Origin of the sequence: Mesorhizobium sp. B2-3-11 (genome assembly GCF_006442215.1) — a bacterium.
Lineage (GTDB): Bacteria > Pseudomonadota > Alphaproteobacteria > Rhizobiales > Rhizobiaceae > Mesorhizobium > Mesorhizobium salmacidum.
This window is the reverse complement of the sequence record NZ_VFVS01000018.1, coordinates 1-56,171: the sequence shown is the minus strand read 5'-3', so window position 1 is coordinate 56,171 and position 56,171 is coordinate 1. Positions and strand designations below refer to the sequence as shown.

Here is a 56,171-nt window from a genome sequence, read left to right as displayed (position 1 = left end):
CGAGATCGCCACGCCGCTGATGAAGACAGTCAGCGCGAGCACGGGCACGGTGCTGGCGGTAAGCGGCAGCAGTGTGCCGAGCGCGACCAATGCGACCGCGATGGCGAGCTGGCGCTGCAGCGGTGCTTTCAGGTTGAGCGCGCCGATGATGATGCCGAGCACGAAGGAGCCCAGCGCATAGACGCCGATGACGAGACTTGCGGCGCCTGGCTGGCCGAGTTCCTTGGTGATTGCCACCGTGCTCACTTCCGTCGTCGCGAAGGTTGCGCCGATGAAGATCATTGCGAAGGTGATGATTTGAACCGGCCCCAGGCGGATAGCCGAGCCGGTTGAGCCATGGTCCACCGATCGCACCTGCGGTTCGGTCGAACGCTGCAGGATGAAGGCTATTGAGCCCAGGGCCAGGAACAGCGTGCTGACGAGCACGCCCGCTTCCGGGAATAGCGCGGCGCTGAGACCAACCGACAGCGATGCGCCGGCGATGTAGACCAGTTCGTCGGCCGCCGACTCGAAGGCGAAGGCGGTGTTCATCTCGGGCCGGCCCCGGAAAATCTCGGTCCAGCGCGCGCGTACCATGGCCGGCATGCTTGGCATCGCCGCGGCCAGCAATGCCGACACGAATAGCGTCCATATCGGCCAGTCCTGGTTGGCCGATGCGATCAGGGCCGCGAATGCGAGCACGGAGATGATGGTTGTGGGGACGACAACCCGCGTCTGGCCGAGGCGGTCGACCAACCTCGATATTTGCGGCGCTAGGAAAGCATTGGCCAAGGCGAATGTCGCCGAAACCGCACCCGCCAGCCAGTATTCGCCACGCGTCTGCGACAGCATCGCCACGATGCCGATCGGCGCCATGGCGATCGGCAGGCGCGCCATGAAGCCGGCGGCGGCAAAGCCCCTGGCGCCAGGAGCGCGAAAGATTTCCGAGTAGGGGTTTTGCATGATCCTGTTCCTCGACAAGGGGCGATTCGACAATTATATACGAGACGTATAAGTGTTAAATAGACCATACGTCGCGTATGTCAATTGGCATACGGAGCGTATGTAGATAAGGCCAGAGCATGCACCGACCCCGCAGGGAGATGATCGCCGAGACGCGTGCCAAGCTGATCGCCGCGGCGCGCCAAGCCTTTGGCACCATCGGTTATGCCGAAGCGTCGATGGACGATTTCACCGCATCGGCCGGACTGACGCGCGGCGCCCTCTATCATCACTTCGGCGATAAGAAGGGACTGCTGCAGGCGGTTATCGCGCAAATCGATGCGGAAATGGCCGCGCGGGTGAATGAGGTCGCGTCGAGGGCGCCGACCCGCTGGCAGCATTTCGTCGACGAATGCACGACCTACATCGAAATGGCGCTGGAGCCGGAAATCCAGCGCATCATGTTCCGGGACGGTCCGGCCGTGCTGGGCGATCCGGCACAGTGGTCGAATGCCAATGCCTGCGTCGGTTCAATGACCGATCATCTGACCGCGCTGCAAGAGGAGGGGGTGGTCGTGCCGGGCCTCGATCCCGAGACCGCGGCGCGGCTGATCAACGGGGCGAGCAGCCAGGCCGCGCAGCGGATCGCCAATTCGAACGATCCCGAAGCGACGTCGAGGAAGGTGGTGGCAGCGTTCAAGCAATTGCTCGAAGGCCTGCTCGAGAACCCGGAAGCGCGGCCAAACTGACCTGCAATCGGGCTCCGCCACCGCTCGCAATTGACAATAGACGGTTTGGGAGCATCCTCCACAGCCACCTCTGGGGGATTCGGGGCATGTGGGATTTCGATATCGGCAGGTCGGTGTCCATCATGATGCGGACCTGGCCTTTCATCGTCTTTCGCATGATCGTCTATTTCGGCATCACGCTGGCCTATATCATGGCCACCGGCGCGGGCGCCTCGGTCGGGTATGGCGTCGGCCATATCTCCACCGATCCCGATGGGCCGTTGTCCTTTGCCATGTGGGGCGGGATTGTTGGCTTCGGCCTCGTCTCGATCGCCGTCTACTGGATCCGCGAATACATCCTCTACGTCGTCAAGGCAGGCCATATCGCCGTCATGGTGCATCTGATCGACGGCCATGACATACCCGACGGCCAGAACCAGATCGCCTACGCGAAAGAGGTTGTGACCGAGCGTTTTGCCGAAGCGAACATCCTTTTCGTCGTCGACCAGCTGGTCAAGGGCGCCATCCGTGCCATCACCGGCCTGCTGGGCGGCATTGCGGCTTTCCTGCCCATTCCGGGCCTGAGCGGCCTGGTCTCGTTCCTCAACACGGTGATCCGCCTGTCGCTGACCTATGTCGACGAGATCATTCTCGGCTACAACATCCGCATCAATTCGTCCTCACCCTTCGAGACCGCACGGCAAGGCGTCGTGCTCTACGCCCAGAACGGCAAGATCATGGTCAAGAACGCAGTCTGGCTGGCGTTGATCATGTGGGGGGTCTCCTTCGTCATCTTCCTGCTGATGCTGGCTCCGGCGGCCGCCATTCTTTACGTCATGCCCGGACAGCTCGCCGGCTGGGCCTTCGTTCTGGCCATTGTCTTTGCCTGGGCCTTCAAGGCGGCGTTCATCGAACCTTTCGCCATCGCGTGCCTGATGCAGGTCTATTTCAAGACCATCGAGGGTCAGGTGCCCGATGCCGCCTGGGACGCCAGGCTGGCCGATGCCTCGTCGAAGTTCCGGGAACTCAAGCGCAAGGCGCTCTCCACCTTCGACGGTTCGCGCTGGGGCACGGCCGGCGCGACACGCTGATCGGCGGGGTTTGCCGGCGCAGCGGCGACGGTGTTGAGGCGGGCCACCGCAGATTTGAGCGAGGCTTCTCCCTGGCCGCAAAAAGTCTCGCTCATGATCAGTTCGGGCAGCGGCAGCCGTCGGCCCCACCCGTGCGTTTCGAGGTCCGGTTTCGGCGCAAACTCCGAGACACGGCCGACGCAGAGATAGGCGATCGGCGTCACGTGGTCGGGGATGGACAGCAGGCTTTTCAGCGCTTGCGCCTCGATGATGCTGACCCAGCCGACGCCAACGCCCTCGGCGCGTGCCGCGAGCCAGAAATTCTGTACCGCGCAGACCGTACTGTAGAGATCCATTTCCGGATTGTGCCAACGTCCCAGCGGCGAGCCTTTCGAGCGCTCGTGGTCGCAGGTGATACAGATGTTGAGCGCACTTTCGCAAATGCCTTCGAGCTTGAGCTTGCGGTAGAGCGCCCGCCGGTCCGCCTCGATTGCCGGCAGTTCCTGTTCGCGCGCGGCAAGGAACAGGTCGCGCACCTTCGCCCGTCGCGCGGCATCGCGAATGACGATGAAATTCCAAGGCTGCATGAAGCCGACCGATGGCGCGTGATGGGCGGCAAGCAGCAGCCGCGCCAGCACCTCGTCGTCGATCGCTTCCGATGTAAAATGGCTGCGGACGTCGCGTCGCGTGAACATGGCGCGGTAAACCGCGTCGCGCGCGATCTGATCAAATCCATTGGCCGTTGGAGCGGTCATAGCTTCCGGCATCGCTTGTCCCCTTGCGATTGCAGCAGTTCAAATTCTCAGAGCGTACTTTGTGCGTCCAGGAGGGCGCACGTCGTTCTGATGCCATCCGCCTGACCATGCGGATGACGATGCCTGCCAGGCCGGTCTTCTGGCTCGGGATCAACCCGCGTCCGGTGCCTTCCCGTCATCGACAGTGGCACTTACCGGCGCGGTCCCCCTCACAGCGTTGGGCACGCCACGGTATCAAACCGTGTTCCCGATTCTCCCGCCAGAGCATTTGCAGCCAAGTGGAATCACTTGGCGTCGCAGAATGCGGCTAAAACAAACAGACCGGCGGGCACCAGGCAGTGGCGGCGACCTTACGCCGAAGCGCCGGCGACGCCAATGCCCGCAGCGACATGAATGGACGCAGCCGTGATTTTCCCCAGCGATCAAGCCGCAACGCATGGCCATCACGGCGCCGGGGCACTAGATAGGGGGACATGGCCACTCGTCTCTACACGCACCCGATCTTCCTCGAACACATCACCCCGCCAGGTCACCCCGAGCGGCCCGACCGCTTGCGCGCCATCGCGCGCGTGCTCGACGACGAAGCTTTTGCCGCGCTTGACCGCGCCGAGGCACCGCAAGGCGACGAGGCGACCATCCTCTATGCGCATCCCGCCGATTTCGTCGCGCGCGTGCGCGCCGCCATTCCCGCTGAAGGCCTCGCCCGCATCGACGCCGACACCACCGCCAGCCCGAAGAGCTGGCAGGCGGTGATCACCGCGATCGGCGCCGCCAATGCCGCCGTCGACGACGTCTTTGCGGGCCGCGCCGACAATGTCTTCGTCGCCGCCCGGCCGCCTGGCCATCATGCTGAAAAGAACACGGCCATGGGCTTCTGCTTCTTCAACACTGCGGCTATCGCTGCCCGCTATGCGCAGAAGAAGCATGGCGCGGAGCGTGTCGCCGTCGTCGATTGGGACGTGCACCATGGCAACGGCACGCAGGATATTTTTTGGGACGATCCCTCGGTGCTCTATTGCTCGACGCACCAGATGCCGCTCTATCCCGGCACCGGCGCGAAGAACGAGACCGGCGCCGGCAACATCGTCAACGCGCCGCTGGCGCCGCAGACCGGCAGCGAGGTGTTTCGCGATGCTTTCCTGTCGCGCGTGCTGCCGGCACTCGACAATTTCGCGCCCGACCTGATCATCATTTCGGCCGGCTTCGACGCGCACCATCGCGACCCGCTGGCGGAGATCAATCTTACCGAGGACGATTTCGACTGGGCGACCGGCCAACTGATGCAGCGCGCCGCACGCCATAGCGGCAACCGGCTCGTCAGCGTGCTCGAGGGCGGCTACGATCTGCAGGGATTGGCATTTTCGGTCGGCGCCCATGTCGGGCGACTGATGAAAGGATGAATGATGACTGGTGAGATCAACGAAGACGTCAAGGCGATGAGCTTCGAGCAGGCACTCGACGCGCTGGAGAAGATCGTCGATGATCTGGAGCGTGGCGACGTGCCGCTCGACCAGTCGATCCGGATCTACGAACGCGGCGAGGCGCTGAAGGTGCATTGCGACCGGTTACTGAAGGCCGCTGAGGACAAGGTCGAGAAGATCAGGCTGTCGCGCGACGGCAAGCCGGTTGGAACCGAGCCGCTCGACGCGGACTGAGGTCCGGAGCAGGCTTACCGACTTTTGAACACGATCATGATTGAGGATACAACTCGTCCCGATTGAAACGGACAAGAGGAGATACGGAAGCGATGTGCAGAAACATCAAGACCCTGTTCAATTTTGATCCGCCGGCAACCAATGACGAAGTCCGCGACGCGGCACTCCAGTTTGTCCGCAAGCTCAGCGGAACGACGCGACCGTCGAAACAGAACCAGCATGCGTTCGATCATGCGGTCGAAGCCATCGCGGCATCCGCACGCGAATTGCTTGATTCCCTCGAAACCCACCAGCATCCGCGCAGTCGCGAAGAGGTGGCAGCCAAACTGAGAGCAAAGGCGGCGATCCGGTTCGCCTGACATGTCCAAAGCGGCCACCGAGCGCTGACCAGGAGAGTTCATGAGCTTCTTCCCGGGGAAAGACCCTGAGGCCGGCGATGCCTTCGCCAGCGACCAGATCGAACTGATGGTCATCCCCAACGCCAAGGATATTGGCGGCTTCGAGGTGCGCCGCGCCTTGCCGACCGCCAAGAGAAGGCTGGTCGGGCCATTCATTTTCTTCGATCGCATGGGCCCCGCGATCATGCGCACCGGCCAGGCGCTCGATGTCCGTCCCCACCCGCATATCGGCCTGTCGACCGTGACCTATCTGTTCGATGGCAAGATCAGACATCGCGATTCGCTCGGCACCGAAATGGTGATCGAACCCGGCGACGTGAACCTGATGACCGCGGGCCGCGGCATCGTCCACTCCGAGCGCACGCCGCAGGAATTGCGCGGCGCGCCGATGTCGATCTCCGGCCTGCAGACCTGGCTGGCTCTGCCGGACGGCAAGGAAGAGGTTGCACCGGTGTTCGAGAACACAGCGGCGCTGCGGCTTCCAGAGATCGATGCCGAAGGCGTCAGCGGCCGCGTCGTCATCGGTGACTTCCAAGGATTGCGGTCCCCGGTGCGGGCAGATTCCGACACGCTCTACGCCGATTTGCGGCTGGGGCTCGGTGCCAGCGTCAAAATCCCGGCCGATGCGGAAGAGCGCGCCATCTACACGCTGGAGGGCGAAGTCTCGATTTCGGGCGACGTCTTTCCGGCCGAACGGCTGCTGGTGTTCCGGCCCGGCGACGAGATCGTCATATCGTCGCAAACCGGTGCGCATTTCATGCTGTTCGGCGGCGCCTCGCTCGGTTCGAAGCGCTACATCTGGTGGAATTTCGTCTCTTCGTCGAAGGAGCGCATCGAGCAGGCCAAGCAGGAATGGAAGACCGGCCGCTTCGATATCGTTCCTGGCGATGAGAAAGAGTTCATTCCGCTGCCGGAAGGCTGAGCGGAGCGGTGAGGGGCTGACCGTCCGCGTCACCGACACGCATTTACTTTCGCCGGCCGGCGGCCTATCCCGCCGATGAAAAGAGAGTCTGGGCCCAACGTGAACGCAACGCCGCATACGCCGCTTCTCGACAAGGTTCGCGTCCCGGCCGACCTGCGCACGCTGGCCGAGAGCGAATTGCCGCAACTGGCGTCCGAGCTGCGCGCCGAACTGGTCGATGCTGTCTCCCACACCGGCGGCCACCTTGGTGCCGGCCTTGGCGTGGTCGAACTGACGGTGGCGCTGCATTATGTCTTCAACACACCCGATGACCGGCTGATCTGGGATGTCGGCCATCAGGCCTATCCGCACAAGATCCTGACCGGACGCCGGGACCGCATCCGCACCTTGCGCCAGGAAGGCGGCCTGTCGGGCTTCACCCGCCGAGCCGAGAGCGAGTATGACCCGTTCGGCGCCGCCCACTCCTCGACGTCCATATCGGCTGGTCTCGGCATGGCCGCCGCCCGCGACCTTTCAGGCGGCCGCAACAATGTCATTTCAGTCATCGGCGATGGCGCAATGTCGGCCGGCATGGCCTATGAGGCGATGAACAATGCCGGCGCGCTCGATGCCCGCCTCATCGTCATCCTCAACGACAACGACATGTCGATTGCGCCGCCGACCGGCGCCATGAGCGCCTATCTGGCGCGCCTGACTTCCGGCAAGGCCTATATCGGCTTGCGCGACTTTGGCAAGAAACTGACCTCCTATCTCGGCAAGCGGGCCGATCGAGCCATCACCCGCGCGGTCGAGCATGCGCGCGGCTATGTCACCGGCGGCACTTTGTTCGAGGAACTCGGCTTCTATCATATCGGCCCGATCGACGGTCACAATCTGGAGCATCTGATCCCGGTCCTGAAAAATGTCCGCGACAACGGCAAGGGTCCGGTGCTGATCCATGTCGTCACCCAGAAGGGCAAGGGTTATGCGCCGGCGGAAGCGGCGGCCGACAAATACCATGGCGTCAATAAATTCGACGTCATCACCGGCGCGCAGGCCAAGGCGCCAGCCAACGCGCCGGCCTACACCAAGGTGTTCGCCGAAAGCCTGATCCAGGAGGGCCGTGAGGACGATCGCATCGTCGCCGTCACCGCCGCCATGCCGAGCGGCACCGGCCTCGATCTGTTCGGCGAGGTGTTCCCGTCGAGGACCTTCGATGTCGGCATCGCCGAGCAGCATGCGGTGACCTTCGCCGCCGGCCTGGCGACGGAAGGCTACAAGCCGTTCGCGGCGATCTATTCGACGTTCCTGCAGCGTGCCTACGATCAGGTCGTCCATGACGTCGCGATCCAGAAACTACCGGTGCGTTTCCCCATCGATCGCGCCGGCTTTGTCGGCGCCGATGGCGCCACCCATTGCGGCGCGTTCGACACCACCTTCCTGGCAAGCCTGCCCGGCTTTGTCGTGATGGCTGCCGCCGACGAAGCGGAGTTGCGCCACATGGTGCGCACCGCCGCCAGCTATGACGATGGGCCGATCGCCTTCCGCTATCCGCGCGGCAACGGGGTCGGCGTCGACATGCCCGAGCGCGGCTCGGTTCTCGAGATCGGCAAAGGCCGCATCGTCCGGGAAGGCAGCAAGGTTGCCCTGCTGTCCTTCGGCACGCGCTTGCAGGATTGCCTCATCGCCGCCGAGGAACTCGGCGCGGCCGGGCTTTCCACCACCGTTGCCGACGCCCGCTTCGCCAAGCCGCTCGACCAGGATTTGATCCGCCGGCTGGCCCGCTCGCATGAGGTGCTGGTGACGGTGGAGGAGGGCGCTATTGGAGGCTTCGCCAGCCATGTACTGCAGTTCCTTGCCCATGAAGGACTGCTGGAAAATGGCCTGAAGGTACGCCCGCTGGTACTGCCGGACGCCTTCACCGACCACGCCAAGCCGGAGAAGATGTATGCCGACGCCGGCCTCGACGCCGCCGGGATCGTGCGCACTGTTTTCACGGCCCTCGGCCATACGGTCCGCGCCCAGCGCGCCTGAATCAAAACCTGAACAGCTTGGATCAGTTTGCCGGCTTTATTTTGTAACGCGTTGTTAACGCTGCCGTTTGGCGTTTCGCTTACTGTGTCCCTTGGCCGTTTTTCAACGGCAGCCTGCTAGACCGGCGTCAGGCAGGGAGACAGCAACAATGAAGACGGTTCTGTGCGGCGCGGCCTTCTTGGCCGTGATGGTCTTGCCGGCCGCGGCCGAAACACCCTATGACCGCAATCTTGAAAAGGCGGCGCTAGGCATTGTTGCCGGCAAGATTGGCGATATTCGCGGCGGCTTTTCCTACAAGCAGGTGCCGCAGCTTGTGGCGCTGCCGGACCCCGCACCTCCGTCCGCTGTTGTGACCGAACATCCACGTGAACAGGCGCCGGGGAACCGGGACGATGGTCTGTCTCCCGCTGTCGAGCGCCAGGTTTTACGGACCATCTTTTAAAACCACATGTCGCGCACACAGCGGCCATCGCGGGGCAGATCGTCGTAAGTGTCGAGGCCATCGAAATGGTCGATCGGCAAGTCGGCGACGGCTTCGGGTGGTGCCAGCCGCACATTGACTGCGATCCGTATTCGGCCAGAATCGCTGGCGCGCAAGCCGCGCCATGCCAGCACGCAGGCGCATATCGGGCAGAACAGGATTTCAAGTGACGGCGTGTCCTTTCCGGCGCGCGTATAGCTGGCCGTCCGCCCTGAAACGCGAATACGTTCGTTGACATAATCATAGGCCCAGAGCGCGCCATAGCGGCGGCAAAGCGTGCAGTTGCAGGCCGTCACCGGGCCGGGATCGCCTTCCAGGGTCCAGTGGGCCGCGCCACAGTGGCAGGTTCCCATCAGCATTCGTCCTCCGTGTCGCGACAACAGTGGTCCTCCTCGACTAATATTCTGCCGGACCCAATGCGATGCGCGCAAGACGCGGCTTGGCTCGCCGCACCAGCCGCTCTCGCACGACGTCACCTTGTTCGGTGTAATGTTCTTGCCTTCACCGCAGGCTTTCGTCAGAGAAGGCCGATGAATTCGCCTCTGCCAGCCAGCACACGCCAGCGGCTCGACGACCTGCTCGTCCAGCGCGGGCTGTTCGCCAGCCGCTCGCGTGCCCGCGACGCGGTCGAGCGCGGCACGGTGACAGTTGACGGCGCCATTGCCCGCAAGCCCGGTCAGAGCGTTTCGCCGCAATGCCTTGTTGTCATCGATGATCCGGCGCAAGGCTATGTCTCGCGCGCGGCGCTCAAACTTATCGGGGGACTGGACCATTTCGGCCTCGACCCCGCTGGCCGCGAAGCCCTCGACATCGGTGCCTCGACAGGCGGGTTCACCCAGGTGTTGCTCGAACGCGGCGCCCGCCATGTCACGGCAATCGATGTCGGGCACGGCCAGATGCATCCTGATGTCGGCGCTGATCCGCGCGTAACCGTGATCGAAGGCCTGAACGCACGCGATCTCACCGCTGCCGATCTTGCCCGTCGCAGTCCGGATTTCATCGTTTCCGACGTCAGTTTCATCTCGCTGAAACTTGCGCTGCCGCCGGCGCTTGCTCTTGCCAAGTCCGGTGCCGGCGCGGTCTTTCTGGTCAAACCGCAATTCGAGGCGGGCCGCGAGGCGATCGGCAAAGGGGGTCTGTTGAAGGATCCCTTCGATGCGGCCCGTGTCGCGGGCCTGCTGCAGGATTGGCTGGACGCCGTTCCCGGCTGGCGTTCGCTCGGCCTGCATCTGTCGCCGATCGAAGGTGGCGACGGCAATCGCGAATTCCTGCTCGGTGGGATCAAGGACCGATGAGCGCACGCTTCACAATGCGAAAGCTCGGATCGCAGGGCGACGGTATCGCCGAAACCGAAAGCGGCGATCTGTTCATTCCCTTCACGCTGCCGGGCGAGACCGTCACCGCCGCGCGCGAAAGGGATCGTGCGGCGCTGATGTCGGTGCTGGAGGCCTCGCCGCTGCGCATCGAACCCGCCTGCCGCCACTTCACCGAATGCGGCGGTTGTGCCCTCCAGCATCTGGAAGCCGAAGCCTACCGGCAGTGGAAGCGTGAAAAGGTGGTGCACGCATTGAAGGGCAAGGGCATCGAGTGCGAAATCGGAGAGTTGGTCGCCTGCGCACCGCAGTCGCGCCGCCGTGTGGTGCTTGCCGCCCGGCGCACCGAAACAGGCATGTTGCTCGGCTTCAATCGCCATCTGTCGCCGGAGATCATCTCCATATCCGAATGCCCGATCTCACTGCCCGAGATCGTCGCGGCACTCGGCCAGCTGAGGGCGCTGGCCGAATTGATATGCGCCACCACCAAATCGTTCCGGATGGCGGTCACCGTTACGGGTTCCGGCCTCGACATCGCGGTGCATGAGTCCGGCAAGTTAGGCGAACACCAGCGCCGTATCGCCGCCAATTTTGTCATTGCACAGGGCTTTGCCAGACTGTCCATCGATGACGAGATCGTCATTGAGCCAAGGAAGCCGGTCGTCATGTTCGGCAGCGTCGCGGTGGCGCTACCGCCGGGCGCCTTTCTGCAGGCGACCGAGGCAGCCGAACGGACCATGGCCGAGATCGTCGGCGGACATCTGAAGCGTGCAAAAAGGGTCGCCGACCTTTTTGCCGGTTGCGGCAGCTTCGCCTTGCGGTTGGCCGCGACGTCGGAAGTGCACGCGGTCGAAGGCGATGCGGCCGCACTTTCGGCGCTCGACCGGGGATCCCGCTTCGCGACAGGCATCAAGCGGGTGACGGGCGAGCGTCGCGACCTGTTTCGCCGGCCACTGACGTTCAAGGAGTTGAACGCCTTCGACGGCTTGGTCTTCGATCCGCCGCGCGCCGGTGCCGAGGACCAGTCGAAGCAGATCGCCCGCTCGGATGTTCCATTCATTGCCGCGGTGTCCTGCAACCCGGTAACGCTGGCTCGCGACCTGCGCATCCTCATCGACGGCGGCTACACCTTGAAAAGCGTGACGCCGATCGACCAGTTCCTGTGGTCGCCCCATGTCGAAGCGGTCGCGCTGCTGGGGAAGCCGAAGCGGCGGCGGTAGTTCACGACCGCCGGTTCACACGAAATTTCTGAAGCCTCTGTTCTTTCGACGAAATTGCGCCCTAAAGCCGCCTTTGTGCGGGCTCCTAATTTCGCATCTTTGGGAAACATTTCGGCCTATTCGTCGTTACTAATATGAATCGATGGCGATAGCGGACATGCAGGCGCTTCAGAAATTCATCGGCCTCATCGTTGTTCTTATCTTTTTCGCGGTCAGCTCCGCGACCGGAGCCCTCGCACAAGGTGAAAAGCGCCTGGGGTTCGTCATCGGCAATGGCGCGTATCAGTCCGGCGAGCTAGCCACCGCCGCCAATGATGCGGGCCTGATCGCGCAGACCTTGCAGGCGGCGGGGTTCGATGTGGTGGGGGCGCGCGATGTCGATCAGGAATCGCTGCGCGGCGCATTGCGTGATTTCCTCGGCAAGGTCTCCGCCGCCGGTCCCGACGCGATTGTCTTCGTCTATCTCGCCGGCCACGGCGTGCAGTTCGAAGGCGAGAATTACTACTTGCCGATCGATGCCCAGATTGCCAGTCCAGCCGACGTGCCGCTTCAGGCGATGCGGCTCTCCGATGTCACCAAGTCGCTGGCCGGATTGCCGACGAAGGTCAACATCGTCGTGCTCGACGCGGCGCGGCCAAATCCCTTCCCGAAGTGGAAAGAGCCGCTGGCCGGCGGCCTTGCGTTGGTCGATCCCGATCCGAACATGCTGATTGCCTTCAACGCCGCTCCCGGAACGGTCGCGCCCGAAGGCAAAGGCCCCTACGGCGCTTATGCTCAGGCGCTGGCCGAGATGATACGCGAGGGCGGATTGTCGCTTGACGACGTGTTCGACCGCACACGACTGCGCGTCAACGAGGTGACGCAAGGTGCGGAAGTGCCGTGGAACGTCTCGAAAATCACCACGCCGTTCGTCTTCTTCGACCGTGCCGCGGACGCGCCCGCACCCAAGGTTTCGGAGGCCGAATCCCGGTCCAATCGGACCAGGGCCATCCGCGACTTCAACGCTCAGGACGCCTATGTCGCGGCTCTCGACCGCGACACGATGCGCGGCTACGAGGATTTCCTCGGCGCTTATCCACACGATCCGATGGCCAAGCGCGTGCGCGCCATCATCGCCGCGCGGCGCGAGGCGATGACGTGGCGCGAGACCTGGCTGCAGGACACGCCGGAAGCCTATTGGTCTTATCTGCGGCGCTATCCGCATGGTCCGCATGCTTGGGACGCGCGCCGGCGGCTCGAACATTTCGATGCGGCCCTGGAGCCGCCGGAGGAATTCACCGTCTATGAGTATGATTTGCCGCCGCCGCCGGAGGAGGAAATCGTCTACGTCGACAGGCCGGTGCTCTATTTCGACGATCCCGATTTCGACTTCGAACCGCCGCCGCCGATCGCGGTGATCTTCCTGCCGCCGCCGCCGCCGGATTTCGTGGTGCTGGTGGCGCCGCCGCCGCCGGTCGACGTCTTCGTCCTGCCAACGCCGGTGTTCGTGCCGATACCTGCGTTCATCAACCCGCCGCGTCACATCGTGCCGCCGCCGAACGACATCATCTTCAACAACATCCACAACACGACCGTCATCAACAACATCAACACCACGATCAAAAACGAGACCATCAATCACAATGCTCAGGGTGGCCTCGCTACAGGCCAGAACACGGCCGGAGGCACGGTTGGGGCCGGCTCGGCTGCACTGGCGGCCAGGGTCGCGCTGCCGCCGCTGCTGAAAAAGAGAGCGGCCATGTCCGGTCAGGCCCCGTCCAGTCAGCAACAGGGTGGCTTGCCGGAGAAGCCTGGCCAGCGTGTGATACAGGGCCAGCAGCCTGGTGCCGCGACTCCGCTGTCGAAGGACTTGTCGACCGGCAAGCTTGAAACCGACCACGCCCTGCCAGGAGCCAACGGTAAAAAGCTGCCGCTCGTCAACGGTAAGCCGGCGCTGAACGGTGAGAATTTGCCCAGCAACAGGTCCAGGCAGCAGCTTGGCAAGGAAGGCATCGTGAGCGGGAACCAAGAGGCGACCGGAAATGCCGGTGCTGCTGTTGCCGGAGAGCAGGGCACGGCTCAGCAGAAGGGCAAGAAGTTCCGCAAGCTGCCGACCGTCAACGGTGCTCCGGCCGAGAACGGGCTGAGTGCCGAGGAGAGGTTCAGGAAAAACAATCCGAACGCCTTCTCCGACCAGAACACCGGCAAACCGAAAAAGCTGACGCGCAGGGACTTGTCCGCCGGCCAGTCCGCTGTCGAATCGAACGATCAGGGCCTGGCCAGTGGAAAGGACAAGGGCAGGAAGTTGCGCAAGGTGCCGACCGTCAACGGTGCGCCGGCCGAAAATCGGCCTGGCGTGCAGGAGCGGCTCAGGAAGAACAATCCGGAGGTGTTCTCCAACCAGGATCAAGGCCCGGCCAGCGGAAACGACAAGAGCAGGAAGTTCCGCAGACTACCGACCGTCAACGGTGAGCCAACCGACAACGGATCGGGCGTGCAGAAACGGTTCAGGAGGAACAATCCGGCCGTGTTCTCCGACGAGAATCAGGGCTCCGCCAGCAGGAACGACAGGGGCAGGACGTTGCGCCGGCTGCAGAACAGCCAACAGGGCGCCGCCGGCCCGGAGGTTAACGTCCAGCGCAACCTCAGGATCAGGCCGAACGAGAATGCGCAGCGTCAGTTGAGACCGGAAAGGCCTAACGAGCAGGTGCTCCGGCCGCAGAGATCGGAGCCGAAGCCGGAATTCCGCGCGCAGCCGAGACAGCAGATGCAAGAGCGGCGTCTCCCGCAGGAGCAGCCGCCACAGCAGCTCAAGAAGAAGCCGTCTTGCGGACAGCAGGGCGAACCGGCCTGCAACCAGTAAGCTGTCGCGGCCGGTCACCTTCCCGTTCGCGGGGCGCACATCCCGCCCATGGCCTTGCGAGAGAGGGGATCGCTGGTTTGTGGCGCGTCAGCCTGTCAAAGGCGGCTCGCTCCGGCCGCTCAAACTACGAGCTTGGCGGCATCCGTCAGGTTTTTGGCGTGCCGCCTCGCTGGTTGAGCGAAACCCAGATGTTCGGGTTCTGTTGCGATTGGCGTTTCAGGAAATAATAGCCGGTTGCATTCCAGGGACGGATTTCGTCGACCATATTGTCTAGGATGAGATCGCCCTTGTCGGTCTTCACCGTCAGGATGGTGTGACCCTCATTGTTCAGGTCGCGCACCACCGTCATCAGCAGCGCCTGCCGGGGAAATCCCGCCTCCCGAAGAAGCTTGCGCTTGTAGAGCGCGTAGATCTTGCAGTCGCCCTTGCCGTCCACCGGATAGTCCCAGTGGTCCATCGTCGTACCCCAGTGATCGTAGTTGCTGACGGGCTTGATGGAGCGGTTCGCCTTTTGGTTTATCCGTTTGAGGATGCTCAGGTTCTGCGCTGTCAGCCTGACGCTCGTGGCGGGCAGGGCCGGCACCTTGCACTCTTTCGGCCGGCGATGGCAGAAATCGACCCAGCCATACGGAACGCTGGTGCGTCCCCCGACCGCGACTGAGTTTGCACCGGCCGCAGGTTGCGTCGATGTTCGCTTGAACCATGTCGACTGCGCCGCCGCCGGACTGACACAGAGCGACGAAACACCAACCAACGAAACGACGCCAAAGAGGAAAGAAGAGGTCAGGACGTGAGGGAAACGCAGCACTGCCAACACCACCACAACGAGAAGACTTGCGATAAGCTAATGCGCAAACGCCAGTTCGAGCAATTGAACAATTAATAATATCCTAACACGATTGTGTTTCGCATAAGGCAGAGGTTGCCGCGCCGTAGGTTGGCATCAATCGCGAGCATGGCCCTGCTGCGCTTCAGCACGTACACCCGGGTCCATATCCTCCAATGTTTTTGGCCCGCCGGCGTGCTGCAGGATTCCAAACACGTCCTGCGGCCGCGTGGGAGCAAAGGCCGGCATCGGTTTCAGATGGACGTCCTCTGGCGCGTTCCCGGATTTGGACACGATGGCTGCACGCCCGGAAAATATCGTTGGCGGGCGATGATTCCAGAACGCCCCGACGCCTCAGACCCTCGTGCCGCCGACTGTCATCTGGTTCATCCTCAGATGCGGCTGGCCGACGCCGACGGGTACGCCCTGGCCGGCCTTGCCGCACATGCCGATGCCATTGTCGAGCTTCATGTCGTTGCCGACCATCGTGACGCGGTGCATGGCGTCAGGCCCGTTGCCGATCAGCATGGCGCCCTTGATCGGCTGCGTCACCTTGCCGTTCTCGATCATGTAGGCCTCGGTGCAGCCGAACACGAATTTGCCCGACGTGATGTCGACCTGGCCGCCGCCGAAGGAGACGGCATAGATGCCGTTCTTGACGGAAGCGATGATCTCGTCCGGCTCCATGTCGCCTGAGGTCATGTAGGTGTTGGTCATGCGCGGCATCGGCTGGTGCGCATAGCCTTCACGCCGGCCATTGCCGGTGGCTTTCATGCCCATCAGACGCGCGTTCTGCCGATCCTGCATGTAGCCGACCAGCTTGCCGTCCTCGATCAAAACGTTGCGGGCCGAAGGCGTGCCTTCGTCGTCGACGGTGAGCGACCCGCGCCGTTCGGGGATGGTGCCGTCGTCAACGACAGTGACGCCCTTGGCGGCCACCTGCTGCCCCATCAGGCCGGCGAAGGCCGAGGTCTTCTTGCGGTTGAAGTCGCCTTCCAGTCCGTGCCCGACGGCTTCGTGAAGCATCACGCCCGGCCAGCCGCTGGAAAGTACGATGTCGAAAGTGCCGGCCGGTGCCGGGATCGCCACCAAATTGACCAGCGCCTGCCGGAGCGCCTCCCTGGCGGCGTGCTTCCAGCTATCCTCGATCAGGAAGTCGCCGAACGCCTTGCGTCCACCCATGCCATAGGAGCCGCTCTCCTGGCGGTCGCCGTCGCCGACGACGACCGAGACGTTGACGCGGACCAGCGGCCTGGTATCGCGTACCATCTGGCCGTCGGCGCGCACTATCTCGACATGCTGCCAGGATGCGGCGATCGAGGCCGTCACCTGGCGCACGCGTGGATCCTCGGCGCGCAGCCAGGCGTCGATTTCCTGCAGCAGCTTCCCCTTGGCCTCGAAGGAAGGCGAGGGGATCGGGTTCTCGTCGCCATAGAGATGGCGGTTGGTGCGGGCGGGGGCTGCGGCAAGCGTCCCAGAATAACCACCCTTGACGGTCGACACGGCTTCGGCCGCGCGCAGCAGCGATGCCTCGGACAGGTCGCTGGAATGGGCGTAGCCGCTGGCTTCGCCCGCGACCGCACGCAGGCCAAAGCCCTGGTCGGTGTTGAAATTGGCGGTCTTGAGCCGGCCGTTGTCGAACATCAGCGCTTCGCTTTCGCTGTATTCGAGGAAAAGCTCGCCGTCGTCTGCACCCTTGATGGTATCGGCGACGATCTGCTTGATGCGGTCGTCTGAAATGTCGAATTGGCCGATCAGGCTGTTCATGGCGCGTCCGTCCGTGGGATGATTGCTTTCCCCCGATGTAGGCGTGAAGCCGCGCCCACACAATCGGCAATGAAGATCAGTGCCGACGAATGACATCGTACGGTTGATGCAAGCCATGCTTCTGGGTCGGCAAAAGCCGCGTCCAGGTCTGATTCAGCGTCCAAGTCTTGTTCAGCGCAGAGCCGCGATCAGGGCAGGGCGGCAAAGCCGTCGGCGAAACCCTTGAGGTCGACCGGGATGCCGATGCCTTCCTCAGGCGTCTGGAAGACGATGAACGTTGCCGACGTGCCGGTCTTCAGCGTGTCGAGCAGCGGCTTTTCGAGAATGACCTCGGCGTAGCAGCCGTCCTGGAAACAGCGCACGAAATAGGCGCGGCCGATGTCCTTGCCGTCGACGTTGAGGCCGAGCCCGTTCGGCAACAGCACGCCGAGCGGCGCCAGCACGCGCAGGATCTCGGCCTTGTTGTCGGCGGTGCGCAGCACGACGACCGAAAGCCCCATCTCCGGACGGTCCTCGGCGACGACGTTCTGCATCATCACGCATTGTTCCGCGGTGGCGCCGGCCGGCGTGTCGCAGATGATCGACCACGCGCCATGCGTCGAGCGCACCGTGCCGCTCGGCTGGGCGGCATTGGCCTGACCGGCGACGAACAGGCCGACCGCGGACAGCACGGCGAGAAACACGGCGTTCGCCAGGGTTCTCGAAAGTCCCGGTCGCGTATGCCTCAGTCTCGAAAGCCAAGAGTTCATGACGGCTCCATTGCGAATCACGGCACTTTAAGCCGCGCCAATACCAAGTAAAGGACGAGACCGCGGCCGGACTGTCCCGAAACAGGCAATACAGCGCTTTTCCCTGCCAAATTCGCCTGAATTACGACGCTTTGCGGGCGCCGCCAGCATAGGGCGGACAGACCGCCGAACATACTCGATTCGCTACCGTGGCCATTGCCCTGGAAGAGCTATGTCAGCTTGCGCGCAAAAATGCCGCACGGTTTCGACCGCTCCTTTCTTGCGGAGGGAAAAAGAGTATGGTTTGAACCAGCTTGAGACTGTCGGGATTCCCGTCCCGGCATTGTTCGTTATTCTCGTTGGCACCGCCGCGAGGAACTGGGAGACGAAGAGGGCGATGAGAAATTTCCTAGCTAGCGCCAGGTTTCTAGCAAGTGCCAAGTTTCTGAGTGCTTGTGCCGCTGCCACGATTTTTGCAGGCACATCCGCCCATGCCGATCAGCCCGTGGAGTGGGAGACCACCTTCCAGGCGCCGGCGACCGACATGATGCGGCAGATCGAGTGGTTCGGAAACTACACGATGTGGTTCATCGTTCCGATCACCATTCTGGTGCTGCTTCTCCTTGCCTACTGCATCGTGAGGTTCCGCGCGAGCGCCAACCCGGTTCCCTCCAACACCAGCCACAACACGCTGATCGAGGTGATCTGGACCGTCGGCCCGGTCGTCGTCCTGCTCTGTCTCGCCATTCCCTCGTTCCAGCTCTTGACCGCGCAATACACTCCGCCGGAAGAGGCCAAGCTGACGGTCAAGGCGACCGGCAACCAGTGGAACTGGGATTACGAATACCAGACCGACAACACGCTCGCCTTCAACTCCGCTATCCTCCAGGACGGTGACCGCGCCGCCGCCGGCAAGGAGGACCGCAAGGCCTATCCGCGCCTGCTCGCTGTCGACAATGAGCTGGTGGTGCCGGTCAACACAATGACCCGCGTGCTCGTCACCGCGACCGATGTGATCCACTCTTTCGCCATGCCGTCCTTCGGTATCAAAATCGACGCCGTTCCGGGGCGCACCAACGAGACCTGGTTCAAGGCGGAGAAGGAAGGCCTGTATTATGGTCAGTGCTCGCAACTCTGCGGCAAGGATCACGCCTTCATGCCGATCGCCATCCGTGTCGTCTCGGATGCGCAATTCAAGACCTGGCTGGCGGCAGCCAAGACCAATCTCCCGGGCGCCAACAAGACGCTCATGGCCGAGGTCGATGGCCAGAACAAGGTAGCGGCCGCCGGCAATTGATGTCGCGGGTTAGCAAGATTTAGGGAACGGAGCGGAACATGGCAGACGCTGCAGCTCACGACGGGCACGACCATAAGCCGTATCATGGCTGGGTGCGGTGGGTTTATTCGACCAACCACAAGGACATCGGTACGCTCTACCTGATCTTTGCGATCATGGCCGGCATCATCGGCGGCGCGCTTTCGGTCGCCATCCGCATGGAGCTGCAGGAGCCTGGTATCCAGATCTTCAGCGGCCTGGCGCAGATGGTCTATGGCATGAACGGTGACGCCGCGATCGACGGCGGCAAGAGCATGTACAATGCCTTCGCAACCGCGCACGCCCTGATTATGATCTTCTTCATGGTCATGCCGGCGCTTATCGGCGGTTTTGCCAACTGGATGGTGCCGATCATGATTGGCGCTCCCGACATGGCGTTCCCGCGCATGAACAACATTTCGTTCTGGCTGCTGCCGCCGGCGTTCATCCTGCTGCTCACCTCGATGTTCGTTCCGAGTGCGCCTGGCGCCTTTGGCGTGGGCGGCGGCTGGACGCTCTATCCGCCGCTGTCGACTTCGGGCCAGCCCGGACCGGCCATGGATCTGGCGATTCTGTCGATCCACATCGCCGGCGCCTCGTCGATCCTCGGCGCCATCAACTTTATCACCACCATCTTCAACATGCGCGCGCCCGGCATGACCCTGCACAAGATGCCGCTGTTTGCATGGTCGGTGCTGATCACCGCATTCCTGCTGCTGTTGTCCTTGCCGGTTCTGGCCGGTGGCATCACCATGCTGCTCACCGACCGCAACTTCGGCACGACGTTCTTCGCGCCTGATGGCGGTGGTGACCCGATCCTGTTCCAGCATCTGTTCTGGTTCTTCGGTCACCCGGAAGTGTACATCCTGATCCTGCCGGGCTTCGGCATCATCAGCCACGTCATCTCGACCTTTTCGCGCAAGCCGGTGTTCGGTTATCTCGGCATGGCTTACGCGATGGTCGCGATCGGCGCCGTCGGCTTCATCGTCTGGGCGCACCACATGTACACGACCGGCCTGTCGCTCGACACGCAGCGCTATTTCGTCTTCGCCACCATGGTCATCGCGGTGCCGACGGGCGTGAAGATCTTCTCCTGGATCGCAACGATGTGGGGCGGGTCGATCTCGTTCAAGACGCCGATGCTGTGGGCGCTGGGCTTCATCTTCCTGTTCACCATCGGCGGTGTCACCGGCGTCCAGCTGGCCAATGCCGGCCTCGACCGGTCGCTGCATGACACCTATTTCGTCATTGCCCACTTTCACTACGTGCTGTCGCTGGGCGCGGTGTTCGCCATCTTCGCGGGCTGGTATTACTGGTTTCCGAAGATGACCGGCTACATGTATTCGCCTGTCATCGCCAACACCCACTTCTGGGTCACCTTCGTCGGCGTCAATCTGATCTTCTTCCCGCAGCATTTCCTCGGCCTCGCCGGCATGCCGCGCCGCACCATCGACTATCCCGACGCGTTTGCGGGCTGGAACTATGTGTCGTCCATCGGTTCTTATATCTCGGCCGTCGGCGTCCTGATCTTCCTCTACTGCGTGTTCGAAGCGTTCCAGAAGAAGCGGGTGGCCGGAGCCAACCCATGGGGCGAGGGCGCAACGACTCTCGAATGGCAGCTGCCTTCGCCGCCGCCCTTCCACCAGTGGGAGCAGCTGCCGAAGATCAGGTAAGGCGGCTCCCCTCGAATGCAAAACCGCCGGTCCGCCGGCGGTTTTGGCCAACGGAATAATGGACTTGAGTACGCATGGCCCTAGTCGACAAAACCAGCATTGACGAAGCGGGCTTCCGCATGTCGGAAGCGACGGCGGGCGATTTCTTCGCCCTCCTGAAGCCGCGCGTCATGTCGCTGGTGGTGTTCACCGCCTTTGTCGGGCTAGTCGCGGCACCGGTGACCATCAACCCGCTGCTGGCGGTGATAGCCATCCTGGCTATTGCGATTGGGGCCGGCGCCTCGGGTGCTCTCAACATGTGGTACGACGCCGACATCGACGCGGTGATGACCAGGACCGCCAGCCGCCCAATCCCGTCCGGTCGTATCCAGCCGCACGAGGCGCTCAGCTTCGGCCTGGTCCTTTCGGTCCTGTCGGTGATGACGCTCGGCGTGCTGGTCAACTGGCTGGCCGCGACGCTGCTGGCCTTCACCATCTTCTTCTATGCCGTCGTGTACACGATGTGGCTGAAACGCTCGACGCCGCAGAACATTGTCATCGGCGGTGCCGCGGGCGCCATCCCGCCGGTTATCGGCTGGGCCGCGGCGACCGGATCGGTCAGCCTCGAAAGCATCATCCTGTTCCTGATCATTTTCCTGTGGACGCCGCCGCATTTCTGGGCGCTCGCGCTGTTCAAGTCCGAGGACTATGGCCGCGCCGGCATCCCGATGATGCCGAACGTTGCCGGCCATGCATCGACCCGCCGTCAGATTTTCGCCTACGCAGTGGTGCTGGCCCCGGTCGGCGTGCTGCCCTGGCTGCTCGGCTACACGACGCCATTCTATGGCGTGGCCGCTCTGCTGCTGGGCGTTGGTTTCGTCTGGTATGCCTGGAAAGTGCTTGGCATGGCCGACGACGACCGCGCCATGAAGCCGGCCAAGGCCCTGTTCGCCTATTCGCTGCTCTATCTCTTCGCCATCTTCGCCGCCTATCTGGCCGACTGTGTCGTCGAACGCGCGCTTGCCATGGGTGGGGCATGACTATGGTTGAGAAAGAACTCGAGATGGTCACCTTGACCGATCGCCAGAAGAAGGCCCAGCGCAGCCGTTCCATTGCGATAGGCGTAGCGCTGGCTCTGCTGGTCGTGATTTTCTACATCGCCACGATCGTGAAGTTCGGCCACAATTTGTCGGGCAAGATCTGATGAGCGTCGAGACGCCCAGAAAGACGGCCGGCAAGACCAGCAACCGCGCCGTCGCGGCCGTCTGCCTCGCCTTCTTCACCGGCATGATCGGCATGGCCTATGCAGCCGTGCCGCTCTACAAGATGTTCTGCCAGGCGACCGGTTACGGTGGTACCACGCAGCGTGTCGAGAGGCAGTATGCCGGCCGCGTGCTTGACCGCGAGGTTACCGTCCGCTTCGACGCCAACATCGCCGGCGTGCCTTGGGAGTTCCAGCCGGTCCAGCGCTCGATGACCATGAAGATCGGGCAGACCGTGCAGGCGCACTATCAGGCGACCAACAAGTTCAATCGCCCCGTCACAGGCCGCGCCACCTTCAACGTGCAGCCGGAACTGGCCGGTCCGTACTTCAACAAGGTCGAATGCTTCTGCTTTACCGACACGACGCTGAAGCCCGGCGAGACGCTGGACATGCCGGTCCTGTTCTATGTGGACCCCGACATCGTGAATGTGCCGGAACTGAAGGACATCAAGACAATCACCCTGTCCTATACGATGTTCCCGGTCGAGAAGAACAAGCCGGTCGCCTCCTCGGAGCCAGCCAAGGGCAATAGCAAGACAGTTTCAGATACCGAAGGAAATCTCGGGGGTTGATATGGCAGACGCTCACGCAAAACCACACCATGACTACCATCTCGTCGACCCTAGCCCGTGGCCCTTCGTGGGATCGGTCGGAGCGCTTGTCACCGCTTTTGGCGGTGTCTGCCTCATGGAATACCTGAAGGGCGGCTCCTTCCCGATCTTCGGCTTCAACATCGCCAATCCGTGGCTGTTCTTCATCGGCATCGTGATCGTCCTGTACACCATGTTCGCCTGGTGGTCTGACACGATCAAGGAAGCGCATGAGGGCCACCACACGCGCGTCGTGTCGCTCCACCTGCGCTACGGCATGATCATGTTCATCGCCTCGGAGGTGATGTTCTTCGTCGCCTGGTTCTGGGCCTATTTCGATGCCAGCCTTTTTGCCGGGGAGGTGCAGAACTACGCGCGCCACACGTTTACCGGTGGTGTCTGGCCGCCGAAGGGCATGGAGGTTCTCGATCCCTTCCATCTGCCGCTTTACAACACCGTCATCCTGCTGCTGTCGGGCACCACGGTCACCTGGGCGCATCACTCGCTCCTCCATGGCGACCGCAAGGGGCTGGTCAACGGCCTGGTGCTGACCGTCGGCCTCGGTATGCTGTTCACCATGGTGCAGGCCTACGAGTACATGCACGCGCCGTTCGGCTTCAAGGATTCCATCTACGGCGCCACCTTTTTCATGGCGACCGGCTTCCATGGCTTCCATGTCATCATCGGCACCATCTTCCTGCTGGTCTGCCTGATCCGCGCGATGAAGGGCGACTTCACCCCCAAGCAGCATTTCGGCTTCGAGGCGGCCGCCTGGTACTGGCATTTCGTCGACGTGGTCTGGCTGTTCCTGTTTGCCTCGATCTACGTCTGGGGATCGGTCGGCGCGGTGATCGAAGGTCACTGATCCCGCCTTTGGGATTCGATTTAGGGAGGCGGCCGCGGCGACGTGGCCGCCTTCTTCTTTTCGGCGCTATGATCGTCGATCGATGGAAGATGCGGCTGATCTCGGTAATTTTCGCGTTTATCGTCTTGGCATTCCCGGCTCTTGCCGGTGACAGGGTCGATCTGGTGCGTGTCCATAAGGCGCAACGGCGGCTCGAACTGATCGGCGACGGCAAGCAAGGTCCTGCGCAGCTACGGGATTGCGCTCGATGGGGATCCCTTCGGCCACAAGCACCAGGAGGGCGATCAGCGCACGCCCGAGGGGGCGCTATATCCTCGACTGGCGCAATCCCAACAGCATCGCGCACAAGTCGATCCATGTCTCTTATCCCGATGCCAAGGATCTGGTGGCCGCGAAGGCACGCAATGTCGATCCCGGCGGCATGATCATGATCCACGGCCAGCCGAACGGCTTCGGCCGGTGGGGCTGGCTGCTTCAATTGGTCGACTGGACCGATGGCTGCATTGGGGTTACGGACTCCGACATGGACGAAATCTGGGCAATGGTGGCCGATGGGACGCCGATCGATATCGGGCAATGACCGTGAATGAAGACAACCATGAGTGAAGACAACCATGAGTGAAGATAGGGCGATCTGGCCTCCGATCGATCCGATCTCGGCCGGCCTGCACGGCCGTTGCCCGCGTTGCGGCGAGGGGCGGCTGTTCTCCGGCTTTCTCACCGTCGGCAAGCGCTGCGTCAATTGCGGCCTCGACTATTCCTACGCCGATGCCGGCGACGGGCCGGCGGTCTTCGTCATCCTGATCATCGGCTTCATCATCGTCGGCCTGGCGCTCTGGGTCGAGGTGACGCTGAGCCCGCCGCTCTGGCTGCATCTGCTGATATGGATCCCACTGGCCCTGGTGCTGTGCCTGACGGCGCTCCGGTTGATCAAGGGCGTGCTGCTCACCCTGCAATACCGCAACAAAGCGGCCGAGGGTCGGCTGGACCGCGGCGAATGAGCGAGGCTTCCGTCAACGTCGGCGGCCGTTCGCGGCCGAGATCGGCACTGTTGTTCGCCCTTGGCCTTGCGCTGTTCTTAATCTTGCTGGCGCTCGGCACATGGCAGGTCCAGCGCCTGCACTGGAAGGAAGGCCTGCTGCAGACCATCGACCAGCGCACGCATTCGGCGCCGCTGCCGCTGGCCGAGGTCGAGAAGGAATTCGCCTCGACCGGCGACGTCGACTACACGCCGGTCACTGTCACCGGCACTTTCCTGCATTCCGGCGAACGGCATTTCTACGCGACCTGGCAAGGGGATGCCGGCTTCAATGTCTACACGCCGCTGGCCCTTGACGATGGCCGTTTCGTCCTGATCAACCGTGGCTTTGTGCCCTACGACCTCAAGGACGCCGCCAAGCGCGCCAAGGGACAGGTGGCGGGCAAGGTCACGGTCACCGGGCTTGCCCGCAACCCGCTTCCGGCAAAGCCCTCCATGATGCTTCCCGACAATAACGTGGCCACGAACATCTTCTACTGGAAGGACCGCGACGTCATGGCCGCGAGCGCCGGCCTGCCTGCCGGCTTCACGCTGGTGCCGATCTTCATCGATGCCGACAAGACGCCAAATCCAGGCGGCCTGCCGGTCGGAGGCGTCACCATCATCGATCTGCCGAACAGCCATCTGCAATATGCTGTCACCTGGTACGGGCTTGCCGCGGCGCTTGCCGCCGTACTCATCCTACGGCTTCGCCGGCCGGCGAAAGAGGACTGAATACGAGCGATACCCTTGACAGGGCAGGGGTGGGCACCTCATTTCGGCGCTGACGAACCGGCAGGATTTAATGCTTCACACAATCGCCAAGCCTTCTCTGACGATCCGGCTCTGCCAGCCGCGCGGTTTTTGCGCGGGCGTCGACCGTGCCATCCAGATTGTCGTGCTGGCACTGAAGAAATATGGCGCGCCGGTCTATGTCCGCCACGAGATCGTGCACAACCGCTATGTTGTCGAGGGGCTGCAAAGCCTCGGCGCCGTCTTCATCGAGGAACTTTCCGAAATTCCGGCCGAACACCGGCAGTCGCCGGTCGTCTTTTCGGCGCACGGCGTGCCCAAGTCGGTGCCGGCGGACGCGCAGGCGCGCAACCTGTTCTATCTCGACGCAACCTGTCCGCTGGTCTCCAAGGTCCACAAACAGGCGATGCGTCACCAGCGGCTTGGCCGCCACGTTCTGCTGATCGGCCATGCCGGGCACCCCGAGGTGATCGGCACCATGGGGCAGTTGCCGGAAGGCGCGGTAACGCTGATCGAGACCGAAGCCGATGCCGCCCGGCTTGTGCCGGCCGATCCCAAGGCACTCGGTTTCGTCACCCAGACCACGCTCTCGGTCGAGGATACCGCCGGCATCATCCGCGCACTGCAGGAGCGCTTTCCGGACCTTCAGGCGCCGGCGGCGGAATCGATCTGCTACGCCACCACCAACCGCCAGGAGGCGGTCAAGGACACCGCCCCGGGTGCTGACCTCTATCTGATCGTCGGCGCTCCCAATTCCTCGAATTCGCGCCGCCTCGTCGAAGTTGCGGAACGCGCCGGCGCCGCCATGTCGCTTCTCGTGCAGCGCGCCGCTGAAATTCCGTGGAATGAGATCGGCGGCATTTCGACGCTTGGCCTGTCGGCCGGGGCATCGGCGCCGGAGATCATCGTCGACGAGATCATCGACGCGTTCCGCCAGCGTTTCGATGTGACCATCGACCTGGCCATCACGGCCACCGAAACAGAGGATTTTCCGGTCATGCGGGTATTGCGCGATGTCGAACTGACGCCGGCCGACATGGCTTTCGTCAACGGAGCCGCGTGAACGGCCATGGCGGTCTATACAGACGTTGCGGAGGGCGAACTCGGCGCTTTCCTGAAGCACTACCCGGTCGGCGATCTCCTGTCCTACAAGGGCATCGCCGAGGGCACCGAGAATTCGAACTTCCTGCTGCACACCTCCAGCGGCTCCTACATCCTGACGCTCTATGAAAAGCGGGTCGAGAAGAAGGATCTGCCGTTCTTCCTCGGGTTGATGGGCCACCTCGCAAACAAGGGGGTGTCCTGCCCGCTGCCGGTGACCGCGCATGACGGCAGCGTAATCGGCACGCTGGCCGGCCGGCCGGCGGTCATCATCACCTTTCTCGAAGGGCTTTCGCTGCGGCGACCGGCCGCGACGCATTGCGCCGAGGTTGGCAAGGCGCTGGCCGCGCTGCATCTGGCTGGCGCCGATTTTTCCATGAGGCGCCCGAACGCGCTCGCTCTCGATGGCTGGCGCAAGCTTTGGGATGCGTCTCGCGAGCGCGCCGACGAGGTCGAGCCGGGCCTTGCGGCCGAGGTCGATGCCGACTTCGCCGATTTCGAGCAGAACTGGCCCAAGGGCCTTCCCGAGGGCATCATCCATGCCGATCTTTTCCCGGACAATGTCTTTTTCCTGGGCGAGAAGTTATCGGGGCTGATCGATTTCTATTTCGCCTGTGACGATCTCTACGCCTACGATGTCGCCACCTGCCTCAATGCCTGGTGCTTCGAGAAGGATTTTTCCTTCAATCTCACCAAGGGCAAGGCATTGCTTGCCGGTTATCAGAGCGTGCGCCCCCTGAGCGCGGAGGAGAAGGCGGCGCTGCCCATGCTGGCGCGCGGCTCGGCGCTACGCTTCATGCTGACCCGGCTTTACGATTGGCTGACCGTCCCCGATGGCGGGCTGGTGATGAAACGCGATCCGACCGAATACATCAGAAGAATGCGGTTCCATCGGGCGATCAGGTCTCCTTCGGAATATGGATTGGCATGAGCAAGCAGGTTGAAATCTTTACCGATGGCGCCTGTTCAGGCAATCCCGGCCCCGGCGGCTGGGGCGCCATCCTGCGCTTCAACGGCACCACCAAGGAGCTTTTCGGCGGCGAGGCCGAGACCACCAACAACCGCATGGAATTGCTGGCGGCCATTTCAGCGCTGAACGCCTTGAAGGAGCCTTGCACGGTCGAGCTTCATACCGACAGCAAATACGTCATGGACGGCATTTCCAAATGGATCCATGGCTGGAAGAGGAATGGCTGGAAGACCGCCGACAAGAAGCCGGTCAAGAACGGCGAGCTCTGGCAGGCGCTGGACGAGGCCAACCGGCGCCACAAGGTCACCTGGAACTGGGTGAAGGGCCATGCCGGCCATACCGAGAACGAGCGTGCCGACGAACTGGCAAGGGAAGGCATGGCGCCGTTCAAGAAGGGACCTTTCAGGCCGGCGGTGTCGGCACCGAAGCCCGATACCCAGGCAAAGCAGCCGCTGGTCACGAAAGCACGTCGTTCGACCCAGAGCTATTGAGCTTCTGTTCGCGGCGGCTGACCGGCCGGAGAATTTCTGTCATGCCGATCGCCTACTACATCACCCATCCTCAGGTTCAGATCGACGCCACTATTCCGGTACCGGATTGGGGCCTGTCCGACATCGGCCGGGCCAGGGCGCACGCAATGCTGAACCAGCCGTGGATCGCATCGATCGGACATGTGGTGTCGTCGGCCGAACGCAAGGCCATCGAAACCGCCGAAGTGCTCGGGCGGCATCTAAATCTTGCCGTAGAGGTGAGGCAGCGGATGCATGAGAACGACCGGTCGGCGACGGGTTTCCTGCCGCCTCCGGAGTTCGAGGCGGTCGCCGATCAGTTCTTCGCCAATCCGCACGAAAGCATCCGTGGCTGGGAGCGGGCCATCGACGCGCAGCAGCGCATCGTGAGCGAGGTCGAGGCCGTGCTCGATGCCGGCGGCGCCGGCAACATTGCTTTTGTGGGCCATGGAGGCGTGGGAACACTCCTGCTGTTGTCGCTGAGTGGCAGGCAGATCAGCCGCGAAGCGGATCAGCCGGCGGGCGGCGGCAATTATTTTGCTTACAATATCGGTGCGCGCCACGTTATCCATGGATGGCAGCCGATCGACAGGCTGGAACAGCCCTGATTTTAACGGATCAGCAGCGCCGTAACCCAAAGGCCGAGCGCGAACACCGTGTGCGAGACCAGATTGAGGGCGCGGATCTGCATCGGGTTCGGCCGCTTTGAAGCCGCCCAGCCGGCGCCCATGCCTGGCGCCAGCAGGAACCACCCGGCGCCGACGGTGACGATGCCGAGGATGAAGGCCGGCAGGAAGGTCGGGGAGGCCAGCCAGCCTGCGCCCGCCAGCACCACCAGGATAATGCCGTAGACGATGCCGACGAAGTAATGGAAAGCCCAGCCCAGCGCCTTCTCATGAGCGTAGGGCGCCGCATCACCGATATCGTCATGAAACACCTTGTCGCCGAGGTGCCAGACCCAGCGCCCGACCGGCCCCCAGTTCGGCCGTGGCTGGCCAAACGCCTTGTGCAGGAAAAAGGCCCAGACGTCCATCAGAACGGTGGCGCCGACGCCGATCGCGATAGCGCGCCAGAAGATATCAAACATCGTTGATCCCCCGAAAATCGGCAGTTCTGGAGCGCAGCCGCATGTCGGGCGAGGCCAGCCGTTGCGACCTCGCCTGACCGGCCGTCGAAGCTCAGAGCTGGCCGAGAATATGAGCCGCGCCTGACTCATCGACACCGGGTTTGGTCTCGACATTGAGCGCGGTGACCTTGCCGTCGTCGATAATCATCGAAAAACGCTTCGAGCGCAGGCCCATGCCGCCACCGGAGTAGTCCGCGTCAAGACCGACCGCCTTGGCGAAATCGCCATTGCCGTCGGCGAGGAACAGGATCTTGCCTTCGCCGCCGGTGAAGCGCGCCCAGGCGCCCATGACGTGGACGTCGTTGACTGAAACGACTGCGATAGTGTCGACGCCGCGCGCCAGGATCGCATCATGGTTCTCGAGATAGCCGGGCAGATGGTTATTGCTGCAGGTCGGCGTGAAGGCGCCGGGAACGCCGAACAGCACCACTTTCTTGCCCGGAAAAATCTCGGCCGACGTGATCGGCTTCGCGCCGTCGGCTGTCATGGTCTTGAAGGTCGCCTCGGGCAGCTTGTCGCCAACGGAGATGGTCATGAGTTCCTCGCTTGGGGAATGGGAAGGACGCGTGCTTGCCTAGCGAACTCGGTGGCTTCCTGCAACCATCGCGGCAGTAGCTTCAGTACATGTCGCCCAAAATGCGCAGCGGTCTTGGGCTGACGACATGTACAAGAAGATGACCTTGGAGCGCATCGTACGGATTCGTTTCAATACGACGCGCTTTAAGGGAAAGGCAGCAGCCCTTCGACCGCGCCCGCCGAACTCGTCAGCGTGTAGTGGAGCCCGCCGTCCGTCGGCGTCGTCGAGGGGCGATCGAGGATCGGCACGGTGAAGATCAACTTGCCGTCTTTTTCCGCGCGGGAGGAGGTGCCGAACATATAATCGCGCTCGCCGGCGACGAAGAAATCCGCTGCCTGCGGATCGCCAGGGAAGCTCGCCTCGACAACCAGCGTTTCGTGATCGCCCGGCAGCACCTTGACGCCAAAATCGGGTTTTGCAGGTGCCGGCAATGCCGTGAAACTCGCCTTTACCAATGCCGCGTCGTCGGCATTGTCGGGATCGGAAGCTGGGTCGACGCTCAGCCGTGTCTGCACCGGGATGCAGATGGTTTCACAAATGCCGAGAAAAATGTCGGCATCGATGACGGCCGGCTGGTCCGGCGTCGCCAGCGTGAACGTCACCGGCAGCGAAACCGGATAGTTGTAGCCGGCCCATTTGCCATAACCATCGTCGTGGCGCTGCGGTGCGGGAAACGACAGTGTCGCATCGGCGATATTGGTGCTGGCCGAAATGTCCAGCTGTGGCGGCACACCTGCGTCACCCGGGTCGCGCCAGTAAGTCTTCCAGCCGGGTTTGAGCGCGATATCGAGAACACCCTGGATGCGGCCGGCGTCGTCCCGCTTGCCGCTGGTCACCAGCCGCACCTTGCCGCCCTCGCTGTTGTACCAGGCTGATGAGGAGGCGGTGGCGGGGAGGGCGACCGCCAATCCGATGGCAGTGCCGAGCAACAGGATTTTCAAGCTTTGCATGGCGATGATTTGAGCGTCCCTTCGTGGCCACGCAATGATTTCATGGCCCTTGCCGATATCATATTTGCGTGACCTGCGCGGACAAGCCAAGGCCGGCCCCGCAATGTGGGCTTTGGTCGAATCCGGTACTGCGCATCTTTTCGGCGCCCGGGAAACGCGTTACGCTCCCTGGCATGGATTTGTTGCGCCACAAGAAGACAGCCGCCGGACGCGGCTTTCTCGACGATCAGTTCCTGATTGCCATGCCCGGCATGAAGGACGACCGTTTCACGCGCTCGGTCATCTACATCTGCGCCCACAGCGATGAAGGCGCGATGGGCCTGATCATCAACCAGACGCAGCAGATGCTGTTTCCGGACCTTTTGGTGCAGCTCGGCATCATGAACGAGCTGGAGGCGATCCGCCTTCCGGCGCAGGCGCGCGATTTCGTCGTGCGCAATGGCGGGCCTGTCGACCGCAGCCGGGGCTTCGTCCTGCATTCGGGCGACTACCGCGTGGACTCCTCGCTCACCGTTTCCGACGACATCTGCCTGACCGCGACCGTCGACATATTGCGGGCGATATCGTCAGGGCGAGGGCCGCGCCGCGCGCTGATGGCGCTCGGCTATTCGGGTTGGGGCGCCGGCCAACTGGAAACCGAGATCGCCGAGAATGGCTGGTTGACCTGCCCGGCGACGCCGGAATTGCTGTTCGACGCCGATATCGAGCGCAAATACGATCGCATACTCGCGTCGATCGGCATCGATCTCGCCCATCTCAGCCTGGCCGCCGGACACGCCTGAGATTCTCTCAGGCCTGGGTCAGCGGATACTGCTCCTTCAGTGTCTTCAGCACCTGGTCGCCCGGCATCGGCGCGCCGAACATGAAGCTCTGCACATATTCGCAGCCCATCTGACGCAGCTCCAACGCATCGCGCTCGTCTGATATGCCTTCGGCGACCACCGACAGGCCGAGCTCATGCGCCATGTTGACCATGGATTTGAGCAGCACCGCGCGTTTTGGCGTGCTGTCGTCGACGAAGCTCTTGTCGATCTTGATGGTGTCGAACGGGAACCGCGTCAGATAGGCGAGCGATGAATAGCCGGTGCCGAAATCGTCCAGCGACAGGCCGATGCCGAGCTGCTTCAGCTTGGTCAGTACGTGGGCCGTCTGCTCGGGATTGTCCATGACCAGGGATTCGGTGAGTTCGAGCCGGAAGCAGCGCGGCTTCAAATTGGCGCGCGCGATCACGGAACGCACATCGCTGACGAGGTCGCGGCGGATGAGCTGGCGGCTGGACAGGTTGACCGAGACCGACAGCGGCGCGTCGCCGATCTGCTTTTGCCATCCTGCGAGATCCTCGGCTGCCTGCTGCATGGCAAACAGCCCAAGCTGCACGATCAGCCCGCAGCTTTCGGCGACCGGGATGAAATCGGCCGGCGGGATCATGCCGCGGCGTGGATGGTCCCAGCGCAGCAACGCTTCGAAGCCGGCGACGCTGCCGTCTTCCAGGCGCACGATCGGCTGATAGGCCAGCGTGAATTCGCGCCGTTCGATGGCGCGACGCAGGTCGGATTCGAACTGCAGACGGTCGGTGCCGACTGTGCGGAAAGCCGGCCGGAACGGCTCGATCCTGTCGCCGCCGAAACGCTTGGCCTGATGCATGGCGAGCTCCGCATCCTTGACCATGTCCTCGGCCGAGGTCTGCGCCGAGGTCCAGGTGATCAGGCCGATCGAGGCGGTCAGCACGATCTCGCGCTTGGCAAAGGTGATCGGATTGTTGATCGCATGCTTGATCGCATCGGCCACGCCGGCGATGCGGGCGGGATCCTGCTCGGACAGCAGCATCAGCGCGAACTGGTCGCCGGCGAAGCGCGACAGCGAATCCTTCGGCTTCAACAGCCGGTGCAGGCGCCGCGCTATGGTGAGCAGGATGGTGTCGCCGGCCGAGATTCCGAGCCCATCATTGACCTGCTTGAAGCGGTCGATGTCGATCACGAAGACGGTCGGCCGAACCTTCTCTTCGGTGCGGGCGATCGAGATGATCGCCTCCAGCCGGTTCATGAACAATTCGCGGTTCGGCAGGCCGGTCAGATTGTCGTGCACGGCGTCGTGCAGCAGCCGCTCCTCGGATTTCTTTTGTTCGGTTACGTCGACCATGGTGCCGACGCAGCGGATCACCTCGCCGTCCGACCCGATCACCGGGCGCGCGCGCAGGGCAAACCAGTGATAGTGCCCGTCGGCGCCGCGCAGGCGGAAATTCTGCGCCACCTTGCCGCGGCGATGCTCCAGAACGACGTCGAGCGTCGTGCGGAACGTGTCGCGGTCATCGGCATGCAGCACCGGCAGCCAGTTGCGCGCGGCACCGCCCAGGCTGTTGGGGGCAAGGCCGAGCTGGATGCTGACATCGGGTTTGGTCACCACGCGGTCGCGCAGCACGTCCCAGTCCCACACCGTATCGCCCGACCCGGCGACGGCCAGCGCCTGTCGCTCGAGATCGGAGAACAGCCCCTGATGCAGCGCACCGCCTGCAAAGGCGTGCTGCATGACGGTGAAGCCGATCAGCAGGATGATCAGGATCAGCCCACCGCCGAGCGCCGGCTGGGCGATGTCGTTGTCGAGCATGCCGGTGATCGCCATCCACGATCCGCATAGCCATAACAGCACCATGACCCAACTGGGCACCAGCATGATCGCTCGGTCATAACCACGAATACCGAGGAAGATGATCAGGCCGAGCCCGGTCAGCGCCGTGGCGGCAAACGAGATGCGGGCGATGCCGGCGGCAACCGCCGGATCGACGATGGCGACGCCGGCGATCAGCAGCAGGCCCAGAATCCAGACCAGGGCGCCATAGCTGAAATGGCCATGCCATCGGTTGAGGTTGAGATAAGCGAACAGGAAGACCACGAAGGTCGCCGCCAGCGCCACCTCCGTTCCGGCCCGCCACATTTGCTCGTTGCCGGGCGAAATCTCGATGACCTTGTTGAGGAAGCCGAAATCAACGCAGATATAGGCAAGCACCGCCCAGGCAAGGGCCGCCGTCGCCGGGAACATCGACGTGCCCTTGACGACGAACAATATGGTCAGGAACAGCGCCAGAAGGCCTGCGATGCCGATGACGATGCCACGAAACAGCGTGTAGGAATTGACCGAGTCCTTGTAGGATTCCGGATCCCAGAGGTAGACCTGCGGCAGCTTCGGCGAGGCAAGCTCGGCGATGAAGGTGATCACCGTGCCGGGGTTCAGCGTCACCCGGAACACGTCGGCGTCGGGGCTGGTCTGGCGGTCGAGCGCGAAGCCTTCGCTGGGCGTGATGGCCGCGATGCGCGTCGAGCCCAGATCCGGCCAGAAGATGCCGGAATTGACCAGCCGGAAATGCGGCGCGACAATCAGCCTATCGAGCTGCTGGTCGGTGGTGTTGGCGAGCGCGAAAACCGCCCAGTCACCGGTCGAGCGGGCATCGTTGGCCTCGACCTCGATGCGCCGCACGATGCCGTCCGGCCCGGGCGCGGTCGACACCTGGAAGTTCTCACCCTGGTTGCGGTAGATCTCGACAGCGCGCGAAAGGTCGAGCGCGACATCGTCGCGCGCAATCTTGATGGGTTCGACGGCAAAGGCCGATGAAGCGGCGCACAGCGTCAGCATCGTCGCCAGCAGAACGGCGATCAGCGGCCCGTTTCGCAGGAAATTCGTCAAAATCAGTCCTTCGTTCCAGCGCCCGGCGGATCGTCGGCGATCCGGGCGTAGAGGTAGTGGTCCTGCCAGACGCCGTTGATCCTGAGATAGGATCGCAGAAGTCCTTCGCGCCGGAATCCGGCTTTTTCAAGCACGCGGATCGACCTGATATTGTCGGGAATACAGGCGGCTTCGATCCGGTGCAACCTCAGCGTATCGAAGGCGAAGCGGGCCACCACCTTGACCGCATCGGTCATCAGGCCGCGGCCGCCGAACCGCTCGCCGATCCAGTAGCCGACATGGCCACTTTGCGAGACGCCGTGGCGTATGTTGCCGAGCGTGATGCCGCCCGCGAGCTTGCCGCTCGACTTCTCGAAGATGAAGAAAGCGATCGCGGTTCCCTGCGCATAGTCCTCGCGATAGCGGCTGATGCGCAGGCGCCATGCCGTGCGATCGAGTTCGTCCGGGGTCCAGCGCGGTTCCCATGGCTCCAGGAACGCCCGGCTTTCGCCGCGCACCGTCGACCACTCGCGGTAGTCGTTGGTGAACGGCACGCGCAGCGTGACCAGGTTGCCCTTCAGTGCCGGCAGGTCACGGCGAAAGAAAGGGAGCGCGAACACGGCGCTGGGGACTTAGACGGCGAGCCTGCGGGCCGTGGTCTGCGTGCCCGGAAGCGAATCAAGGATCGCCTCGTATGGCGCCAGCGTACCCACGGGCCCGACAGCGGTAAGCGTCGGCTTGGTCGAGAACATCCGCGACGACAGATCGGTCAGGCGCTCGACCGTCAGCGCCGCTAGCCGCTCCATCAGCTCTTCCTTTGCGATCGGCCTGCCGAAAAGGAGCAGTTGCCGCGCGATCTGCGAGGCGCGGCTGGCCGGGCTTTCGGCGGACATGATCAGCCCGGCGCGATACTGCGCGCGTGCACGGTCGAGCTCTTCCTGCAGGATGCTGTCGCCGACCTTCTGCAACTCGTCGACGATGACGGGCACCAGTTTGGCGATGTCGCTTTGCCCCGTGGCGGCATGGACGCCGAATATGCCCGTGTCGGAAAAGCCCCAGTGAAAGGCATAGACCGAGTAGCAGAGACCGCGTTTCTCGCGAACTTCCTGGAACAGACGCGATGACATGCCGCCGCCGAGAATCATCGACAATACCTGCGATGCGTAGAAATCGCGCACATGGTAGGCGCGGCCCTCGAAGCCCAGCACGATCTGCGCGTCCATCAGGTCGCGGTCCTCGCGGAAATCCCCGCCCACATATTGCGCGTATTGCGGAATGGTGCTGTCGGCTTTGCTGCGGAAACCGCCGAGCCGGTTTTCGACCTCGCGCACGAACTTGTCGTGCTTGATGTCGCCCGCGGCCACGATCACCATCCGCTCGGCGCCATATTGGCGTTCGATGAAATCGTGCAACTGCTTGGAAGTGAAGGATTTTACGGTTTCGGGCGTGCCCAGGATCGAGCGGCCAATGGTCTGGTGGCGGAAGGCCGTCTCGGTGAAACGGTCAAAGACGATGTCATCTGGCGTGTCGTGCGCGGCGCCGATCTCCTGCAGGATGACATGCTGCTCGCGCTCGAGTTCCTGCGGGTCGAATTCGGACTCCTGCAGGATGTCGGACAGGATGTCGACGGCCAGCGGCACATCGTCGGAGAGCACCCTGGCATAGTAGGATGTGGTCTCGACGCTGGTGGCGGCATTGATCTCGCCGCCGACGTCCTCGATTTCCGAGGCGATCTCGAAGGCGCTCCGCCGCTTCGTCCCCTTGAACGCCATGTGCTCGAGCAGATGGGCCATGCCATGCTCTTCTTCGCGTTCATTGCGGGCGCCCGACTTGACCCAGGCACCCAAGGCAACCGATTCGATACTTGGAAGGGTTTCGGTGGCGACTGTCAGGCCGTTCGACAGACGGCTTACCTCAACACCCATATGGCTCGTACTCCTTAACGCGCCGCCCGCGCGCGGCGGCTGACGTAATCTTCCACCATTTTGAGGTCGGATGGAAGTACCGTGTATTTTTCCTCAAATGTCATCAATCCCCCTAGCCATGCGGGCAGGGCGGGCGAGACGCCGCTGGCGGCCTCGACGGCGGCCGGGAATTTCGCCGGATGGGCGGTGCCCAGCACCACCATCGGCACCGCGCCAGCCTTGTCCGCCGCCACGTGCATGGCTGCCGCCGTATGCGGATCGAGCAGGTAGTTGCTGTTTGCCAGCGTCGAGCGAATGGTGGCGGCGACCTCGTCCATGTCAGCGCGGCCGGCATCGAATTCGGACTGCATCCCAGCGATTTCCGCGGCTTCGATGGTGAAGGCGCCCGACTGTTTGAGGCCTGCCATGTAGCGTCGAACGGTCGCCGCGTCGCGGTTCGACGCCTCGAACAGCAGGCGTTCGAAATTCGACGAAACCTGGATGTCCATCGACGGCGAGGTGGTCGCAAAGACCCCCTTGGTCCGGTATTCGCCGGTCGCGAAGGTGCGTGCCAATATGTCGTTGTCGTTGGTGGCGATGACCAGCCGTTCGATCGGCAGGCCCATCTTCTTGGCGGCGTAGCCGGCGAAGATATCGCCGAAATTGCCGGTCGGCACCGTGAACGACACCGGCCTGTCCGGCGCGCCGAGCGACAGCGCCGAGGAGAAATAATAGACGATCTGGGCCATGATGCGCGCCCAGTTGATCGAATTGACCCCCGACAGCGACACCCGGTCGCGGAAGCCGTGATCGTTGAACATATCCTTCAGCAGGCCCTGACAATCGTCGAAATTGCCCTCGATCGCCAGCGCATGGACATTTTCAGCCGTCGACGTTGTCATCTGCCGCTGCTGCACCGGCGAGACGCGGCCATGCGGAAAAAGGATGAAGATGTCGGTGCGGCTGCGCCCGGCAAAGGCATCGATGGCCGCGCCGCCGGTATCGCCCGACGTGGCGCCGACGATGGTCGCATGCTGGCCGCGTTCGGCAAGCACATGGTCCATCAACCGGGCAAGCAACTGCATCGCCACGTCCTTGAACGCCAGTGTCGGCCCATGAAAGAGTTCGAGGACAAAAGTGTTGGCGCCGGTCTGCACCAATGGGCAGACAGCCTCATGGCGGAAGGTGGCATAGGCTTCGCGGACGAGGCGCTCGAAGACCGGCGCGGCGATCTCGCCGCCCAGAAATGGCGTCAACACGCGGATGGCGAGGTCGGGATAGGCAAGGCCGCGCATGGCGCGGATGTCGGCTGCCGAGAAGCGCGGCCATTCGCGCGGCACATAGAGCCCGCCATCGCGCGCCAGCCCAGCCAGGATGGCGTCGGAAAATCCAAGCGCGGGCGCTTCCCCGCGGGTACTCACATAATGCATGTCACAGATCCGTTTGCCGCCTGGTTTTTCCGTTCACCACAAGGTGGTTAATTTCTGCACCGGCTCTAGTCGCATTTTTGCCGCGCGGTTGATATACGTCACCATATTTGCGAGAGGGAAGTGCAGTTTCATGGCGTTTCGTATATCAAGTAGTCGCTTTTTGGCGGGTCTTGCGCTCACGGGCTTTATGCTTGCCGCCGCCGGCTGCCAATCAGGCGACAATGGCATCCTGAACCTCGGTTTCGGCAAGAAGGACCCGACGGCGCCTCCGCCGCCACAGGATCCCAAGGTGCTGGCCAGCCAGCTGAACGCCTATTGCCCGAGGGTGACGGTGCGCGATGGCACCGCGTTCTTCAATACCTATGTCAACGAGGTCCAGAAGCTCAAGCCGAAGCTCAAGAAGACCGGCGACGCGGCTGCGGATGCCGCGGCCCAGGCCGCGGCCGATGCCGCTGCTGCTACGCCGCCCGACGATTCGGCGAGGATCATTTATCAGGCGTCGATCAGCGACGTGACCCGCGATTGCAGCCGTGCCGACGGGCAACTGACGATGAAAATCGCGGTCGCCGGCAAGATCGTACCCGGACCGAAGTTCACGCCGGGCACCATCACCATGCCGATCCGCACGGCGGTCATGCATGGCACCGACGTACTTTATTCGCAGATCCACCAGTATCAGGTTCAGGTGACCGATCCCTCGGTCGCCACCCAGTTTGTCTTCACCGATTCCAATGTCGTCGTACCGGCGCCGACGGCCGCGGACTATCAGGCTTATGCCGGTTATGATGAAACCGCGCCCAAGGCAACGACCGACAAGCCGAAGCGCAAGAGGAAGAAAGCCACGGCAACGAACTGAACGAAGCCCAGGCGCTCGCGGCAAGTTTGCCGAGGCGCATCGTCACATGCAGGGGACAACGGCCGCGTCGCTGGCCAACCCCACGCAGTCCGTCGAGTTACTCGGGCAGTCCTGCGCGCCGTAGTGCGCTTCCGAGAGCCTCCGCGAGTGCCGGCGCGCAGTTCACGCCTGCGAACTGGCGGCTGTAGCGAAAGCCAGGCTGAAGCTCGAGCACGCGAGTGGCGGCCACCTTCGCTTCATCCAACCGGTCCAGGTTGGCCAGCGCGGCGGCCAGTTGCACATAAGTGATACTGTGCGCCGGGTTGGCTTGAACGGACTTGTAGGCCGCACGGCAAGCTTCTTCGTAACGACCGCGCAGCAAATGGCTCATTGCTTGAGCGTCAAATGCCGCCCAAGTCCACGAATCGAACGGACTAAGCCGCATACCCTGCTCGCTCCATTCTATCGCGCGCTCAGCTTCGCCGCTCCATCCGAGGATGACGCTGCCAAGAATGTAGGTCAGCGCCGATGACGGGCTGATGGCGAGGGCGGCTTCCAATGCGGCGAATGCAGCGGCGCGATCGTGCGCATCCATTCCGATGGAAAAGCCGGCCCAGGTCAGCGCGAGCGCATCGTCCTGGCCATGGACAATGGCAGACCGGGCGTGCCGGATCGAAGACGCACGGTGGATCTCCTGCAGCCCGGCGCGAAGAAACAGGCAATGGTGGCACATCGAGGCATTGCCATGTGCCAGCGCATAAGTCGGTTCGAGCGCGATAGCGCGGTCAAGAAGCAGCAGCGCTCTGGTCACTTGCCTCGGCATGCCTGAATCGACGTCGGGCTGGGCTTGCAGCACGAGATCGTAGGCATCGAGACTGTCAGGCCGCTTCCGCCTGACACGTTCGATTTCGGCTTTCCGCACGCTGGGCGCAATTGCGCCCACCGCCGACAGCGCGATCTCGTCTTGAAGCGCAAAGATGTCTTCGGAGCTGCGGTCGTAGCGCTCGGCCCATACATGCGCACCGGTCGATGCATCGATCATCTGCCCGGTAACGCGCACATTACCGCCGGCCTTGCGCACACTGCCTTCGAGGACATAGCGAACGCCAAGCTCGCGACCGACCTGCTTCACGTCCACGACGCGACCCTTGTAGGTGAAGGTCGAATTTCGGGCGATGACGAACAACCACTTGATGCGCGCCAGGCCTGTGATGATGTCGTCCACCATTCCATCGGCAAAGTATTCCTGCTGCGGATCGCCGGTCAAGTTGGAGAACGGCAGGACCGCGATGGAAGGCTTTTCAGGCAAAGTCGGTGCCGACGCGGCACGGACGGCGGCCGAAGTATCAGGAACATTCGTGGTGACAGCCGGGCCGACATAGCGATAGCCGCGGCGCGGCAATGTTTCGATCCAGCTCTCGACATTCGCTGTGTCGGCCAGGACGCGACGCAAGGCTGCGATCTGAACCGTCAAATTGTTATCGGCAACCGCCAATCCGCCCCAGCCGGCCTCGATCAGCGCGTCCTTGGATACGGGAACGCCCGCATTCTGGATCAGCAGGCGCAGCAGCGCGACGGCGCGTTGCCCAAGTATGGTCGGCTCACCCCAGCAAAAAAGAATGCCCACCTCCGGATCGAGGCGGAACGGGCCGAACTGGTAGAGGTCGCCCCTTACGGTCATCAGAGTCTTTTAGCAAATTTTTGGGAACGGATTCATGACTTTCCGCCGCGACCGGCCGATCTTGGCCAAATGCTTGTTAAAAGCATGCGCCCAGCCAAAGGAGGGTCATATGAGCGCCAATGCCTTCATCCGCAGGCCCGATGAGAAGAAGGGCGTCATGCTGCGTGGTCATCCCATGGCTTTCCTCGTAACCGGCGAGAATACCAGGCACACCAGCATGTTCGATTGGACGATCCCGCCGCAGTTCGCCACCGGGCGGCATGTGCACCGGGTGCAGGAGGAGACCTTCTACCTGCTCGACGGCGAGTGTGAATGGCATTTCGGCGACGAGACGATCCGCGCGACGCCTGGAACCTTTCTGTTCATCCCGCCGGGGGTGCCGCACAACATCACCAATATCAGCGAGAAACCGGCTCGCGTGCTGATGACCGTTTCTCCGCCTGGCCATGAGCATTATTTCGAAGAGCTCGCCAGCCTCGCGGCGCGGGGGGCGCCGGATCCAAAAGCGCTCGCCGATCTGCGAAATCGCTATGACACTGACCAACTCTCGACTCTGACGACGCGCGCGTAGGCTCGTCACCAAACTTCGATAGCCACTCCGGGTTTTTCTGAGTTCGGACCTTTCTACCGCGAGCCGCCGGACACGCTTCGCGAACGACACCGGCTAAGCGGATGCGCTGGAAAATCTTCGCGAGCAGAGTTTCCGGCAGCCGCCCTAAGCGTCTTCCGACCATTCCGACAGCGCCGCGATCACGCTTTTCAACTCCGCCCAGCGGCGGATCACCGTTTCGGCACCGGCCTCCGTCAGGGCATCGGCATGGCCGGGATAGCTGTGGCTGGCGCCCGTAAAACCGATCACGCGCATGCCGGCGGCCTTGGCTCCGGTGACGCCGTGCACGGAATCCTCGATGACGAAGGTGTTCGCCGGGTTGGCGGCGAGCTTTTCGGCGGCATGCAGGAACACGTCCGGAGCCGGCTTGGTCTTTCCGGTCGGCGTCTCCATCGCCGAGAAGATGCGCCCGGCGAAGAATGGCAGCAGATGCACCTTCTCCAGCATGAACTCGATCCGCTCCGAACGTGAATTGGAGCAGATGCAGCGCTGCGCCGTGACCGAGGCGACCGCTTCGCGCACACCCTCGATGGCACGCACGTCGCTGCGCAGTTTGCGGTCGACCAGTTCCTCGGCGCGATCGATCAGCGACACCTGAAACGGGATTTTGGACTTCTCCTCGATCCGGATCAGGATGTCCTTGAAGGTCAGGCCCGCATAAGTCTCGGCAATCTCCTCCGCCGAGATTTCATATCCGGCCAAGGTGATCAATTCGGCCTCGACCCGCGCGGCGATGATTTCGGAATCGACGAGCACGCCGTCGCAATCGAAGATGACAAGATCTGGCTGGGGCATGGTGATCCGGACGATGGAGGATGGAGGGATGGCCACTCAGGGCTCAAGCGGCGCGGCATACACCAACGGCCGGACCTTCGCAAATCTGGTGGCCATCCGCGCGCCTTCACCGAATATTTACGCTGATCGGTAACCATAACGGGGAGTAAACAGTAACGCGTGCCTTGGGTGTAAAAATGTCAGCCGTGCGTCTTCTCGACGAGCTCTCCCACGCTCCCCAGCAGTCCGAATGGCTGGACACCATCCTGAAAGGCGATTGCGTCGCGGCCCTTGACCGCCTGCCGGAAAAGTCGATCGACGTCATCTTTGCCGATCCGCCCTACAATCTGCAGTTGGACGGCGATCTGCACCGTCCCGACCAGTCCAAGGTCGACGCGGTCGATGACGACTGGGACCAGTTCGAGAGTTTTGAGGCCTATGACGCCTTCACCCGCGCCTGGCTGCTGGCAGCGCGCCGCGTGCTGAAGCCCAACGGCACGATCTGGGTCATCGGCTCCTACCACAACATCTTCCGGGTCGGCGCCAAGATGCAGGATCTCGGCTTTTGGATCCTCAATGACGTGGTCTGGCGCAAGACCAACCCGATGCCGAATTTTCGCGGCCGCCGCTTCCAGAACGCGCATGAGACGATGATCTGGGCCTCCCGCGATCAGAAGGGCAAGGGCTATACCTTCAACTATGAAGCGCTGAAGGCGTCGAACGACGATATCCAGATGCGCTCCGACTGGCTGTTCCCGATCTGCACCGGTGGCGAGCGCCTGAAGAACGACAATGGCGACAAGCTGCATCCGACGCAGAAGCCCGAGGCGCTGCTTGCCCGTATCATGATGGCCTCGACCAAGCCGGGTGACGTCGTGCTCGACCCGTTCTTCGGCTCCGGTACGACGGGTGCCGTGGCCAAGCGCCTCGGACGCCACTTCGTCGGCATCGAGCGCGAGCAGGCCTATATCGACGCCGCCAATGAGCGCATCGATGCCGTGCGGCCATTCGACGAAGCGGATCTTACCGTGCTTACCGGCAAACGCGCCGAGCCGCGCGTCGCCTTCGTCAGCCTGATCGACACTGGGCTGATGACGCCCGGCGCCACGCTCTACGACGCGAAGAAGCGCTGGGCTGCCAAGGTTCGCGCCGATGGCACGGTGGCGATCGGCGACAGCGCCGGCTCGATCCACAAGATCGGCGCCGAGGTGCAGGGGCTGGACGCCTGCAACGGCTGGACCTTCTGGCATTATGAGCGCAGCGGCGGATTGACCCCGATCGACGAACTGCGTCGCATCGCCCGCCTCGGCATGGAACGGGCAGGGGGCTGACCCCTGGGCTGACCCCCTGCCGCTTGCATCATATTCGTTGATTCAAATTCTCAACGTATCGCCGCAAGCGATAGAGATCACGCCTTGATTCCAAAGCGTTCAAGATCTGCCTGAAGCGTACTGGCATCGGTGAACAGCACCGCTTGCCAGCCGGCGGCCTTGGCGCCGTCGACATTTTTCTGGCTGTCGTCGATGAACAGCGTCGCCGACGGCTCGAGGCCGAACGCAGCCACGTGATGGTCGTAAATGCCGCGGTCCGGCTTGATCTTGCCGATCTCGCCCGAGATGGTGACGCCACGCGGGCGATCGAGGAAATCGAAGCGTTCACGCGCTTCTGCCAGCGTGTCGGAGGCAAAGTTGGTCAGCATTGTCACATCGTGGCCGCTGTCGATCAGCCCGAGCATGATGGCGACGCTGTCGTCATAGGCATGCGGAACCATCTCGTGCCAGTGGCGGCGGAAATTGCGGATGTTTTCGGCGTGCTCGGGATGCTCCGCGATCAGCAGCGCTTCGGCCTCTTCCCACGTCCGCCCGCGATCCTGTTCGATGTTCCAGTCATGCGTGCAGACATTGTCGAAGAACCACTTTCGCTCTTCGACATCGGGAATGAGGCGGCTGAACGGAATGTTCGGATCGTAGTGGATCAGCACGCGGCCGATGTCGAAAACGATGTGGCGGATTTCAGTCATGGGGCCTCTTTGCACTCAATGGCGACGGCTTTTTCGTCGCGCCGGGTATCGCAGCCTCGATTGCCTTTTTCATGACAGTGGGCAGCGCCTCGCCTGAAATGTCATGGGCCGGCGACCAGAAATACCCTGCCGGTGCATCACCTTTGATGTGAGCGCAAAAGACTTCGAGTTCGAGCGCGAAATGGGTGAAGACATGCGTGATTTTTCCGGCGCGCAGCCAGTTGCCGGGAAAAGGCGCCGCCGCTTGCGTGGTGGCTCCGTCCGCCCGCGCCGTCCAGGCGGTGGTAGGCACTTCCGTCATGCCGCCAAGCAGGCCCTTTTCCGGCCGCTTGCGCAAAAGAATGGCGCCGTCCTCACGTGTGGCCACGAAAGCCGCGCCGCGCCGCAGCGGTTTGTCGGCTTTTGGCAGCCGCACCGGGAAATTCTCGGGGTCGCCTGCAATGACGGCGCTGCAGTCCTCGCGCAGCGGGCACAGCATGCAGCGCGGCCGGCGCGGCGTGCAGATCGTCGCGCCGAGATCCATCATCGCCTGGGCGAAGTCGCCGGGCCTTGTCGCCGGCACCATGCGCTCGACATGGGCTCGTATCTCGGTCTTGGCTTCGCTCAGCGGCGTCGTGACCGAAAACAGCCTTGAGATGACGCGTTCGACATTGCCGTCGACAACGGCCGCGGGACGGTCGAAGGCGATTGCCGTGATGGCAGCCGACGTATAGGTGCCGATCCCCGGCAATTCTCGAAGTTCGGTCTCGGTATCTGGAAACCGGCCGCCGCGTGCCGCCACCAGATCGGCACAGGCCTTGAGATTGCGGGCGCGGGAGTAATAGCCGAGCCCCGCCCAGGTTTTCATCACATCCTCGGTCGGCGCCGCTGCCAGCGCTTCGACGTCGGGCCATTTCTCGACAAAGGTGCGGAAATAGGATTTCACCGCTTCGACGGTGGTCTGCTGCAGCATCACTTCGGACAGCCAGATGCGGTAGGGGTCGGGCCGCACACCGCGTGCATGCTCGCGCGGCGTCACGCGCCACGGCAATTCGCGATGATGCGCATCGTACCAGGCGAGCAGGCGCGACGCCCTATCGTCTGAGATGGCCATGCTGGTCAGGGCCTTGCGGGTCTGGTCTGCTGGTGCCATTGATCTTGCGTTGGCCTGGCCGGTATCTGCTGGGTCGTGGCTGGAGAACGCACATGGCAGGGAAAAGGCCCTTCGGCAATCCCGTTCCGGTGAGTGACCTCGCCACCGAGATCCTCGACCCGGTGCTGCGCAAGCGGGCAGGCATATCGATCGGTCTTGTCCAGTCCTGGGAAGAGATTGCCGGACCGCGCCTGGCCATCCACTCGCGGCCCGAAAAGATCCAGTGGCCCCGCCGCCTGCACGAAGACGATCCGTTCGAGCCGGCCGTGCTGGTCATCGCCTGCGAAGGCATGGCCGCGCTTCATCTGCAGCATGAGACCGGCGAGATCATCAACCGGGTGAACGCCTTCCTGGGTTTCAGGGCGATAGGCCGGATCAGGATCGTGCAGAAGCCGGTAAGCTCGGGAAGAGCCCGGCCCAAACCTGCCCTCAGGCCACTGAGCGCGGCGGAAAAGGCGAAATTGGCCGATACTGTCGGCTTGATCGAGGATGACGGGCTGCGTGCCTCGCTGGAACGGCTGGGTGCGACCATTCTGGGCGCAAGGAAAGCCTAGTTATCACTGGCAGCGGTCATAGGTTTGTCGTTAATCTCTCGCATTCGTGATCACCCTCGTCAGGTTTCGCGATTGGATTGGGGACAGGGATGCCTTAATTCGCGCCAACTCTCGCTTTTTCGTGCCATTGCATTGCAAAATCCAAACCCTTATCAGGTGATTCGTATGAGCCGTACCCCGTTTGGCCAAAGCTTCTCTCGCAGAAACGTCCTGACTTCGCTGGCCGCCATCCCGGCGGTGGCCCTGCTCGCCGCCTGCAGCGATTCCGGCGAACAGGCCAAGGCTGCGGATGTGAAGCCCGCGGATCCTGCGGCGCCCGCAAAGCCGGCCACGCCCGCCGCGGTCCAGGTGCCGGAAGCGCAGGGCACCGTCGACATGACCGAACTGATGAAGCCGGGTGCGCTGCCCGACAAGCAGCTCGGCAAGGATGACGCCAAGGTCACCATCGTCGAATATGCCTCGATGACCTGCCCGCACTGCGCGCATTTCGCCGAGACCACCTTTCCGGATTTGAAGACCAAGTATATCGATACCGGCAAGGCCCGTTACATCCTGCGCGAATTCCCGTTCGATCCGAGCGCCGAAGCAGGTTTCATGCTGGCGCGCTGCGCCAAGGACAACTATTTCCCGATGGTCGATGTCCTGTTCAGGCAGCAGGCGAACTGGGTCGGCGTGTCCAACACAAAGGATGCGCTGCTGCAAATCTCCAAGCTTGCCGGTTTTACACAGGAGTCCTTCGAGGCCTGCTTGACGGACCAGAAACTTCTGGACGATGTGAGATCGGTCCAGAAGCGTGGCGCCAATGAATTCAAGGTCGACTCGACACCGACCTTCTTCATCAACGGTAAAACCTACAAAGGGGCGATGTCGATTGAGGAAATGTCGGCCATCATCGACCCTCTGCTCTGACATCAGCTCAGCGCCGAAGCGGCAGCGCTCCGGCGCTGCTTGCCTCTCTATCTGTTCGCGCGCTATGCGCCCTGTCGCAAAACCTCGGTACAGTTTTGCGGAACCGGTGTATGAGGCGCGTGAATGAAGTTTTCGCGCCTCCGCCTCCTTGGCTTCAAGTCCTTCGTCGAACCTGGCGAGTTCGTCATCGAACGCGGCCTGACCGGCATTGTCGGGCCGAACGGGTGCGGCAAGTCGAACCTCGTCGAGGCGCTGCGCTGGGTGATGGGCGAAAGCTCCTACAAGAACATGCGCGCGTCCGGCATGGACGACGTGATCTTTTCCGGCTCGGGCACGCGCCCCGCCCGCAACACCGCAGAAGTCACGCTGTTCCTCGACAACAGCGACCGCTCGGCTCCATCAGCCTTCAACGATGCCGACGAACTGCAGGTGTCCCGCCGTATCGAGCGCGAGGCCGGCTCGCTCTACCGCATCAACGGCAAGGAAGCGCGCGCCAAGGACGTGCAGCTTCTGTTCGCCGATCAGTCGACCGGCGCGCGCTCGCCCTCGATGGTCGGGCAGGGCCGTATCGGCGAACTGATCCAGGCCAAACCGCAGGCGCGCCGCGCGCTGCTCGAAGAGGCGGCCGGCATTTCCGGTCTGCACACCCGCCGCCATGAGGCGGAGCTGCGGCTTAAGGCGGCCGAGCAGAACCTCGAACGCCTGGACGATGTCGTCGGCGAACTGGAAAGCCAGATCGAAAGCCTGAAGCGCCAGGCGCGCCAGGCTTCCCGCTTCAAGAACCTGTCGGCCGACATTCGCAAGGCCGAAGCAACGCTCTTGCATCTGCGCTGGACGTTGGCCAAGACGCAGGAAGGCGAGGCGCGTTCGGCACTGGCGACGGCCACGGCGCTCGTCGGCGACCGCGCCGCCACGCAGATGAACGCGGCCAAGGAGCAGGGCATCTCCGCCCATCGCTTGCCCGACCTGCGCGACGCGGAAGCCGCGGCTGCCGCGGCCTTCCAGCGGCTGTCGATCGCCAGGTCGCAGATCGAGGAAGAAGCCGGCCGCATCCGCACCCGTCAGGCCGAACTCGAGCGCCGGTTGCAGCAACTCGACGGTGACATCGCCCGCGAAGAGCAGATGGTGCGCGACAATGCCGACGTACTCGAGCGCCTGCGCGCGGAAGAGGCCGCGCTGAACTCCGAAAACGCCGGCGCCGCGGAGCGAGAGGCCACTACCCGCGCGGAATTCGAACAGGCCGCCTCGACGCTTGCGCAAAGCGAAGCCAAGCTCGCCGCGCTGACCGCCGAGCGCGCCGAGGCCGCCGCCTCGCGCCATCAGATCGAACGGACTTTGCGCGAAACCGCCGAGCGGCGCGATCGCTTCGCCCGTCAGCTCGCCGATGTCGATCGGGAGTTATCGGACATCCTCGCCAAGGTGGCCGGCCTGCCCGATCCGGCCGAGAAACGGATCCTGGTCGAACAGGCGATGGCATTGCTGGAAGAGTCCGAGGCCTCGGTGGCGCAGGCCGAGCAGTCGGTCATCGACGCTCGTGGCGCCGAAAGTGCCGCTCGGCCCCCGCTTCAGGACGCCAGGGCGGAACTGGCCGGGATCGAGACCGAAGCGCGTACGCTGGCCAAGATCCTGAACGCGGCCAGCGGCGATCTCTTCCCTTCCGTGCTGGAGCAGATCAGCGTCGAGCGCGGCTTCGAGACGGCCCTGGGCGCGGCCTTGGGCGAAGACCTGGACGTGCCGCTCGACCGTAGCGCACCGGCGCATTGGGGCGAAAGCGAAATCCAGCCCGGCGACGCCGCGCTTCCGGAAGGGATCAAGAGCCTTGCCAGCGTGGTTCGCGCGCCGGCACAACTTGCCCGCCGCCTGGCGCAGATCGGCATCGTCGAGGCGGCTGACGGGCGCCGGTTGCAGGGGCTTCTGGCTCCCGGCCAGCGCCTGGTCAGCCGCGAGGGCGCGTTGTGGCGCTGGGACGGTCTGACCGCCAGCGCCGATGCACCGACCGCCGCGGCACAAAGGCTGGCGCAGAAGAACCGGCTTGCCGAACTCGATGCCGAAGCGGTGCAGGCGACGCTCGTCCTGCGCCAGGCCGAGAAGACGCTGGCACAGGCCGAGCAGACGCTGCGCCAGGCAAGCGAAGCGGAGCGAACCACACGCCAGGCCGGACGCGAAGCCCAGCACCGGCTGGACGCCGCCCGCAATGCGTTGGCCGAGGCCGAAAAGGCCGGCGGTGAACTGTCGAGCCGGCGTGCCGCGCTGGACGAAGCGCGCGCCCGCATCGTCGACAGCCACGAGGAGACATCGGCGGCTTTCGTCGAGGCCGAGATGCTGCTGCAGGACGCGCCGGATCTCGGCGACCTGCAATTGCAGCTCGAACAGTCCTCGGCCAATGTCTCTCGCGACCGCGCCACGCTTGCCGACGCGCGTGCCGTCCATGAGGGGTTGCGGCGCGAAGCCGAGGCCCGCACGCGACGGCTGGACGCCATCGGCGCCGAGCGCAGCAACTGGCTGGTGCGTGCCGAAAACGCCTCGACACAGATCGCCTCGCTCGGCGAACGCAAGGCCGAGGCCCAGGCCGAGCGCGAACGGCTGGCCGATGCGCCCGACGAGATCGACGTCAAGCGCCGTGCGCTGCTGTCGCAACTCACCGAGGCCGAGACCTTGCGCAAGGCGGCCGCCGACCGGCTGCAGGAAGCGGAGAACAGGCAGGCCGAACTGGACAAGGCGGCCACATCAGCCATCCAGTCGCTGGCCGAAGCGCGCGAAACCCGCGCCCGCGCCGAGGAACGGCTGACGGCGGCGGACGAACGCCGGCTGGAGATCGAGGCGCGTATCCAGGAAACGCTGAACACGCCGCCGCATCTGGTCATCCGCCACACCGGCCTGGAAGCCGGCGACCCGATGCCCGAGATGCCCGAGATCGAACGCCAGCTCGACCGGTTGAAGATCGAGCGCGAACGGCTCGGCGCCGTCAATTTGCGCGCCGAGGAAGAGCAGAAGGAGCTTTCCGATCGCCTGGAGGCAATCGTGTCCGAGCGCGAGGACATCATCGAAGCGATCCGCAAGCTCAGGCAAGCAATCCAGAGCCTCAACCGTGAAGGCCGCGAGCGGCTGCTGGCCGCCTTCGATGTGGTGAACAGCCATTTCCAGCGGTTGTTCTCGCATCTGTTCGGTGGCGGCACGGCAGAATTGCAACTGATCGAATCCGAGGATCCGCTGGAGGCGGGACTTGAGATCCTGGCCCGCCCGCCCGGCAAGAAGCCGCAGACCATGACGCTGCTGTCGGGCGGCGAGCAGGCGCTGACGGCGATGTCGCTGATCTTTGCCGTGTTCCTGACCAATCCGGCGCCGATCTGCGTGCTCGACGAAGTCGATGCGCCGCTTGACGATCACAACGTCGAGCGCTTTTGCAATCTCATGGACGAGATGGCCAACACCACCGAGACACGTTTCGTCATCATCACCCACAATCCCATCACCATGGCCCGCATGGACCGGCTGTTCGGCGTGACCATGGCCGAGCAGGGCGTCAGCCAGTTGGTCTCCGTCGACTTGCAGGCCGCCGAAGCGATGCGCGAGGCGAGCTGACGCTGCGGGATCTGCGCGTTCGCCCTCAGCCAAGGATCGTAGCGAAGGGATCGCGGGCGGTAAGCCACGCATTCTGGCATCGACTTTCCCGATTATCGCAAAAGTCGCGGCAAAACCGAACAAGTCTTGGAGGGCGTCAGGCTGAAGCGGGTTGAATGCGCGACAGTGCAAAACCGCCTTTGCCCGACAGGCTCTCTTCCGCCGGCCGGAACATGTCCTCGAAGTCCAGGTGCTGCTCGAAAACCACGCCTCCGACGGTGACGGCCAGGATCTCCTCGGCGCCTTGAGGGGCAAAATAGACCTGCGAGACACTGGCGCGGATACGCTCGCCAACCGTCCTGGCTTCGGCCTCGCTCGTTCCAGGAAGGAAGACGCCGAACATGGACGCGCCTATGCGGCCGACGACGTCTTGCGAGCGCACGCAAGAGCGGATGGTCGAGGCTATGAGGCGCAAGGCTTCGTCGCCCCAGCTCAGGCCGAAGCGCAGATTGATGGCGTTCAGATGTTCAGGATGAACGACTAGGAAGGCGCCCGATCGCTCGCCAGGTGGCGAAGACCTGATTGCCCGTCTCTCGATCAGCGACGTGAAAACCTTGCCGTTCAGGCAACCGGTCAGCGTATCGAAGGTAGCGGCCCTGTTGAGTTCCCGCCTATAGCGACGGATCTCGGCCAGTTTCAGGCCTATGAACACAAAAAGCGGCAGGCAGATCACCAAAGGCAAAAGCGTTGCGGTGATCATGCCGCGCCCGAAAGGCGTCAGCGTCTCGCTGAACAACAGCAGATAATTCAGGATCAGGGAGACGCACAGGCTGCCGGTGGTTCCAAGGAAAGCCAACCAGGCGACATTCTTCCATTCGTGATGGGCCGGGACATCAGCTGCTGCGTTGCTCATCGTCGATCTCCGTTCGAACGCCAAGCATAAGACCGGCAAGTTACGATTTCGGTCTCGAAGAACAATACAATTTGAGACGTTCGCCAGTTTTCTGAACAGACGATGCGGCCCTTTGTGGCGAATCCGGTTGCTGCCGCCTACGGGGGGCCAAAGATACCCATCTCCGCCGTCCGGGCTGCTGCTTCGGCCTTGCCATAGATGCCGCTCGGCAAGGCCAGCGCCCAGCCATTCGATACGAGCCAGGCGCCGACATCCTGTTTGCCCAGCCTGCATGTCGCCGCGACAGGGAAGCGGTCGCCCGTCGGAGGCACGAAACAGCTCAGCGCCCGCCCGCGCATCCAGTTGTTGAAAGCCGCGCGCGCCCGCTGCCCGCAAGGCCAGGCACTCTCGTGAAACAGGCAGACCCTGTCGATCGCAACGCTTTGGGTTCCGCTGATGAACAATTTCCGCCCCATGGAGTCGAAACCGGCCGACGACGTGGCCACCGGACGGTACAGCGGTGTTTCCAGCCAATCCTTGGGCATCGATGGCTTGGGCTGTGGGGCGAGGCCGAGGTCGCCAAGGGGCGAGCGAGGTTCCACCCGCTCCATGTCGGTCCCCTCGATCTGCGGCGGTGCGATGAGATCCTCGGCAATCTTGCGGGCTGAATTGACGATCGATCGAACCGGGTGCTGCGCGACTTCATCGCTGACTTCCGGGGCCGGGTTGGTGACGGTCCGTTCGACAGGAAACAGGGTCGCTGCCCTGATCAGCAGCAGGATGCCGACGAGAAGCTCGAGGCTTGCGACCGCGATCATCATGCGAAGGCGTCCGACTTGTGCCATCAGGCCGCCGCGCCCAATTCGCTAGAAGCTGGACGTCGATTTGGCAACCGGTTTGAGCGCGCCTTTTTCAATCCGGTAAAACGGCATCGAGCGTTCGCTGGATCCATCCGCGCGGAACCTGAACAAGCCGGTCGATCCGCGAAATCCACTCCGGTTCTCGAAAACCTGCCTGTTGAAACCGTTAGGTCCGGCAGCGCTCGCGATCCCCGCGGTCAGGGCAACCATGTCATAGGCATAAGCGACATTGACGTCGGCCTGGTAGTTGAAGGTTGCCTTGAAACGATCCGAGATCGGACCTGTTTCGTGTTGATCGAGCGTCGCGATATAGGCGCCTTCGAAAAGTGGACTGGTCGGGTGCTCCAGCCAGCGGTTCGTGCCAATCACGGAGGTCGATTTTCCAGGAATGCCCTTTGCCTTCAGGGCGATCAGGATTGGCGACGGATTGCTGTCGCCGCTGGCAACGATCACGGCATCGGGAACGTCCACCAGCGAGCCCATGTCCGTCACCGCCTTTGCCGCGCTGTCGGCGCTCGTATACGGTATGGTGATTGCAAGGGCGGCTCCATACACGCTGAGGCTGTTGGCGACCCGCTTCTCCATGATGTCGGCACTCGCGCCCGCCGGCACCAGCAGAACGAACTTCTTGCCGCCCTTGGCCGCGATCGCGCCAGCTCCCGCGGCCGCGCTGTCCGCCTCGCTGAGGCATACCGCATAGACGCCCGGGCCACCGGCAAAATTGTCCGCAAGAGCCAGAACCACCGGCCGGTTTGAGCCCGACAGTTTGGCGACATGCTGCGCCGCCGCCAGTTCGGTCGGACCGATGACCACTTTCGCTCCCGAAGTAATGGCTTTAACCGCCAGTTGCTGGGAGTAAGTCGCGTCTCCCCTTGTGTCCTCGATGGTAAGCGTCAGCAGCGGGTTGCCGAGATCAGTCATGGCGAGCTTGGCGGCGTCCAGCATCTTTCTGCCGTTTTCGCCCGCGGATCCGGAGGCGGACAGCGGCAGCAGCATGGCGACTTGTGTGGGGCCGGTGCCGAGAGACTGCGTTGTCAGGCTTGCATTGGCGACAGCAACGGCAGCCGGCTGATTGGGGGCCTGGATGGCGGCGGGATCGAGCGCGTCGGACACCGCGCCTTTCGATTGGCAGCCGAGCAACGACATAGCCAGCACGGAAGCGACCACCCATGTCCGCGGGCCGTGGACCGGCCGGTCAAATTCCATTTTCTGCTCCCACCCTGTCTGCCGCGCATGGCGACATGTCTTTCCCGATCTTGTCCGCACGATATATCATGGCGGCTCCATTCGACCGAAGTGCTCAGTCACGGAACAGCTCGGCCCTGAGCGCTTTGATGCGTCTGGCCTGCTCCACGGTTCGATAGTCGGCACATCTCATGTAGCGTGGGCCGGGCACGAAAAACCTGCGCACACAGACACGCTTTGCCCCTGTCGGCATGCCTTCCTGCGAAAGGGCGGAAAACCCGAATGTCGCCACAGGCAACGGCCCGGCTACCTCCAGGCCGTCCCTTGCCAGTATGGCTCTCGCACGCTCGCAATAGCGAACGGAAAGTGCCGAGAACCGGGTCTCGTTGTGGCCAGCGCGATATTTCATCACGGTCGTGCACAGATCGCCGCCGGCGAGCTTGTTCGCGAGCGCCAGATACTCGACGCCAAACGCGATATTGGTCGCGGGCGCGCTGAGATTCTCGAGCGAACCGCGAAAGCCGAGCATGCGCGCGGTCGCCGGCATGACTTGCATCAGTCCGATTTCTCCAGCACCCCCGCGTGCGTCAGGATCGAAGCCGATTTCGATCTCGATCACGGCATGCGCCAGTGCCGGTTGAAGACCGTAGATCGATGCCTGACAGGTCGCGAACGCCTTGTAGGTCTCGCGCGACCACTGGGATGCGGCGCTGCAGTGCGTCCGCCGCGTTGCGATGGCTGATGTTGCCTGGTCGACGGAAGACGGCTCGAATTCCCTGGCTGGCGCCGCCGGCATCAGCCAACCGGTCAGCGCAATCGCCCCGGCGATCACGGCGAGCGATGCGCGATCGCCAATCATCGGACCCGCTGGCGCGCTCTCGCTGCGGTCAGTTCATGTACTCGACCATGCGATCGTGAAAACACTCGCACTTGTTGAGCGTGTCTTCGTCCTTATAGTTGGTCTTCAGGTAGCCGTAAGCCATGCCGCAGGCGACCTTGGCTTCCGATGCCCAGACGAAGACCGGCCGGGATGAATGGATCCATTCCGGGCTGTTGGCGACGGCGACCGACTCGTCCATCAGCTTCACGACCTGTTTCGTGAGGTCGACCGTGTTGTCGGTCAGCACGAGATTGGACGTTCCAACGGTGCGGCAATAATCAGCCGTCGGGCCTTCGATGATGTCGGCGGCAAAGCCGGTCGATCCAGCCAGGAACAGCGCCGTGGCCGAAATCAGTATTCTTGAACGAATTCTCATGATGAGCTCCCCTCTATATTCTCAATGTATAACATAGTTATGCGACCGTGTGCCATGGCGTTAGATCGTGATGGGGTGTTGGACGTGTGCCGTGTCGTCGTAAAGCAGATTAATGGTGCCGGCTGCAGGCGCGTTCTGCAAGACGGCAACGTCCACGAAATTGGCGCCGCCGGCTGCACCATTGGCATCGACGCTGAGCGTGTGCGACGTCGAATCGTATTTCACGAAGTTAGCAATATTGTCCCCTGGCGCCGTATCGAACAGGGCTGTCAGGTCGATCTTGTCGCCCTCTCCGCCGGCTCCACTGTAGTCTGCGATGAGGTCCTTGATGTTGAGATTATCGAGCTTGAACGTATCGGCGCCCGTGCCGCCATGAAGTTCGTCTTGGCCGGTACCGCCAATGATAATATCGCCGCCACCGCCGCCATATATGATGTCGTTCCCGCCGCCACCGCTCAGCACATCGTGACCCGAAGTGCCGTAGATCTGGTCGGGCAAGGTCGCGTCGCCTGTCACTGTTATACCGGGATCGCCCGGATCATGTGTGAAGAAGTTAAACGACACTGTGCGTGCCTGGTACGAGCCGCCGTCATTGTCAGTGTAGAGCAAAGTCCAGGTATCGTTAGTTGTTGGTGGATGGGCGACTAGATAGTCGGCAAGCGATATCCCGTTGCCGTTGAGCAGGATCTGGTCGTAGTTTACCGTCGCCTTCATCAGGCCGGTTCCCCCAGTGGCGGGATCGTCATAAAACCAGCTCTGCTCGAATTTCGCTGCGGTTGTGTCAGCTTCCACGACGACAAAGTGGTTGCCTCCAATGACGATCTCGACCTGCACTTCTTGTTCGCGTTGGGTACCAGCGCTGTTGGTGTCGCTGTATGCTCCGGGATTCCGTTCGTCTCCAGGAATAGGCACAGCGAACGGGCTCTTCTGAAAGTCGGTATAGATCACAAGGGCTGAGCCGTGCGGATCATTGGTGATGCCGTTAATGGTCGATTGCGATAGCGTCAGAGTTTGGGTCTGGTCGTTGCCAGATGTCAGAGGGCTACTTCCATCGCCAATCTGTGATGTATCGGTTGGCAGACGGCTGGGCGCAACTTCATGAATTCCCACATTCTCCGTCACGGTGACGAAACCATCCGAGACATTGAGCGAGAGATTGAGGTTTACCGTGTCGTTGGCGGTCACCGTCGGCCGATAGACCAGATCATCGAGCAGGTTGATACCACCAGTCTGGAAAAGTGTCATTCCCGCAGTCACCGCGTGGTAGGCTCCATCGAAATAATAGACACCGGTGGGAACGCTTGATGCAGTGACCGTGATATTGTTGCCGTCCGGATCGGTTGGGATATTCACGAGCAGAGGATAGCCGTCGGGATGTCCGGTCGCCGTCTCCTGCGCCGGGTCGCTAGACATCCAGTTGTGCGAGTCGAGAACGACTGGCGGGCTATTGGTGACGATCGTCGGGATTGTTACTGCGGCGGTGGATGCATCGCCGTCACGATCGATGATCGTGTAGGTAAAGGAGTCCCCGCCATTATATCCGGCAGTCGGCGTATAGCTGAAAGTGCCGTCGTGGTTATTAATCAGGGTACCGTGTGTCGGAGCGGTCGCAACGTTCACGCTGGTCGTTAGATTAACGCCATCCGCCCCGAAGGCATCGTTCGCGATGACATTAATCAGGACCGTGCCGGTCACGGTGCCGAGAACAGTATCCGGTAGCGCCACCGGCGTGTCGTCGTCGATCACCACCGTGAAGCTGGTGGTTCCGGTGGAGCCGTCGGCGTCGGTCACGGTGGCGGTGACGGTGAACGGCGCGGTGTTGTCCTCGGTACCGCCGACCGTGTGCTGGACCGGCTGCAGCAGCGTCATGGCGTAGTCGGCGCCGCTGTTGTTGACACCCGTCACCGCGATGGTGAACACCTGGTTGGCCGCGAGGTTCGGGTCCGTGCCGTGCACGTAGCCGATCAGCTGGCCGCCGACCCATGTCGTGTCGACCGCGGCGCCGGCCAGCGTCTGCAGGCCTGTCGCATTGCCAGCCGTCGACAGCGCAACGCTGCCGATCTGGTCCGCGCCAAGCGTATAGGAGATGTGGCCGGCCAGAACCGGCGCGTCGTCGCCCAGACCGCCCGGGTTGCCGCCAGCCCCGACGATGTCGTCCTCGTCGGCGATCAGGTTCGCCGAGGCCGCAACCGCCGTCACCCCGGTGTCGGTCAGCGTCACCTTGAAGGTCGCCGTCGTGATGTCGCCGTCGCCGTCCTTGATCGTGTAGGTGAAGGTCTCGTCGACCGTCGCCCCGTTGGCCACGTTGAGCGTGGTGTTGGTGTAGACCAGGTTGCCCGCGACAATGGCCACGGTGCCGCCATGGTCGCCGGCGCCGATCACCAGCGCGCCCGAGGCCGCCGGACCGTCCGCGCCATAATGGTCGTTGCCCAGGATGCCGGCGACCGTGCCGATGGTCAGGCCCGACACGTTCTCCGCATGGCTGGCAAGCACGCCGTCATTGACCGCCACCGGCGTGTCGTCGTCGATCACCACCGTGAAGCTGGTGGTTCCGGTGGAGCCGTCGGCGTCGGTCACGGTGG

General features: G+C 62.9%; 52 protein-coding genes, 2 pseudogenes and 1 riboswitch (1 of these 55 running past the window's edge). Of the genes and pseudogenes, 31 read left to right on the top strand and 23 right to left on the bottom strand.

Going from position 1 to position 56,171, the window contains the following annotated elements; genetic code table 11:
• Positions 1–942, bottom strand: the 5' portion of a protein-coding gene (locus FJ960_RS22485; RefSeq protein ID WP_140716859.1) for an MFS transporter. It extends 279 nt beyond the left edge of the window; only the first 942 of its 1,221 coding nucleotides appear in the window; the start codon lies at positions 940–942; its stop codon lies off the left edge, out of view.
• 119 nt (positions 943–1,061) lie between these two features.
• Here FJ960_RS22485 and FJ960_RS22480 point away from each other — a divergent pair, with 119 nt between their 5' ends.
• Together FJ960_RS22480 and FJ960_RS22475 are read left to right on the top strand one after the other, a co-directional pair.
• Positions 1,062–1,670 (top strand): TetR/AcrR family transcriptional regulator, encoded by a 609-nt coding sequence (locus tag FJ960_RS22480; RefSeq protein WP_140716857.1) that lies wholly within the window; start codon positions 1,062–1,064, stop codon positions 1,668–1,670.
• A gap of 86 nt (positions 1,671–1,756) precedes the next feature.
• On the top strand, positions 1,757–2,740 hold the full coding sequence (locus tag FJ960_RS22475; protein ID WP_246672903.1) for a hypothetical protein: 984 nt from the start codon (positions 1,757–1,759) through the stop codon (positions 2,738–2,740).
• Positions 2,741–2,904: 164 nt separating this feature from the next.
• On the opposite strand, the pseudogene bluB reads toward FJ960_RS22475, so the two are convergent.
• A pseudogene (gene bluB, locus FJ960_RS29980) lies at positions 2,905–3,414 on the bottom strand (5,6-dimethylbenzimidazole synthase); the annotation flags it as partial.
• 171 nt (positions 3,415–3,585) lie between these two features.
• Positions 3,586–3,768, bottom strand: a riboswitch (cobalamin riboswitch).
• A gap of 179 nt (positions 3,769–3,947) precedes the next feature.
• Between bluB and FJ960_RS22465 the strand changes: the two are divergent.
• The 6 genes from FJ960_RS22465 (at position 3,948) to FJ960_RS29565 (ending at position 8,904) form a co-directional block, all read left to right on the top strand.
• Positions 3,948–4,874: a histone deacetylase family protein gene (locus FJ960_RS22465; RefSeq protein WP_140716853.1), complete on the top strand. Its 927-nt coding sequence runs from the start codon at positions 3,948–3,950 to the stop codon at positions 4,872–4,874.
• Between the two features lie 3 nt (positions 4,875–4,877).
• On the top strand, positions 4,878–5,129 hold the full coding sequence (locus FJ960_RS22460; protein WP_015318808.1) for an exodeoxyribonuclease VII small subunit: 252 nt from the start codon (positions 4,878–4,880) through the stop codon (positions 5,127–5,129).
• A gap of 92 nt (positions 5,130–5,221) precedes the next feature.
• Positions 5,222–5,488, top strand: a complete 267-nt coding sequence (locus tag FJ960_RS22455) for a DUF2277 domain-containing protein (protein ID WP_140716851.1) — start codon at positions 5,222–5,224, stop codon at positions 5,486–5,488.
• A gap of 40 nt (positions 5,489–5,528) precedes the next feature.
• Positions 5,529–6,449: a pirin family protein gene (locus FJ960_RS22450; protein ID WP_140716849.1), complete on the top strand. Its 921-nt coding sequence runs from the start codon at positions 5,529–5,531 to the stop codon at positions 6,447–6,449.
• A 75-nt stretch (positions 6,450–6,524) separates the two neighbouring features.
• On the top strand, positions 6,525–8,462 hold the full coding sequence (gene dxs, locus FJ960_RS22445) for a 1-deoxy-D-xylulose-5-phosphate synthase (RefSeq protein WP_181174289.1): 1,938 nt from the start codon (positions 6,525–6,527) through the stop codon (positions 8,460–8,462).
• A gap of 187 nt (positions 8,463–8,649) precedes the next feature.
• The gene (locus FJ960_RS29565) at positions 8,650–8,904 is read left to right on the top strand and encodes a hypothetical protein (protein WP_246672907.1); all 255 of its coding nucleotides are present in this window, start codon (positions 8,650–8,652) and stop codon (positions 8,902–8,904) included.
• On the opposite strand, the gene FJ960_RS22435 is transcribed toward FJ960_RS29565, so the two are convergent.
• Positions 8,901–9,302: a GFA family protein gene (locus FJ960_RS22435; RefSeq protein WP_140716845.1), complete on the bottom strand. Its 402-nt coding sequence runs from the start codon at positions 9,300–9,302 to the stop codon at positions 8,901–8,903. The genes FJ960_RS29565 and FJ960_RS22435 overlap by 4 nt on opposite strands.
• Positions 9,303–9,473: 171 nt before the next feature.
• On the opposite strand from FJ960_RS22435, the gene FJ960_RS22430 reads away from it, so the two are divergent.
• From FJ960_RS22430 to FJ960_RS22420, 3 genes are all read left to right on the top strand, one after another.
• Positions 9,474–10,238, top strand: a complete 765-nt coding sequence (locus tag FJ960_RS22430; RefSeq protein ID WP_140716843.1) for a TlyA family RNA methyltransferase — start codon at positions 9,474–9,476, stop codon at positions 10,236–10,238.
• Complete coding sequence (locus FJ960_RS22425) at positions 10,235–11,476, top strand: class I SAM-dependent RNA methyltransferase (RefSeq protein ID WP_140716841.1); 1,242 nt, start codon at positions 10,235–10,237, stop codon at positions 11,474–11,476. Before FJ960_RS22430 ends, FJ960_RS22425 begins: the two co-directional genes overlap by 4 nt.
• A gap of 157 nt (positions 11,477–11,633) precedes the next feature.
• Positions 11,634–14,318, top strand: a complete 2,685-nt coding sequence (locus FJ960_RS22420) for a caspase domain-containing protein (RefSeq protein WP_140716839.1) — start codon at positions 11,634–11,636, stop codon at positions 14,316–14,318.
• A 145-nt stretch (positions 14,319–14,463) separates the two neighbouring features.
• Here the strand turns inward: FJ960_RS22420 and FJ960_RS22415 are convergent, their stop codons facing one another.
• The 3 genes from FJ960_RS22415 to FJ960_RS22405 form a co-directional block, all read right to left on the bottom strand.
• Positions 14,464–15,126 (bottom strand): transglutaminase-like cysteine peptidase, encoded by a 663-nt coding sequence (locus FJ960_RS22415; RefSeq protein WP_181169864.1) that lies wholly within the window; start codon positions 15,124–15,126, stop codon positions 14,464–14,466.
• A gap of 372 nt (positions 15,127–15,498) precedes the next feature.
• Complete coding sequence (gene tldD, locus FJ960_RS22410) at positions 15,499–16,911, bottom strand: metalloprotease TldD (RefSeq protein WP_140716837.1); 1,413 nt, start codon at positions 16,909–16,911, stop codon at positions 15,499–15,501.
• A gap of 188 nt (positions 16,912–17,099) precedes the next feature.
• Entirely contained in the window at positions 17,100–17,660 is a 561-nt protein-coding gene (locus FJ960_RS22405) for an invasion associated locus B family protein (protein ID WP_181165837.1), read from the bottom strand.
• A 259-nt stretch (positions 17,661–17,919) separates the two neighbouring features.
• Here FJ960_RS22405 and coxB point away from each other — a divergent pair, with 259 nt between their 5' ends.
• The 13 genes and pseudogenes from coxB to FJ960_RS22340 all read left to right on the top strand — a co-directional run bounded on the left by coxB (position 17,920) and on the right by FJ960_RS22340 (position 28,284).
• The gene (gene coxB / locus FJ960_RS22400) at positions 17,920–18,936 is read left to right on the top strand and encodes a cytochrome c oxidase subunit II (protein ID WP_181165836.1); all 1,017 of its coding nucleotides are present in this window, start codon (positions 17,920–17,922) and stop codon (positions 18,934–18,936) included.
• Positions 18,937–18,974: 38 nt separating this feature from the next.
• Positions 18,975–20,627 carry a cytochrome c oxidase subunit I gene (gene ctaD, locus FJ960_RS22395; protein WP_140507797.1) on the top strand — a complete coding sequence of 551 codons (1,653 nt, stop codon included), beginning with the start codon at positions 18,975–18,977 and terminating at the stop codon, positions 20,625–20,627.
• A 74-nt stretch (positions 20,628–20,701) separates the two neighbouring features.
• Positions 20,702–21,646 carry a heme o synthase gene (locus FJ960_RS22390; protein ID WP_140507795.1) on the top strand — a complete coding sequence of 315 codons (945 nt, stop codon included), beginning with the start codon at positions 20,702–20,704 and terminating at the stop codon, positions 21,644–21,646.
• Between the two features lie 2 nt (positions 21,647–21,648).
• Positions 21,649–21,810 carry a hypothetical protein gene (locus FJ960_RS22385; RefSeq protein WP_140716835.1) on the top strand — a complete coding sequence of 54 codons (162 nt, stop codon included), beginning with the start codon at positions 21,649–21,651 and terminating at the stop codon, positions 21,808–21,810.
• A complete protein-coding gene (locus FJ960_RS22380; RefSeq protein ID WP_140507791.1) occupies positions 21,810–22,442 on the top strand; it encodes a cytochrome c oxidase assembly protein in 633 nt (210 codons plus the stop codon). The genes FJ960_RS22385 and FJ960_RS22380 overlap by 1 nt, the downstream gene beginning before the upstream one ends.
• Position 22,443: 1 nt before the next feature.
• Positions 22,444–23,325 carry a cytochrome c oxidase subunit 3 gene (locus FJ960_RS22375; RefSeq protein ID WP_027142360.1) on the top strand — a complete coding sequence of 294 codons (882 nt, stop codon included), beginning with the start codon at positions 22,444–22,446 and terminating at the stop codon, positions 23,323–23,325.
• 68 nt (positions 23,326–23,393) lie between these two features.
• Positions 23,394–23,905, top strand: a pseudogene (locus tag FJ960_RS22370) (L,D-transpeptidase family protein).
• Between the two features lie 34 nt (positions 23,906–23,939).
• Positions 23,940–24,326: a DUF983 domain-containing protein gene (locus FJ960_RS22365; RefSeq protein ID WP_027142361.1), complete on the top strand. Its 387-nt coding sequence runs from the start codon at positions 23,940–23,942 to the stop codon at positions 24,324–24,326.
• A complete protein-coding gene (locus tag FJ960_RS22360) occupies positions 24,323–25,078 on the top strand; it encodes an SURF1 family protein (protein WP_181167452.1) in 756 nt (251 codons plus the stop codon). Before FJ960_RS22365 ends, FJ960_RS22360 begins: the two co-directional genes overlap by 4 nt.
• 70 nt (positions 25,079–25,148) lie before the next feature.
• Positions 25,149–26,159, top strand: coding sequence for a 4-hydroxy-3-methylbut-2-enyl diphosphate reductase (gene ispH, locus FJ960_RS22355; RefSeq protein WP_140716833.1), 1,011 nt, complete (start codon positions 25,149–25,151; stop codon positions 26,157–26,159).
• A gap of 6 nt (positions 26,160–26,165) precedes the next feature.
• The gene (locus FJ960_RS22350) at positions 26,166–27,128 is read left to right on the top strand and encodes a homoserine kinase (RefSeq protein ID WP_140507787.1); all 963 of its coding nucleotides are present in this window, start codon (positions 26,166–26,168) and stop codon (positions 27,126–27,128) included.
• Positions 27,125–27,658 (top strand): ribonuclease HI, encoded by a 534-nt coding sequence (gene rnhA / locus FJ960_RS22345; protein ID WP_140507785.1) that lies wholly within the window; start codon positions 27,125–27,127, stop codon positions 27,656–27,658. Before FJ960_RS22350 ends, rnhA begins: the two co-directional genes overlap by 4 nt.
• Before the next feature lie 41 nt (positions 27,659–27,699).
• On the top strand, positions 27,700–28,284 hold the full coding sequence (locus FJ960_RS22340; RefSeq protein ID WP_140716831.1) for a histidine phosphatase family protein: 585 nt from the start codon (positions 27,700–27,702) through the stop codon (positions 28,282–28,284).
• Between the two features lie 2 nt (positions 28,285–28,286).
• On the opposite strand, the gene FJ960_RS22335 is transcribed toward FJ960_RS22340, so the two are convergent.
• The 3 genes from FJ960_RS22335 to FJ960_RS22325 all read right to left on the bottom strand — a co-directional run bounded on the left by FJ960_RS22335 (position 28,287) and on the right by FJ960_RS22325 (position 30,329).
• Positions 28,287–28,763 carry a DUF2938 domain-containing protein gene (locus FJ960_RS22335; protein ID WP_140716829.1) on the bottom strand — a complete coding sequence of 159 codons (477 nt, stop codon included), beginning with the start codon at positions 28,761–28,763 and terminating at the stop codon, positions 28,287–28,289.
• A 91-nt stretch (positions 28,764–28,854) separates the two neighbouring features.
• Complete coding sequence (locus FJ960_RS22330) at positions 28,855–29,337, bottom strand: peroxiredoxin (protein ID WP_015318782.1); 483 nt, start codon at positions 29,335–29,337, stop codon at positions 28,855–28,857.
• A gap of 185 nt (positions 29,338–29,522) precedes the next feature.
• On the bottom strand, positions 29,523–30,329 hold the full coding sequence (locus FJ960_RS22325; protein ID WP_140716827.1) for a protein-disulfide reductase DsbD domain-containing protein: 807 nt from the start codon (positions 30,327–30,329) through the stop codon (positions 29,523–29,525).
• A gap of 173 nt (positions 30,330–30,502) precedes the next feature.
• Between FJ960_RS22325 and FJ960_RS22320 the strand changes: the two genes are divergently transcribed.
• Positions 30,503–31,111: a YqgE/AlgH family protein gene (locus FJ960_RS22320; RefSeq protein WP_027142370.1), complete on the top strand. Its 609-nt coding sequence runs from the start codon at positions 30,503–30,505 to the stop codon at positions 31,109–31,111.
• Between the two features lie 7 nt (positions 31,112–31,118).
• Here the strand turns inward: FJ960_RS22320 and FJ960_RS22315 are convergent, their stop codons facing one another.
• Genes FJ960_RS22315 through thrC form a run of 4 tightly spaced genes read right to left on the bottom strand, consistent with a single transcriptional unit; the run spans position 31,119 to position 37,320 of the window.
• Complete coding sequence (locus FJ960_RS22315) at positions 31,119–34,007, bottom strand: EAL domain-containing protein (protein ID WP_140507778.1); 2,889 nt, start codon at positions 34,005–34,007, stop codon at positions 31,119–31,121.
• 2 nt (positions 34,008–34,009) lie between these two features.
• Complete coding sequence (locus FJ960_RS22310) at positions 34,010–34,606, bottom strand: GNAT family protein (protein ID WP_140716825.1); 597 nt, start codon at positions 34,604–34,606, stop codon at positions 34,010–34,012.
• A gap of 12 nt (positions 34,607–34,618) precedes the next feature.
• Positions 34,619–35,911, bottom strand: coding sequence for a pitrilysin family protein (locus FJ960_RS22305; RefSeq protein ID WP_140507776.1), 1,293 nt, complete (start codon positions 35,909–35,911; stop codon positions 34,619–34,621).
• A 14-nt stretch (positions 35,912–35,925) separates the two neighbouring features.
• Positions 35,926–37,320 (bottom strand): threonine synthase, encoded by a 1,395-nt coding sequence (thrC, locus tag FJ960_RS22300; protein WP_140716823.1) that lies wholly within the window; start codon positions 37,318–37,320, stop codon positions 35,926–35,928.
• A 130-nt stretch (positions 37,321–37,450) separates the two neighbouring features.
• Here thrC and FJ960_RS22295 point away from each other — a divergent pair, with 130 nt between their 5' ends.
• Complete coding sequence (locus tag FJ960_RS22295) at positions 37,451–38,176, top strand: hypothetical protein (protein ID WP_140507773.1); 726 nt, start codon at positions 37,451–37,453, stop codon at positions 38,174–38,176.
• 97 nt (positions 38,177–38,273) lie between these two features.
• Here the strand turns inward: FJ960_RS22295 and FJ960_RS22290 are convergent, their stop codons facing one another.
• Positions 38,274–39,836 (bottom strand): winged helix-turn-helix domain-containing tetratricopeptide repeat protein, encoded by a 1,563-nt coding sequence (locus FJ960_RS22290; protein WP_140507771.1) that lies wholly within the window; start codon positions 39,834–39,836, stop codon positions 38,274–38,276.
• Positions 39,837–39,945: 109 nt separating this feature from the next.
• Between FJ960_RS22290 and FJ960_RS22285 the strand changes: the two genes are divergently transcribed.
• Positions 39,946–40,407 (top strand): cupin domain-containing protein, encoded by a 462-nt coding sequence (locus FJ960_RS22285; protein ID WP_140507770.1) that lies wholly within the window; start codon positions 39,946–39,948, stop codon positions 40,405–40,407.
• A 144-nt stretch (positions 40,408–40,551) separates the two neighbouring features.
• Here FJ960_RS22285 and FJ960_RS22280 read toward each other — a convergent pair whose 3' ends face one another.
• Positions 40,552–41,241 (bottom strand): HAD family phosphatase, encoded by a 690-nt coding sequence (locus tag FJ960_RS22280; protein ID WP_027142378.1) that lies wholly within the window; start codon positions 41,239–41,241, stop codon positions 40,552–40,554.
• Positions 41,242–41,417: 176 nt separating this feature from the next.
• Here FJ960_RS22280 and FJ960_RS22275 point away from each other — a divergent pair, with 176 nt between their 5' ends.
• Positions 41,418–42,551, top strand: a complete 1,134-nt coding sequence (locus FJ960_RS22275) for a site-specific DNA-methyltransferase (protein WP_140716821.1) — start codon at positions 41,418–41,420, stop codon at positions 42,549–42,551.
• A 77-nt stretch (positions 42,552–42,628) separates the two neighbouring features.
• Here FJ960_RS22275 and FJ960_RS22270 read toward each other — a convergent pair whose 3' ends face one another.
• Positions 42,629–43,240 carry an HAD family phosphatase gene (locus FJ960_RS22270; protein ID WP_140507767.1) on the bottom strand — a complete coding sequence of 204 codons (612 nt, stop codon included), beginning with the start codon at positions 43,238–43,240 and terminating at the stop codon, positions 42,629–42,631.
• Positions 43,233–44,372 carry an A/G-specific adenine glycosylase gene (gene mutY, locus FJ960_RS22265; protein ID WP_140716819.1) on the bottom strand — a complete coding sequence of 380 codons (1,140 nt, stop codon included), beginning with the start codon at positions 44,370–44,372 and terminating at the stop codon, positions 43,233–43,235. The genes FJ960_RS22270 and mutY overlap by 8 nt, the downstream gene beginning before the upstream one ends.
• A gap of 53 nt (positions 44,373–44,425) precedes the next feature.
• Between mutY and FJ960_RS22260 the strand changes: the two genes are divergently transcribed.
• The 3 genes from FJ960_RS22260 to smc all read left to right on the top strand — a co-directional run bounded on the left by FJ960_RS22260 (position 44,426) and on the right by smc (position 49,417).
• Positions 44,426–44,926 carry a DUF721 domain-containing protein gene (locus tag FJ960_RS22260; RefSeq protein WP_027142382.1) on the top strand — a complete coding sequence of 167 codons (501 nt, stop codon included), beginning with the start codon at positions 44,426–44,428 and terminating at the stop codon, positions 44,924–44,926.
• A gap of 165 nt (positions 44,927–45,091) precedes the next feature.
• Positions 45,092–45,835, top strand: coding sequence for a DsbA family protein (locus tag FJ960_RS22255; RefSeq protein WP_140507764.1), 744 nt, complete (start codon positions 45,092–45,094; stop codon positions 45,833–45,835).
• 123 nt (positions 45,836–45,958) lie between these two features.
• Positions 45,959–49,417, top strand: coding sequence for a chromosome segregation protein SMC (smc, locus tag FJ960_RS22250; protein WP_140716817.1), 3,459 nt, complete (start codon positions 45,959–45,961; stop codon positions 49,415–49,417).
• 136 nt (positions 49,418–49,553) lie between these two features.
• Here the strand turns inward: smc and FJ960_RS22245 are convergent, their stop codons facing one another.
• The 6 genes from FJ960_RS22245 to FJ960_RS30185 all read right to left on the bottom strand — a co-directional run.
• Positions 49,554–50,309: a GGDEF domain-containing protein gene (locus tag FJ960_RS22245; protein WP_140716815.1), complete on the bottom strand. Its 756-nt coding sequence runs from the start codon at positions 50,307–50,309 to the stop codon at positions 49,554–49,556.
• Positions 50,310–50,446: 137 nt separating this feature from the next.
• The gene (locus FJ960_RS22240) at positions 50,447–51,109 is read right to left on the bottom strand and encodes a thermonuclease family protein (RefSeq protein WP_140716813.1); all 663 of its coding nucleotides are present in this window, start codon (positions 51,107–51,109) and stop codon (positions 50,447–50,449) included.
• A gap of 45 nt (positions 51,110–51,154) precedes the next feature.
• Positions 51,155–52,354 carry a penicillin-binding protein activator gene (locus FJ960_RS22235; RefSeq protein WP_140716811.1) on the bottom strand — a complete coding sequence of 400 codons (1,200 nt, stop codon included), beginning with the start codon at positions 52,352–52,354 and terminating at the stop codon, positions 51,155–51,157.
• Positions 52,355–52,448: 94 nt separating this feature from the next.
• Positions 52,449–53,192: a transglycosylase SLT domain-containing protein gene (locus FJ960_RS22230; RefSeq protein WP_140716809.1), complete on the bottom strand. Its 744-nt coding sequence runs from the start codon at positions 53,190–53,192 to the stop codon at positions 52,449–52,451.
• Between the two features lie 28 nt (positions 53,193–53,220).
• Positions 53,221–53,589 carry a hypothetical protein gene (locus FJ960_RS22225; RefSeq protein WP_140716807.1) on the bottom strand — a complete coding sequence of 123 codons (369 nt, stop codon included), beginning with the start codon at positions 53,587–53,589 and terminating at the stop codon, positions 53,221–53,223.
• Between the two features lie 60 nt (positions 53,590–53,649).
• A partial coding sequence (locus tag FJ960_RS30185; protein WP_140716805.1) for an Ig-like domain-containing protein occupies positions 53,650–56,171 on the bottom strand: 2,522 nt, incomplete at its 5' end.

What these genes read in the sequence shown, in the direction of transcription:
- thrC (WP_140716823.1), bottom strand. Translation starts at nt 37,320, where the DNA reads ATGCATTATGTGAGTACCCGCGGGGAAGCGCCCGCGCTTGGATTTTCC.
- FJ960_RS22455 (WP_140716851.1), top strand. Translation starts at nt 5,222, where the DNA reads ATGTGCAGAAACATCAAGACCCTGTTCAATTTTGATCCGCCGGCAACC.
- FJ960_RS22260 (WP_027142382.1), top strand. Translation starts at nt 44,426, where the DNA reads ATGGCAGGGAAAAGGCCCTTCGGCAATCCCGTTCCGGTGAGTGACCTC.
- FJ960_RS22405 (WP_181165837.1), bottom strand. Translation starts at nt 17,660, where the DNA reads ATGAACTCTTGGCTTTCGAGACTGAGGCATACGCGACCGGGACTTTCG.
- rnhA (WP_140507785.1), top strand. Translation starts at nt 27,125, where the DNA reads ATGAGCAAGCAGGTTGAAATCTTTACCGATGGCGCCTGTTCAGGCAAT.
- FJ960_RS22245 (WP_140716815.1), bottom strand. Translation starts at nt 50,309, where the DNA reads ATGAGCAACGCAGCAGCTGATGTCCCGGCCCATCACGAATGGAAGAAT.
- FJ960_RS22475 (WP_246672903.1), top strand. Translation starts at nt 1,757, where the DNA reads ATGTGGGATTTCGATATCGGCAGGTCGGTGTCCATCATGATGCGGACC.
- ctaD (WP_140507797.1), top strand. Translation starts at nt 18,975, where the DNA reads ATGGCAGACGCTGCAGCTCACGACGGGCACGACCATAAGCCGTATCAT.
- FJ960_RS22285 (WP_140507770.1), top strand. Translation starts at nt 39,946, where the DNA reads ATGAGCGCCAATGCCTTCATCCGCAGGCCCGATGAGAAGAAGGGCGTC.
- FJ960_RS22380 (WP_140507791.1), top strand. Translation starts at nt 21,810, where the DNA reads ATGAGCGTCGAGACGCCCAGAAAGACGGCCGGCAAGACCAGCAACCGC.
- FJ960_RS22230 (WP_140716809.1), bottom strand. Translation starts at nt 53,192, where the DNA reads ATGATTGGCGATCGCGCATCGCTCGCCGTGATCGCCGGGGCGATTGCG.
- FJ960_RS22425 (WP_140716841.1), top strand. Translation starts at nt 10,235, where the DNA reads ATGAGCGCACGCTTCACAATGCGAAAGCTCGGATCGCAGGGCGACGGT.
- FJ960_RS22280 (WP_027142378.1), bottom strand. Translation starts at nt 41,241, where the DNA reads ATGCCCCAGCCAGATCTTGTCATCTTCGATTGCGACGGCGTGCTCGTC.
- FJ960_RS22385 (WP_140716835.1), top strand. Translation starts at nt 21,649, where the DNA reads ATGGTTGAGAAAGAACTCGAGATGGTCACCTTGACCGATCGCCAGAAG.
- FJ960_RS22390 (WP_140507795.1), top strand. Translation starts at nt 20,702, where the DNA reads ATGGCCCTAGTCGACAAAACCAGCATTGACGAAGCGGGCTTCCGCATG.
- FJ960_RS22275 (WP_140716821.1), top strand. Translation starts at nt 41,418, where the DNA reads ATGTCAGCCGTGCGTCTTCTCGACGAGCTCTCCCACGCTCCCCAGCAG.
- FJ960_RS22255 (WP_140507764.1), top strand. Translation starts at nt 45,092, where the DNA reads ATGAGCCGTACCCCGTTTGGCCAAAGCTTCTCTCGCAGAAACGTCCTG.
- ispH (WP_140716833.1), top strand. Translation starts at nt 25,149, where the DNA reads ATGCTTCACACAATCGCCAAGCCTTCTCTGACGATCCGGCTCTGCCAG.
- FJ960_RS22375 (WP_027142360.1), top strand. Translation starts at nt 22,444, where the DNA reads ATGGCAGACGCTCACGCAAAACCACACCATGACTACCATCTCGTCGAC.
- FJ960_RS29565 (WP_246672907.1), top strand. Translation starts at nt 8,650, where the DNA reads ATGGTCTTGCCGGCCGCGGCCGAAACACCCTATGACCGCAATCTTGAA.
- FJ960_RS22435 (WP_140716845.1), bottom strand. Translation starts at nt 9,302, where the DNA reads ATGCTGATGGGAACCTGCCACTGTGGCGCGGCCCACTGGACCCTGGAA.
- FJ960_RS22330 (WP_015318782.1), bottom strand. Translation starts at nt 29,337, where the DNA reads ATGACCATCTCCGTTGGCGACAAGCTGCCCGAGGCGACCTTCAAGACC.
- FJ960_RS22420 (WP_140716839.1), top strand. Translation starts at nt 11,634, where the DNA reads ATGCAGGCGCTTCAGAAATTCATCGGCCTCATCGTTGTTCTTATCTTT.
- smc (WP_140716817.1), top strand. Translation starts at nt 45,959, where the DNA reads ATGAAGTTTTCGCGCCTCCGCCTCCTTGGCTTCAAGTCCTTCGTCGAA.
- FJ960_RS22320 (WP_027142370.1), top strand. Translation starts at nt 30,503, where the DNA reads ATGGATTTGTTGCGCCACAAGAAGACAGCCGCCGGACGCGGCTTTCTC.
- FJ960_RS22365 (WP_027142361.1), top strand. Translation starts at nt 23,940, where the DNA reads ATGAGTGAAGATAGGGCGATCTGGCCTCCGATCGATCCGATCTCGGCC.
- FJ960_RS22350 (WP_140507787.1), top strand. Translation starts at nt 26,166, where the DNA reads ATGGCGGTCTATACAGACGTTGCGGAGGGCGAACTCGGCGCTTTCCTG.
- FJ960_RS22335 (WP_140716829.1), bottom strand. Translation starts at nt 28,763, where the DNA reads ATGTTTGATATCTTCTGGCGCGCTATCGCGATCGGCGTCGGCGCCACC.
- FJ960_RS22290 (WP_140507771.1), bottom strand. Translation starts at nt 39,836, where the DNA reads ATGACCGTAAGGGGCGACCTCTACCAGTTCGGCCCGTTCCGCCTCGAT.
- FJ960_RS22460 (WP_015318808.1), top strand. Translation starts at nt 4,878, where the DNA reads ATGACTGGTGAGATCAACGAAGACGTCAAGGCGATGAGCTTCGAGCAG.
- FJ960_RS22270 (WP_140507767.1), bottom strand. Translation starts at nt 43,240, where the DNA reads ATGACTGAAATCCGCCACATCGTTTTCGACATCGGCCGCGTGCTGATC.
- FJ960_RS22340 (WP_140716831.1), top strand. Translation starts at nt 27,700, where the DNA reads ATGCCGATCGCCTACTACATCACCCATCCTCAGGTTCAGATCGACGCC.
- FJ960_RS22295 (WP_140507773.1), top strand. Translation starts at nt 37,451, where the DNA reads ATGGCGTTTCGTATATCAAGTAGTCGCTTTTTGGCGGGTCTTGCGCTC.
- dxs (WP_181174289.1), top strand. Translation starts at nt 6,525, where the DNA reads ATGAAAAGAGAGTCTGGGCCCAACGTGAACGCAACGCCGCATACGCCG.
- FJ960_RS22225 (WP_140716807.1), bottom strand. Translation starts at nt 53,589, where the DNA reads ATGAGAATTCGTTCAAGAATACTGATTTCGGCCACGGCGCTGTTCCTG.
- FJ960_RS22305 (WP_140507776.1), bottom strand. Translation starts at nt 35,911, where the DNA reads ATGGGTGTTGAGGTAAGCCGTCTGTCGAACGGCCTGACAGTCGCCACC.
- FJ960_RS22430 (WP_140716843.1), top strand. Translation starts at nt 9,474, where the DNA reads ATGAATTCGCCTCTGCCAGCCAGCACACGCCAGCGGCTCGACGACCTG.
- FJ960_RS22240 (WP_140716813.1), bottom strand. Translation starts at nt 51,109, where the DNA reads ATGATGATCGCGGTCGCAAGCCTCGAGCTTCTCGTCGGCATCCTGCTG.
- FJ960_RS22325 (WP_140716827.1), bottom strand. Translation starts at nt 30,329, where the DNA reads ATGCAAAGCTTGAAAATCCTGTTGCTCGGCACTGCCATCGGATTGGCG.
- FJ960_RS22450 (WP_140716849.1), top strand. Translation starts at nt 5,529, where the DNA reads ATGAGCTTCTTCCCGGGGAAAGACCCTGAGGCCGGCGATGCCTTCGCC.
- mutY (WP_140716819.1), bottom strand. Translation starts at nt 44,372, where the DNA reads ATGGCACCAGCAGACCAGACCCGCAAGGCCCTGACCAGCATGGCCATC.
- tldD (WP_140716837.1), bottom strand. Translation starts at nt 16,911, where the DNA reads ATGAACAGCCTGATCGGCCAATTCGACATTTCAGACGACCGCATCAAG.
- FJ960_RS22360 (WP_181167452.1), top strand. Translation starts at nt 24,323, where the DNA reads ATGAGCGAGGCTTCCGTCAACGTCGGCGGCCGTTCGCGGCCGAGATCG.
- FJ960_RS22480 (WP_140716857.1), top strand. Translation starts at nt 1,062, where the DNA reads ATGCACCGACCCCGCAGGGAGATGATCGCCGAGACGCGTGCCAAGCTG.
- FJ960_RS22235 (WP_140716811.1), bottom strand. Translation starts at nt 52,354, where the DNA reads ATGGAATTTGACCGGCCGGTCCACGGCCCGCGGACATGGGTGGTCGCT.
- FJ960_RS22465 (WP_140716853.1), top strand. Translation starts at nt 3,948, where the DNA reads ATGGCCACTCGTCTCTACACGCACCCGATCTTCCTCGAACACATCACC.